Below are 57,671 nucleotides of genomic sequence, written 5' to 3'. Positions count from 1 at the left end.
CGTTTACATAACCTTTAAATAAGAAAAAGTCAGAAGGTTTTTGAGGAGTTCCCCAGCTTTCTGCCAAACGGTTTCCGGTTGTGAATAAGGTTAGGTGTTTTCTTTCGTCAGTTCCTGATGGTAATTTGTGGTATGATTTTCCAAATTCAAATAACTTCAAATCAGAATTTCTTCTGTTGATATTATATGAAACGGCTTCCAATCCAGAAAATAATAAAGATTGTCTCATTGCAGACAAATCATTACTCAACGGATTCATAATCATTACATTAAATTCTTCTTTCAAAGATTCTGAAAGTTGTATATAATCTGGAGTTGTCAATGAATTGGCCATCATTTCATTGAAACCTTGTGAATTCAATTGGTTTGCAATTACATTCTGAACTTTATAATCTTCAGTTCTTGGAGAATTAGCCACAGTCGCATTAAATTTCTTGCTGAAATTAATGTTGTTATAACCATAAACTCTCAAAATTTCTTCAATTACATCGATTTCTCTTTGAACGTCAACACGATACGAAGGAATAACCAAGCCTAAACCAGCGTCAGAAACGCTATTTACTTTGATGTCAAGTGAAACCAAAATCTTCTTGATGGTTTCTTTTGGTAATTCTTGACCAATGATTTTTGTTGCTTTTGCAAAGTTTAAGAATACTGGAAAATCTTCTAATTTCTTCGGATAAATATCCACAATATCAGATGTAATTTCTCCTCCAGCCACTTCTTGAATCAATAAAGCTGCACGTTTTAAAGCATATTCAGTAATCGTTGGATCGATTCCTCTTTCAAAACGGAAAGAAGCATCAGTATTCAAGCCGTGTCTTTTTGCAGATTTTCTAATACAAACCGGATTGAAATAAGCACTTTCTAAGAAAATAGAAGTCGTATTTTCAGAAACTCCTGAATTTTTTCCTCCAAAAACACCAGCAATACACATTGGTCCGTTTTCGTCGCAAATCATCAAATCTTCTTCGTGAAGCGTTCTTTCCACGTCGTCAAGAGTTGTAAATTTTGTGCCAGCAGGAACCGTTTTCACAATCACTTTATTTCCTTTCACTTTTGCAGCGTCAAAGGCGTGAAGCGGTTGTCCCAATTCGTGCATTACATAATTGGTAACGTCAACGATATTGTTTTTCGGCGTAATTCCGATTGATTTTAATCTATTTTGCAACCATTCAGGAGATTCTTTCACGGCAATTTCAGAAATGGTTACACCGCAATATCTTGGCGCCAATTTAGAATCTTCAACCTTAATGTCCATTTTTAAAGTTCTTTTGTCCACTCTAAAACTGCTCACAGATGGCGTCATCAATTCGGCATGTGCGTTTGTTTGTAACATTCCGGCTCTCAAATCACGGGCAACACCCCAGTGACTCATTGCGTCAGCGCGGTTTGGCGTTAATCCGATTTCAAAAACTTCGTCATTTTCAATATTGAAAACTTTTGAAGCAGGCGTTCCAGGTGCGTATTTGTCATCGAGAACCATGATTCCGTCGTGGCTTGTTCCAAGACCTAATTCGTCTTCGGCACAAATCATTCCGTGACTTTCTTGGTCTCTGATTTTTCCTTTTTTGATTTGAAAAGAATTTCCGTCTTTGTCATATAAAGTGGTACCGATTGTGGCAACAGGCACTTTTTGTCCGGCTGCAACATTTGAAGCGCCACAAACGATTTGCACAGGAGTTCCTGTTCCTAAATCAACTGTGGTTACTTTTAAACGGTCGGCATTTGGATGTTGTACGCAAGTCAAGACGTGGCCCACGACAATTCCTTCTAATCCTCCTTTAACAGATTGGTATTTTTCAACGCCTTCTACTTCAAGTCCTAAATCGGTTAATAATGAAGCGGTTTGCTCTGATGTCCAGTCGGTTTTGATGAATTGTTTAAGCCAGTTATATGAAATTCTCATTGCTGTTTTGGTGTTATTTTTTGTAAGGTCGCAAAGATAAGATTTTTTGATTTTTTTACAGCATTTTGAAACGGATTCTTTGATGTTTGTTAAAAGTTTTTTTGGCAATTTTGATTTTTTTCCAGACAAAGTTGATCGACAAAGATTGGCTCAGACGTTTAAAGAATGCCGATAGTTTTTAACTAACCCCGATGTCACAAAATATCCTTTTGTGCTGGTGTTCAGCACGAAAGATATTTGCGAACAGCGGGAAAATGGTTTAAAAAAGTGCACTGTTGTTTGGTTTCTTAAAATTAAGTTAATGAGATTTGAAATAATACTTGCCTGATTTTTATTTGGATAACTTATAATTCGTAATTTTGTTCTCTTTTAAAATAAACTTTCCGTGGGAAAACACATTCACAAACTATCCGCCGCAGGCCTTTTAGTTACTTTAGGAATTATTTTTGGAGATATTGGAACGTCACCATTGTACGTTTTGAAAGCCATCGTTGGTAGCGAAGCCATTGATTCTACTGATATTATTGGAGCAGTTTCAGCAATTTTTTGGACGCTGACGTTGCAAACCACAGTAAAATATGTGATTATCACGCTTCGTGCTGATAATAATGGTGAAGGTGGGATTTTTTCTCTTTATACATTGATAAGGAAGACCAAGGTGAAATGGTTGCTTTTCCCCGCGATTATTGGCGGGAGCACGCTTTTAGCGGATGGAATTATCACGCCTCCGGTGACGGTTTCTTCAGCAATTGAAGGACTTCGCGTAATGAATCCAAATATTCCAACGATTCCAATTGTTATTGCGATTATTACAGTTCTGTTTGGATTGCAACAGTTTGGAACTAAGCTTATTGGAAAGTTTTTTGGACCTGTAATGTTTTTGTGGTTTTCAATGTTGGGAATTTTAGGATTTATGCAATTGAAAACAAATTTGGGCGTATTTGCAGCTTTGAATCCTTATCACGCCTATGAACTTTTAATGAATCACAAGGAAGGATTTTTAATTCTTGGAGCCGTATTTTTATGTACGACAGGAGCGGAAGCCTTATATTCTGACCTTGGACACTGCGGAAAATCAAATATTAGAGTGAGCTGGATTTTTGTAAAATCAATGCTTTTGCTGAATTATTTTGGGCAAGGAGCGTGGTTGATTTCTCATGAAGGACAGACTTTAAAATCAATAAATGTTATCAATCCGTTTTATGCAATTATGCCAGATTGGTTTTTGCCTTTCGGAATTGGATTGGCGACTTTGGCAGCGGTTGTTGCCAGCCAGGCGATGATTTCAGGTTCGTTTACCTTAATAAATGAAGCGATTCGATTGAATTTTTGGCCAAAAGTAAAAATAAAATATCCAACCGAATTAAGAGGACAATTATACATTCCTTCTTTAAACTGGATGCTTTGGGGCGGTTGCGTTTTAGTTGTTTTGTATTTCAGAGAATCTTCAGAAATGGAGGCAGCCTATGGTTTGGCAATAGTTATGACGATGTTAATGACAACTTCGTTATTGAATTTCTACTTGATTTTAAAACGTTACAACAAGTTTTTCATTGTAATTTTCATTACAACTTTCACAATTATCGAAGTGGCATTTTTGATTGCCAACTTGCACAAATTTTGGGATGGAGGTTATATCACGTTGTTGATTGCAATGCTTTTAATGATGACGATGTTCACGTGGTACTTTGCCCGAAAAATCAGAAACCGTTATTTGGTTTTTGTAAAATTATCGGATTATTTGCCGGTTTTGGAAGATTTGAGCCACGATGAAAGTGTTCCGAAATATGCTACAAACTTGGTTTATTTGACAAGCGCTGACCACAGAACTGAAATTGAATCAAAAATCATGTATTCAATTTTGAATAAACAGCCAAAACGTGCCGATATTTACTGGTTTGTGCACGTTCACGTTGTCGATGAGCCGTACACGATGGAATATCGCGTGAACGAATTTATCCACGATGATGTAATTAGAATCGACTTTAGATTAGGTTTTAGGGTTGCCCCAAGAATCAGCTTGATGTTCAAAAAAGTGGTGGAAGATATGGTAAAAAACAAGGAAGTTGACATCACAAGCCGTTATGATTCTTTGAACAAAAACAATATAATTGGCGACTTTAGATTTATTCTAATTGAGAAATTTATATCTTACGATAACGATTTGCCTTTCTACGAAAAATGGATTTTAGACTCCTATAATATCTTGAAAAAGATGGGATTATCCGAAGAAAAGGCCTTTGGTCTGGATTCAAGTTCTGTTACGATAGAATCTTTTCCATTGCTGATTACAGCGCCAAAAGAAATTAATTTGACGAGAGTAGATTAATAAAATACAGAAAATAAAAAAGGTCGGAATCAATTCAGTTCCGACCTTTTTGTTTGTATCAATTTGTATTTAATAAATCAGTTCTTCTACGTTTTTCTTGATGTTTTCTGAGATTTTCTGCGTAGGCAAATCATTCGGGTCGTTGCCAAATGGGTCTTCGATTTCTTCAGCAATCAGCTCCAAACTCGCCAAAACATAAAAGATAAAAACTACAACCGGAACTACATAATACCCCAATTGGAACACATATCCAAAAGGCAAACTCAAGACATACGTAAAGATAAATTTCTTGATAAAAGCACTGTAAGAGTAGGGAATAGGCGTGTTTTTGATTCGTTCACAAGCACCGCAAATATCTGTAAATGACTGAATTTCTGCGTTCAAGACAATTAATTGGTCGCCCGAAATTTTCTTCTCTAAATACAATTCGTTGATTTTCTGCATCATCGTTTTGGCAATCTGATTCGGCTTGTGTTTGTAGTGGTCTTGCGATAAAACTTTGTCATCAAAAAGCTCGTGGCTTATGTCTTCCATTTTTAAATGTAAGTTCAAAACCGAAGCATACGCCGGAATCATTTTCTTAAAAAAGTCTTTATCTTCTTTTTCCCTCAGCATTACCGCCATTTTGATAGCAAGATTTCGGCTGTTATTTACCAAACCTCCCCACATTTTTCGGCCTTCCCACCAGCGGTCGTAAGCAGTATTTGTTCGGAAAACCAATAGCAAGGAAATCACGAAGCCTAGCATGCTGTGCATTATCGTGATATTTTTAACGTGGCTTCCATCGGAGAGTTTCCAATATTCGAGTTCAAGATAAGCGACTCCAGCAGAATAAAGCCCGATGCCAATCATCACAGGAAAAAGCTTTCGAAACGTGTCTCCCTTGTGGAAATTAAAAATAAAAGAAAACCATTCTTTCGGATTGTATGAAATCATTATTTTATGGGTTTTGGGTTATAGGTTTATCGTTTAAGGGCTCAAAATGTGTTCAAAGATTTCTTGAACGCAAATCCCTGAATCCTTCACCTAACTAATATAATTCCAAATATTTTGTTTTTTAGACATTTGAATAAAAATATTTCTTAAATTCAAGTGTTCTGGTTTAGTCATTGAAGCGTCATCTTTCAGCAATTTAACGGCGTGATGACGGGCCAATTGCAGAATATCTTTGTCTTTCACAATATCTGCGATTTGCAAATTCAATACACCGCTTTGTTGCGTTCCCATCAAATCGCCAGGACCGCGAAGTTTCAAATCGACTTCGGCTATTTCAAAACCGTCATTGGTTCTGGTCATCGTTTCCATTCGAATTTTGCTGTCGTTGCTGAGTTTATGGCTCGTCATTAAAATACAATAACTCTGTTCAGCGCCGCGACCCACACGACCTCTAAGCTGATGCAATTGCGATAATCCAAAACGTTCGGCGCTTTCAATAATCATCACGCTGGCATTTGGCACGTTCACTCCAACTTCAATAACGGTTGTCGCCACCATAATATTGGTTTTTCCCTGCGAAAATCGTTGCATTTCTGAATCTTTTTCGGCCGGTTTCATCTTTCCGTGAACGATGCTGACACTGTATTTTGGCAATGGAAAATCGCGAGAAATACTTTCATAACCATCCATCAAATCTTTATAATCCATCTTTTCAGATACGTCAATCAGAGGATAAACGATATAAATCTGCCGTCCTTTTTCGATTTCATCCCTGATAAATTTCCAGACTTTTAGACGATTTCCGTCATATCGATGCACGGTTTGAATCGGTTTTCTGCCAGGAGGCAATTCGTCAATTACAGAAATGTCTAAATCTCCATATAAACTCATCGCCAATGTTCTAGGAATAGGTGTTGCCGTCATTACCAAAACGTGTGGCGGAATTTCGTTTTTCTTCCAAAGTTTTGACCTTTGTTCCACGCCAAAACGATGCTGTTCGTCAATAATCGCCAATCCTAAATTATGAAATTTTACTTTGTCCTCCAACAAAGCATGAGTTCCAATAATAATGTGTAAACTTCCGTTTTCAAGCTCTTCGTGGATGATTCTTCTATCTGAAGTTTTAGTTGAACCTGTAAGTATCTTTATATTAATATTCAAAGGTTTAGCTAATTCTGTTAAACCAATAAAATGCTGGTTGGCAAGAATTTCAGTTGGTGCCATCAAGCACGCTTGAAATCCATTATCTAAAGCCAAAAGCATACTCATTAAAGCCACAATTGTTTTTCCAGAACCAACATCGCCTTGTAAAAGACGATTCATTTGTGCTGGATTTCCCATATCATTTCTAATTTCCTTCAACACTCTTTTTTGCGCATTGGTCAAATCAAACGGAAGATGATTATTGTAAAATTCATTAAAATATTCTCCGACTTTTTCAAAAGGATGTCCTTTGATTTTATGTTTTCGGATAAGATTTTTGGTGATTAATTGGAGCTGAATAAAAAACAATTCCTCAAATTTTAATCGGAATTGTGCTCTTGCCAATAAATCTGGACTTTTTGGGAAGTGAATATTAAATAAAGCCACATTCTTTGGAATCAATTTTAATTCGTCTAAAATATAAGTGGGCAAAGTTTCAGAAAACAGCGCGTGTGTTTCCAAAAAAAGCTGTTGCATCATTTTGTTCACAACTCGATTGGAAATGCCTCTTTGGCCTAATTTTTCGGTCGAAGGATAAACGGGTTGCATCGCCGAACGCAGATTTTGCTCGTGCTCCGCCAGCAATTCCATTTCGGGATGCGCCATGTTAAACTGATTATTGAATGCAGTACATTTTCCAAAAATCACATAAACGGTATTTAATTTCAGATTTTCACGAACCCATTTTTGACCTTGAAACCAAACCAATTCCATTTCGCCAGTTTCATCTGCAAAAGTCGCTACAAGCCGTTTCCCTTTCTTTTGCTCCACAGTTTTAATGTGAATTATTCTTCCAACTATTTGAACTTCGGCATTGGTATTTTGAAGTTCGTTGATTTTGTAGTAGCGTGTTCGGTCAATGTATCTATTTGGAAATAAATTAATTAAGTCGCCATATTTGTGAATACCTAATTCCTTTCGAAGCAATTCGCCACGAGCCGGACCAACGCCTTTTAAATATTCGATAGGAGTTTCAAGAAGGTTAGACATTGACGATTGACTGATTTGGCTTAATGTTTTTTAAATCTAAAATTGTCAAGCGAAGATAGATTTTTATTGGGAATCTAGAAAATACAAACCTTGTAAATCAAGGAGATTTAAAAGAAAAAACACAAATTATTTCTCAAAACAAAAGATCATATTTTACTTTTGACTACAAAAAAAGGCGTTTTGGCTTTATCATTTTTCAAATTAGTAATGAACTTTGTCATATAAAAAATTATAGAAAATGAAAATTGTATTAACAGGTTCTTTAGGAAATATCGGAAAGCCACTAACAATTGAATTAGTGCAAAATGGAAATTCAGTAACGGTGATTAGCAGTAATCCCGAGAGGGCATCTGAAATTGAAATGTTGGGAGCCATTCCTGCAATTGGAAAAATGCAAGATGTTGATTTTTTGACAACGACTTTTAAAGACGCCGACATCGTTTTTCTAATGGAAACTATGGAAGCTGTGGGAGATATATTTGATAAAAATGTAGATTTTATTGATGCTATCTCAAAAATCGGCGAAAATTATAAACAAGCTGTCGAAGATTCTGGAGTAATGCGTGTAATTCATTTGAGTAGTATTGGCGCGAATTTAGAAAATGGAAATGGAATATTACTTTTTCACCATAAAGTTGAAGAAATTTTAAAACAATTATCAGATGCTGTCTCCATCACTTTTATTCGTCCTGTGGGATTTTATACAAATCTTTTTTCTCTTATAAATACCATAAAAAATAAGGGGAAAATTATCTCAAATTATGGTGGCGATAAAAAAGAACCTTGGGTTTCTCCGTTAGATATTGCTTCTGTAATCGCTGCAGAAATGCAGAATTTTTCTGACGTAAGAAAGATTCGATATGTGGCGAGCGATGAGATTTCGCCCAATGAAATTGCATCAACTTTGGGAAAAGCTATTGGAAAACCAGATTTGAAATGGACAATAATTTCTGATGAAGAATTGCGAAATCAGTGGCTTTCAATTGGCATTAATCCACAAGTTGCCAATGGTTTTATAGAAATGCAGGCAAGTCAGGGAAATGGTTTGTTGTATGCTGATTATTATAAAAATAAGCCAGTTTTGGGCAAAATTAAACTTGCAGATTTTGCTGTTGATTTTGCAACCGCTTTTAACAAAGAATAAGTAACTTAGTTCTATGTCAACTACAAAAAATCATCGCATAAAAACGATAACCGAATTTCATCAACTCAGAGGTTTGCCGAGTCCGGAACATCCTCTGATTAGTGTCATCGATTATTCAAAAATTAAGCATTCTGCTGATACAAATTCGATAAATTGGATGCTTGATTTCTATTTAATATCGCTTAAAAGAAATTTGAGCGCTAAGTTTAATTACGGTCAACAGCAATATGATTTTGACGAAGGTGCGATGTTTTTTATTGCTCCAAATCAGGTTTTTAGAATTGAAGTAGATCACAATCCCACACCAAAAAGATCAGGATGGATGTTGTTAATTCATCCCGATTTTCTTTGGAAAACGCCTTTAGCAAAGACAATTAAGAACTACGAATATTTTGATTATTCGGTAAATGAAGCATTATTTCTTTCTGAAAAAGAAGAGACAATCGTGAACGGAATTGTTCAAAATATTCGACAAGAATACCACTCAAATATTGATAAATTCAGCCAAAACATAATTATTCCTCAAATTGAAACTTTGCTTAATTATGCCGAACGTTTTTACCAACGTCAATTTATCACCCGAAAAATTGCAAATCATCAAATTCTTGAAAAATTAGAAAAATTATTACATGATTATTTTGACTCTGAATCATTGACTGAAAAAGGTTTACCTACGGTTAAGTATATTTCTGACAACCTAAATATTACGCCAAGTTACCTTCGCGGATTATTAAAATCATTGACGGGGCAAAGTACGCAACAGCATATTCATGATAAAATGATTGATAAAGCAAAAGAGAAATTATCTACTACAAATCTGTCTGTGAGTCAAATTGCATTTGAATTGGGCTTTGAACATCCACAGTCATTCAGCAAACTTTTTAAGAACAAAACAAACGTTTCGCCTTTAGAATTTAGACAATCATTTAATTGAAAATTGCAAAGACATTTAAAAGCAATGAACACCAAAAGCAAATTGTGTTCTATAAGCCGAAGCTCAAACTTCGGCTTTTTTTCTTTAATTTAGCTTCTTTTAAAAAGCAGAATTCCTTAAATCGGTAATAATTAATAATTACTCAAAATTCAAAACAAATTAAATGACAACTCATCTCGCATTGCTTCGTGGCATCAATGTTTCCGGCCATAATATGATTAAAATGGAAGCTTTGAAAACAACTTTAGAAGCAATTGGCTTTCAAAATGTGCAAACTTACATTCAATCTGGGAACGTTTTTGTAGATTCTGACGACGAAAATGCTTCGGCGGTTGGTTTTAAAATCAAGCAAGAAATCTTCAAAATCTTTGGTCACGAAGTGCCGATTGTGGTTATAGACAAAGAAGATTTGGCCATTTGTTTCAAGAATAATCCATATTTGAAGGAAAAAGATATTGATACCAAAAAATTATACGTTGCGTTTGTTTCCACAACTTTAAAAACAGACAACATTAACGACTTGAAAATAAGCCAATTTAAGCCAGACGAAGCGAGCATTGACGGAAATAAAATTTATATCAAATATGCTGTTGGAGCAGGAAAAACGCGCTTTGACCAAAAATATATTGAGAAAAAATTAAACGTAACGGCAACCATCAGAAACTGGAATACGGTGACGCAATTATTGAAAATTTACGAAGAAAAATAACTATGAAATTGACCAAAATCCTATTTCTTCTTTGTCCCTTTTTTGCTTTTTCCCAACAATTTAAAAAAGTGGACTTTAAAACTTTGAACGCAAATCTTTCGTTACACGCGGGCGATAGAAAAATATCAGGAACCGTAAATTATACTTTTGATGTAATGTCAAGCATCGACACCATTCGGATTGATGCTAAAAACATGAATTTTTCTGATGTAAAAATCAACAACAAATCGGTTGAATTTAAAAAATCGGCTACAGAATTAAAATTGTTCAAAGGTTATAAAAAAGGAAAAAACACGCTCAGTTTTGAATATGAAGCGACTCCAAAACAGACTTTGTATTTCATCGGCGAAGGCCACGGTTTGGAAATTTGGACACAAGGTCAAGGAAAATATACCAGCCATTGGTTGCCAAGTTTTGATGATGTTAACGAAAAATTGGTTTTTGGATTGAGCATTTCGTATTTAAAAGATTTTACGGTTTTGTCTAACGGAATCTTGAAAAACAACGAAGATATAAATCAAGTAGAAAAGCGCTGGGATTACCAAATGGAGAAGCCGATGAGTTCCTATTTAGTGATGCTCGCCATCGGGAAATACGAGAAACAAACAAATGTTTCAAAATCTGGAAACAATTTAGAGATGTATTTGTCCAGAAGTGATGCTTCAAAATTTGAATACACTTACAAGAATACCAAGCAAATTTTTGACTTTTTAGAAACCGAAATAGGAGTGAAGTACCCGTGGGAAATTTACCGCCAAGTTGCCGTTAAAGATTTTTTATACGGCGGAATGGAAAATACAACTTCCACGATTTTTTCGCGAGATTATGTGGTGGACGAAATTGGTTTTAACGACCGAACGTACATCAATGTCAACTCGCACGAGCTTGCACATCAATGGTTTGGCGATTTAATTACAGCCGAATCTGGGAAACATCATTGGCTTCAGGAAGGTTTTGCGACTTACTACGCATTATTGGCCGAAAAAGAATTATTTGGCGAAGACCATTTCAATTGGGAAATGTATGAAATCGCGGAACGACTGCAACAGGCATCGAAAAAAGACACCATTCCGTTGCTGAACGAAAAGGCAAGTTCATTGACGTTTTATCAAAAAGGAGCTTGGGCTTTGCACGTTTTGAGAGAAAATGTTGGCGCTAAAAATTTCAATAAAGCAGTTAAGAATTATTTGGAAAAATACAGTTTTAAAAATGTAAATACCGATGATTTTCTAAAGGAAATCAATAAAGTTTCAAAATATGATACCGAGAAATATAAAGCTATTTGGCTAGAAAAATCGGGGTTTGAAGTAAAAGAAGCTTTGGGAATTTTGCAGAAAAATAAATTTATTACTCATTATTTAGAAACATTGGCTTTGGCCGAAATGCCGTTTGAAAACAAAAAGCAAAAATTCGAAGATATTCTGAATTCCAACGATTATTATCCGGTGAAAGAAGAAGTTTTGTTCCAAATTCAAGCTGTGGATTTTGCAGAGAAAAAAGCGCTAATTGAATTGGCGATGAAATCTTCGGATGTAAAAGTGAGGCAAGCAGTAGCAAAGACTTTGAACAAATTTCCAGAAGAATTTCTGCCTCAATTTGAGACTTTTTTAGATGATAAATCTTATGTCACCAATGAAATTGCACTAAATGTTTTATGGTCGCAATTCCCGAAAGACAGAATAAAATATCTTGACAAATCGAGAAATTGGGAAGGAATGAACGATAAAAATCTTCGCATTTTGTGGCTCACAATGGCTTTAGCAACAAAAGAATTTGAGCCTGAAAATAAAGTGAAATTCTATGACGAATTGCTAGATTACACGTCAATAAATTATGAAAGTGTGGTTCGTCAAAATGCAATTACGAATTTGCTTTACGTCAATCCGGGCGACACAAATGTGTTGAGAACGTTGGTAAATCCGTTGACGCATCACAAATGGCAGTTTTCAAAATTTGCACGTGACAAAATACGCGAATTGATTAAAAAGGATACTTTCCGTTTGTTCTTTTCAGAACTGCTTCCGGAATTGGCAGACAATGAAAAAGTGATTTTAAACCGACTTCTGTCTGAAAATTAAATAGTTATGCGAGCATTAGTCATTTCGGGAGGCGGAAGTAAAGGAGCATTTGCAGGCGGAGTTGCCCAATATTTAATCCAAGAAAAAAACATCAATTATGATTTATATCTGGGTTCTTCAACCGGAAGTTTATTGATTCCGCATTTGGCTTTGAACCAAGAAGACAAGATTTTTAAGTTGTACACAAATGTGGACATGGAGAAAATTTTCAGCGTCAACCCGTTTATTGTCAAGCACAAAAAAAATCAGGAAGTCATTACCATCAATCACTTTAACGTGGCGATGCAGTTTATGAAAGGCAAGCGGACGTTTGGCGAAAGCAAAAGCCTAAAATATTACATTCGCAATAATTTCTCTGAAGACGAATTTTTGACATTGAAAAAATCCTCGAAAGATATTATTGTTACCGTCACGAATATTACCAAAAATTGTGTCGAATACAAATCAATTTTAGAATGTACTTACGATGATTTTTGCGACTGGATTTGGATTTCCTGCAATTACATTCCGTTTATGAGTTTGGTCACTAAAAACAATTGCGAATACGCCGACGGAGGAATTTCAAACGTCGTTCCCATCCAAGAAGCCATTCATCGTGGCGCCACAGAAATTGACGTAATTGTCTTGGAAACCGAGCACAATACCGCCGAAAAAGTCATAGGAAAAAACCCGTTTTCCCTCACAATTGATTTATTTGGAACCATAATTGACCAAGTCGAGAAGAAAGATATCATCATTGGCAGATTGGCCGCCGCGAGTAATAATGTGAAACTGAATTTTTACTACACGCCCACAAAACTGACCGACAATCCGCTGGTTTTCAATAAAAAATTAATGCTCGATTGGTGGACGCAAGGCTTTGAATATGCAAAAAATAAAAGCGAAGGCATGAGCCAGATTTAATAATAAAAGCCCTGAATTTCAGGGCTTTTTAACTTTTACCAAAGTTCTCCAACTTCGTTTTTTACATACGCCAAAGCGTTATTGCTCGGCGATTGTTTTTCCAATAATTCGTTCAAAACAGCCTCGCGAAGTTTGTTTGCATTTTCAACTTCAGAACTTAACGCCGCTTTTCTAACCATCTGAATTGTAGCGTTTTTCGCCGTCGTGATAATTGTCCAGCACTCATCAGAAATATAAATTTGTTGCGTCATATTGTGCTCATATTCCTGCTCAATGTGCGCAATTACCAGATTTTGATAATCAATTTTATCACTCGAATTCGGAGAAATTCTAATCAAAAGATTGGCCGGATTTATTCTCTCTAAAAATAAAGCCATTCGCTCATACGCCTGCAAACGCAAAGGCAAAGCACTTTTTTGAGCCTCTTTTTGAATCAAATAACGGCGTCTTCCTTCCTCATTTTTCGTGTGCAAGCTAAAAAAATAATACGCCACACCGCCAGTAATAATTGCCGGCAACGTATAACTCAAAAGCTCAATTATTTTAGTCGTTTCCATAGTTTTTCAATTTTTTAAGAACACAAAAATAAGCAATACATTTAAATTTCAATTTTTTATTTGAAGCGATTCTTCAGGAATATTTTAAACCATTTTCCCGCCGGAGCGACTCACTTTTCACGGCTTTGTTCAGCCGTGAAAGAGTTCAAACAATCGCACCATCGGGGCTATGATAAAAACTTTAGGCCTTCTTTTTACTCCCGACCCATCGGGACCGGCCAATCGGTATCGATACAATTTGTCAAAAAATATTTAAAGGTAAAATACTGAAATTCAATGAACTATAATTCACTAAACAACTTGTTTTTTCAAGACTATAAAACTAATTTTGAGCCATATGAAAAACACGTTTTCCCTCTTTGACTTTACCCAAAAAATAAACTATAAAACAGAAATCCTTGCTGGTTTGACCGTTGCAATGACCATGATTCCAGAATCGCTTTCTTTTGCAATTCTAGCTGGATTTCCGCCATTGGTAGGATTATACGGTGCATTTATTATGGGCTTTATCACCGCCATTCTCGGCGGAAGACCAGGATTAATTTCTGGCGGAGCAGGAGCAACAGTCATCGTTTTAATAGCCTTGATGAAATCTCACGGACTCGAATATGTTTTTGGAGCCATTGCTTTAGCAGGAGTTTTGCAAATTCTGGTCGGTATTTTTAAACTCGGGAAATTTATCAGATTGGTGCCTCAACCAGTAATGTTTGGCTTTGTAAACGGGTTGGCGATCGTCATATTTATGTCGCAATTGGAACAATTTAAAACGGTTGTGAACGGCGAAGTTTCTTGGTTAACCGGAACTCCTTTATTAATAATGAGTGGCTTGGTTGCCTTGACCATTGCAATTGTGCTGGTGTTTCCAAAAATCACAAAAGCAATTCCGTCTTCTTTGGTAGCTATTTTAATTGTCTTTGGAATTGTGATTGGTTTTGGAATTGAAACCAAACAAGTTTCAGATATTGCCTCCATCAGTGGCGGTTTTCCTCCGTTTCATATTCCAAATATTAATTTTACGATAGAAACTTTACAAATTATATTTCCTTATGCGTTGATTATGGCGGGCGTTGGACTAACTGAAGGCTTGCTGACGCTAAATTTGGTCGATGAAATTACGGCCACAAAAGGAAATTCCAACCGCGAGTGTATCGCACAAGGAACGGCAAATATTGCCAACGGATTTTTCTTTGGGATGGGTGGATGTCCAATGATTGCACAGACTTTAGTCAATCTTTCTGCGGGTTCGCGCGCAAGACTTTCTGGAATAATCGCTTCGGTAACCATCTTGATTATTATTTTAGTTGGAGCGCCGGTAATTGAGCAATTGCCTCTCGCCGCGCTGACCGGAGTTATGATTGTGGTGGCCATCGGGACTTTTGAATGGGCAAGTTTAAAAACCTTCCGAAGAATGCCAAAATCAGATGTTTTTGTGATGGTTGTTGTAATGCTGATTACTGTTTTCCTTCATAATTTGGCTTTAGCTGTGCTGATTGGTGTGATTATTTCAGCGTTGGTTTTCGCTTGGGACAATGCCAAAAGAATTCGTGCAAAAAAATATATCGACGAAGAAGGAACGAAACACTATGAAATTTATGGCCCGTTATTTTTTGGTTCAATTACCTCTTTTATGGAGAAATTTGAAATTGCAAATGATCCAGAAAAAGTGATAATTGATTTTAAAGAAAGTCGGGTGGCGGATATGTCGGCGATTGAAGCTTTAAATAATTTGACTCAAAAATATTATAAATTAGGAAAGACAGTTCACTTAAAACATCTTAGTCCTGATTGTATTTTGTCGCTGAAAAATGCGTCTGCGATTATTGAAGTAAATATTCTGGAAGATCCAAATTATATCGTCGAATAAGTTTTTATTGATATCTGACAAGAAATATTCAAAATCTTGTAACAGATTTTGTTTAAGCATAATGTAATTTTAAGTAAACAAAAAAATAAACATTATGGACAGTATCAATCAAAATCAACCGGAAGATAATTTCAAAAATTTAATCGGAAAAGAAGCAATCGACAAAATAAAAGAATTGGCTGAAAAAGCGGGTTCTTGCTTTTTTTGTACCGATATTAAAACAGGAAAACCGTTTGACACAAGACCAATGGCTCCAGAAAAAATTGACGACCAAGGAAATTTTTGGTTCTTGAGTTCGTCAGATAGCCATAAAAATGAAGAATTGGAACAAGATTCTTCCGTTCAATTATTATTTCAAGGTTCTTCATACAGCGATTATTTGTCGATTTATGGCAAAGCCGTAATTTCAAAAGATAAAGCAAAAATCAAGGAACTTTGGGATCCAATGATGAAAACTTGGTTCACGGAAGGCGAAGATGATCCAAGGATCACAGTAATTCAAGTAATTCCATCAGAAGGATATTATTGGGATACAAAACACGGAATGGCAGTTGCTACCGTAAAAAGAATTTTCGGAGCCATAAAAGGTGAAACTTATGATGATTCAATTGAAGGAAATATCAAGCCATAAATTTTGATTAAAATTAAAAAGCGTTTTGTTTTGAATTAAATCCTGATTTCTGGCAAAACGTTTTTTTATTAAATAAACGCTAATCTTTTTTCTATTAATTTACATACTACAAAAAAATAACCGCTTTTTTTTACACTTTTGATTTATATATAATTGCTAATTTAGTATATTTATGCAAAATTTATATATATGGAGATTTTAGCGTGTCCAAAATGCCAAGGAAACGGAATTGTAAAAAGTGGTGTCATCAAAGACAGGCAAAGGTATTTGTGCAAAAAATGCAACTATTATTTTACTGTAAACAAAATAGGCAAAAAGATCGATAATTATTATGTAACCAAAGCTTTGCAACTGTACTTGGAAGGCTTGAGTTTTCGTGAAATTGAAAGAATTATCGGGGTTTCGCACGTGACTGTCAGCAATTGGATCAAGGAGTTTAAAATAAAAAAACCTTCGCATGCTGATTATCATCCAACTTATAAGATTTACAACCATTTAGAGCTTATTGAATATCTTAAAAACAAGGAACAATTGTCTGGCGCAGGTATGATTATTACCGAGCTTGGCGATAAGTTTATGCTTATAAAATGGGAGCGTTTTAAAGATTAACTATATCACTTTACAATTATATATATCAATATTTTTTTCATCGTTTGATTTTTTCAATTTGGTACTGCAAATAACAAGTACTAACCGAATTAACAAACTAAATTATGAAAAGAATTTCTTTGATTGCAGCTGTTTTGTTTTCCTCTTTTTCGGGATATTCTCAAGGTTCTCCAGATTATGGAAGTGGCTTGAAATTCAATTTGAAAGAAGATGGCTCAAAATACCTTAGGGTTTTGGCTTGGAACCAAATCTGGTTTCGCTCTTCAGACATGAACCCGGGAACGGTAATCAATGGCGAAGAAGCTTCTTCAAGCACCGACATCGGTAACAGAAGACTCAGAATCCTTTTACATGCACAACTTTCCCCTCGTTATATGATTGTGACTCACTTTGGGATTAACAATCAGACTTTTACAAACGGTGGCGCGGCAGGAACTACAGGAACTGGAGGTTATGGCCAAGGTAAAAAACCAGGATTATTTTTTCACGATGCCTGGAATGAATATGCAGTCGTAGTACCCCAAGCTGACAAAAAATTCAGTCTTTCTTTAGGTGGCGGTTTGCACTATTATATGGGACTTTCTCGTATGACAATGTCTTCTACATTAAATTATTTGGCGATTGACGCTCCGATTTTTAACTGGCCGTTGATTGAAAATTCAGATCAATTTGCACGTCAAGGAGGCTTATTTGCCAAAGGAAAATATGGAAAATTTGAATACCGTTTAAGTTACAATAAACCTTTTGCAACAAATTTAGCGCCTGTTGATGCTCCAACATCAGATTTGGCTGTGGCCGTTGACAATAGCGGTAATACAAAATGGTCAAAAGCGGGGTATTTTGAATACCAATTCTTAGACATTGAGTCAAATTTACTTCCTTACAAAGTGGGTTCTTACCTTGGAACCAAAAAAGTTTTTAATCTCGGTGTAGGTTTTTACAACGCTCCAGATGCGACGCGAACTTCGGTTGCAGGAAATATTGACAAGCACGATATCACATTGCTTTCTGCGGATACTTTCTTAGATATGCCAATCGGGAAACCAGAAAAAAAGATGGCAATTACTGCTTATTCTGTTTTTTACAACTATGATTTTGGTCCAAATTATTTGAGAAATCTTGGAATTATGAATGTTGGAACTGCGGCTCCGGCCGAGGATTTCACCGGGCAAAGAGCTTTGGCAGGAGCTGGAAATTTACAACCAATGATGGGAACCGGAAATATCTGGTATACGCAAGCTGGAGTTTTATTGCCAACTTCTCAAGAAAAACCAAAAGTGAGAATCCAACCTTATGGAGCTTACACCTATAAAAACTTTGAAGCTTTAGAAAAATCTAGCAGTCAATTTGACATCGGAGCCAACTTTTTCCTTGACGGTCATCATGCAAAAATCACCACGCAATATTCCACAAGACCTGTTTATTTGACGCCAGACAAAGTGGAATCATTGAAAGGAGAATTTACCGTTCAATTGCAAATTTATTTATAAAACCCACCCTAAAAACTATATTATATGAGTACAACAGCAAGTGTAAAAAGCACAAAAGGCATCTGGAAAGTCATCACGGCTTCCTCACTCGGAACCTTAATCGAGTGGTATGACTTCTATATTTTTGGAAGTTTGGCAGTCGTTATTTCTACTAAATTTTTTCCTTCGGATAATCCAACAGCAGCGTTCTTATCAACATTGGCAACATTCGCAGCAGGTTTCGTAGTTCGTCCGTTTGGAGCATTATTTTTCGGAAGATTAGGAGATTTAATCGGAAGAAAATACACCTTTATGGTTACGCTTTTGTTGATGGGAGGCGCCACTTTCTTGATCGGCTGCGTTCCTGCGTATGAAACCATCGGATTTATGGCACCGCTTTTAGTATTGATTTTGAGATTATTACAAGGTTTGGCCTTAGGTGGAGAATATGGCGGCGCTGCAACTTATGTGGCAGAACACGCGCCAATGGGCGAACGCGGTTATTGGACGTCTTGGATTCAGACTACAGCAACATTTGGTTTGTTCATTTCATTGATGGTAATTTTGGCAACAAGAGCCGCTTTAACGCCTGAACAATTTGACGAATGGGGTTGGAGAGTACCATTTTGGGTTTCCATCTTGATGGTTTTTGTATCGTATATCATCCGTAAAAAAATGGACGAATCTCCAGTATTTGCAAAAGCGAAAGCCGAAGGAAAAACAAGTACAAATCCTTTAAAAGAAAGTTTTGGAAACAGATATAACTTAAAATTTGTTTTGTTAGCTTTATTTGGAGCTGCAATGGGACAAGGTGTTGTTTGGTACACAGGACAATTTTATGCGATGAGTTTCTTGAAAACGGTGATGTATGTAGATTCTTCTCAAGCCGACGGATTATTAGGTTTGGCCTTATTATTCGGAACTCCGTTTTTCTTATTCTTCGGATGGTTGAGCGACAAAATCGGAAGAAAAGCAATTATGATGGCGGGTATGCTTTTAGCAATTTTATTGTACCGACCAATTTATAAAGCGATGTATGAAACTACAGATGTAAGTTTAAAAACAGAAATTGTTGACAAAGCAAAAGTGGTTGCCATTACTAAAGAAAACAGCCACCAACAATTAGATTCAATCTACACTTCAACAAAAGAATTCGCTGACGGAACAAAATGGCAACAAGTGAAAACATTGCATCTTGCTGACGGAAAACCAATTTTAGACGAAAAAGGTGTAGCGAAATCAGATACAAAAACCACAGTTACAATCACCGATTCTGATAGATGGAGCTTGATTTTCTGGGTTTTCATCCAAGTGATTTTTGTAACGATGGTTTATGGTCCGATTGCGGCGTTCTTGGTAGAAATGTTCCCGGTAAAAATTAGATATACGTCAATGTCCTTGCCATATCACATCGGAAATGGTATCTTCGGAGGACTGCTTCCAGCGATTTCTACTTTCTTTGTAACCAATGCAAAAGAAACCGGCGATCCGCAATTTTACCTCGAAGGTTTATGGTATCCGATCGTGATTGCAGCAATTAGTTTCTGCATTGGAATGGTATATTTAAAACGTAAAAATAATATTGAAAACGAATAAAAAATAAAGTTATGAACGCAATAAAAAGATTTCTCGGAATAGTTTGGCTGGCCTTGGCCGCAGCCGCAGCTTATTTTTGTATTTTTGAATTTGGCTACCCAAGGCTCGTTTCAGGTAAACAAGAAGATTTGGTTTTTGGAATCATTATCCTTTTCGTCTTGACACCGCTAATCGTTTTAGGATTAGGAGCTTTTGGATATTTTGCCTTGCTCGGAGAATATGACGAAAAAAAATAAATTATAGTTTTTGGATTGAGTTGTAGCTCCTGTTATTCAGGAGCTATGACTTTTTTAGTAGAATTTCAATTTTTCTAATTTTAAGAATTTTAAAAATCTGTGTAGCTATTTCTAAAAACTTTAGGGCAATTTTTTTTGAACACAGATTTTAGAAATTAGAGAAATTTTCAAAAATATTTACACATAACCTTGAACCTAATAATGAAAAAACGACACGAGCAAAAATTAATCATCGTTTCCTTATTCTTGCTTCTGGCTTTCAATATGCCGTTGATGCTATTATTTGACAGTGCTTCATCAGTTGCCGGAATCCCGATTATTTATGTCTATTTTTTCTCGCTTTGGTTATTTTCAATTTTAATTTCACTGTTGGTTATCAAAAGATATTATGAGTAGCGTTGTTTTATTAATAATTCTGTCATTTTATTTGGCAATGCTGTTCGGAATTGCGCATTGGGCCGAAAAACGCGGTAACTCAAAATGGACAAACAATCCTTATGCTTACACGCTTTCTTTGGCGGTTTATTGCAGTGCTTGGACGTATTATGGAAGCATTGGTGTCGCCGCAGATTCAGGATTAAATTACCTTCCAATTTACATCGGGCCAATTATAATTATTCCGGCTTGGATGATAATTCTGCGTAAAATCATTAGAATTTCCAAAGTCAACAAGATTTCAAGCATCGCCGATTTCATCTCGCTTCGATACGGAAACAGCCGTTTTCTTGGCGCTTTAGTTTCCTTAATCTGCATTTTTGGAATTCTGCCTTACATCGCATTGCAATTAAAAGCCATTGCAGAAACGTTTCATGTTGTTACAAAAACCACTGGAAACTCTAATATTTTCAGTGATACAACGACTTACGTAGCAATTGCGCTAGCACTTTTTGCTTCGTATTATGGAACTCGCTATGTCGATGCTTCCGAAAAAAGAAAAGGAATCGTGACCGCCGTTGCAATGGAATCTATTCTAAAATTATTTTTCTTTTTGCTATTGGGAATTTACGTAACCTTCTTTGTTTTCGATGGTTTCGACGATATTTATGCCAAAGCAAGTGTGCTCGAAAACTTCAAAGAAAAGAATATAATCGGAGGAATTCCACAAGCAATCAACTGGTTTTTTCTATGCGTTTTGTCGCTTTTTGCCATATTTTTACTTCCAAGACAATTCCAAATGTCAGTTGTGGAAAACAATCGCGAAAACCATATAAAAACCGCAGTTTGGTTGTTTCCATTGTATCTTTTGCTCTTTAATATTTTCGTATATCCTGTAGCTTGGGGTGGCAATATTCTTTTTGACGGTCAAGCCGTAAATTCAGATACATATTCGCTGTTGATTCCGCAGTTTTTCGACAATAAAATCATGACGGTTTTGGTTTTCCTTGGAGGATTTTCTGCCGCAATTTCAATGATCGTAGTTTCTTCGATCGGATTATCTACAATGCTGAGTAACAACGTTTTGATTCCGTATGGTTTTCTCGGAAGATTGCAAAGCGAAGTACAAGAAACCAACAACAAAAAAATTGTAAACATCAGAAAAGTCGGGATATTTTCGCTGATTATTTTGGCGTATTTCATCTACCGAGTTTTCGTTCTGGAATACAATTTATTTTCCATCGGAATGGTTTCCTTCGTAATAATTGCACAATTGGCTCCTTCTTTTTTCGGAGCAATTTTATGGAGAAGAGCTTCCAGAAATGGCGCCGTTGCTGGAATTATCGTTGGATTTTTAATTTGTACTTACACTTTATTGATTCCGTATGCGATCGGATTTACAAGCCTAGAAAAAACATTCATCAACCACGGATTATTCGGAATTGAACTTTTAAAACCATTTGAATTATTCGGATTGGATTATTTGAATCCGGTTCCACACGCTTTATTTTGGAGTATATTATTTAATTTATTCGCTTATATGGCAGTTTCCGTAAGTTTTAAAGGAAATTATCGCGAAAGAAATTACGCCGAAATGTTTATCGATATTGACAAATATATCACGATGCACGAAAACGCATTTATCTGGAAAGGAACGGCTTACACCAGTGATATTCAAAAAGTATTGAATCGTTTTTTAGGCGAAGAACGCACAAAGAGAGCGCTTAATATTTTCAGTCTAAAATATAACGTAGATAAAAATCAGGAATTGGCGGATGCGCGTTTGATCAAATTCGCCGAAAATCTTTTGACAGGACATATCGGAACTGCTTCTGCCAAGATTTTGATTTCCAGCGTTGTAAAAGAAGAAAAAATTACACTTCCAGAAGTTTTAAAAATCTTGGAAGAATCCCAGGAAAATATAATCATAAATAAAAAGCTGACTGAAACTTCAACAGAATTAAAAGCGATTACGGCGCAATTAAAGAAAGCCAATGAAGATTTAATTTCAAAAGACAAGCAAAAAGATGAATTTTTGGACACCATTTCACACGAATTAAGAACGCCGATTACGGCAATTCGTGCAGCGACAGAAATTCTCCACGATGACGATGACATTCCGCAGGAAATGAAAAAGCAATTTTTATCGAATATTATTTCTGAGTCAGATCGTTTGAACCGTTTGATTACTAAAATATTAGATTTGGAAAAATTTGATTCTGGAAAACAGAAGATTTATGTAACCAAAAATAATATTTACCACACAATTTCTGAAACGATAAAACAGTTACAACAGTTGATCGAAAATAAGAATATCAACGTAGATTTGATTTCCGAGAAAAATATTGTGAAGGCGTATTATGACGAAGATAGAATCACGCAAGTTCTAAATAATCTGCTTTCAAATGCCATAAAATTTTGCCCAAATCAAGATGGAAATATTGCAATTTCTATTAAAGAATCAGAAATAACAATCGAGGTTTCAGTCGAAGATAACGGAAAAGGAATAGATGAAAATGACTTTGAAGCAATTTTTGATAAGTTCTATCAATCCTCAAACCAAAACATCAAGAAACCTGTAGGAAGTGGTTTAGGATTAGCAATTTGCAAAAAAATAATTGAGCATCACAGAGGGGAAATTTGGGCAGAAAACGCCAAGAATTCTGGCGGAAGAATCACATTTACAATTCCAAAATACAAGAGAGAAACAACGACATAAGCCAAATAATTTAGGTTATAGGATCTAAAAATCTTAAAATCTGCGGTAAAAAAATAAAAAATGAAAAAGATATTAATTGTCGATGACGAGCCGAATATTGTAATGTCATTGGAATACACTTTCAAGAAAAATAACTTCGAAGTTTTCATCGCCAGAGATGGTCAGGAAGCATTGGATATATTGAAAAGTTCACTTCCGAATATCATTATTTTAGACGTAATGATGCCAAATGTTGACGGTTACAATACATTGGAACAAATAAAGAAAGACGAACGATTAAAAGATACAAAAGTCATTTTCCTATCAGCAAAAAACAAGGAAAAAGACATCGAAAAAGGCCTTTCCCTTGGGGCAGATTTGTATATGACTAAACCTTTTTCTGTTAAGAAATTGGTGGAACAAGTGAATGAACTGACAAAATAATTGACCGCAGATTCGCAGATTTTTATTAAAAAAAATTTGGCTACAGATTAAAATGATTTTTACAGATTTTTTACCAACATTGATAAAACATCCTTTTTAATTCTTTAAATCTGTGGCAAAAAAATCTGCGAATCTGCGGTAAAAAAAACTGAATTTATGAGCAAATACAATGAATTCTACGAAAAAAGCATAATCAATCCAGAAACATTTTGGCAAGAACAATCCAATGAAATTGAGTGGTTTACAAAACCTTCAATCATTCTTTCAAAAGATAAAAATGGTTATCCGCTTTGGTTTAAAGATGGTCAAATAAATATGTGTTATGTGACTTTAGACAAACACATTCAAGACGGTTTTGGAGATCAAATCGCCTTTATTTATGATTCTCCGGTTACGCAAACCATCAAAAAATATACATACGACGAGGTCAAAACTGAAGTCGCAAAATTGGCTGGCGGTTTGCTCGCTTTAGGTTTTAAAAAAGGCGATACGGCAATAATTTATATGCCAATGATTCCGCAAACGGCTTTTGCAATGTTGGCTTGCGCTAGAATCGGCGTCATTCATTCTGTGGTTTTCGGAGGTTTTGCACCGCACGAATTGGCCATCAGAATTGATGATTGCAAGCCAAGAGGAATTCTCACGGCTTCATCAGGAATTGAAATCGACCGATTAATTGCCTACAAACCTTTGGTTGATGAAGCGATTGAAATAGCCAATCACAAACCCAAAAAAGTCATCGTTTTCAACCGAAAATTAGGCGCAAAAGTTCCGTTTAAAAAATATGATGTTGATTATGAAGCGTTAGTTTACGGCTCTGAAGAAACACCTTGTGTTCCATTGGAATCCAATCATCCGTTGTATATTTTGTACACTTCTGGAACTACGGGAAAACCAAAAGGAATTGTTCGCGACACGGGCGGTTACGCGACAGCGCTGAAATTTTCGATGAAATATATTTACGACGTGAATCCTGAAGAAGTGTTTTGGGCGGCGTCAGATATGGGTTGGGCTGTTGGTCATAGTTACATTTTATACGGACCGATGATCAACCGAAATACAACCGTTATTTTTGAAGGAAAACCGATTAAAACTCCAGATTCTAGTACGTTTTGGAGAATAATTTCAGAACATAAAATTGGAACAATGTTTACGGCTCCAACCGCAATTCGGGCGATTAAAAAGGAAGATCCCGACGGTTTGTTCATTAAAAATTACGATTTATCACATTTGAAAAATCAGTTCGTAGCTGGAGAACGATGCGATGCGGCAACGATTGAATGGTACCAAAAACACATTCCGATTTCAGTAATTGATCATTGGTGGCAGACAGAGTCGGGTTGGCCGATGGTGGCAAATTCTTTAGGTTTGGGAGAATTTGAAATGAAATTAGGCTCTGCCACAAAACCAGTCTGCGGTTATGATTTGAGGATTTTTGGTGAAAATGGAAAAGAATTAGGAACAAATGAAGAAGGTTTGGTTGTCATAAAATTACCTTTGCCACCCGGAAATATGCTTGGTCTTTGGGAAAATGAAAAACGTTTTAAAGATAGTTATTTTAGCAGATTTGATGGCTATTATCTTTCGGGAGATGGCGGATTTATTGACGAAGATGGATATGTTTTCATCACCGGAAGAGTCGATGATTTGATTAATGTTGCCGGCCATCGCTTGTCAACCGCTGAAATGGAAGAAGTTGTGGCTTCACATCATTCGGTTGCAGAATGTGCGGTTATTGGAATCAGCGATGATTTGAAAGGACAGATTCCGGTGGCTTTGGTTGTTGTAAAAGCTGGAGAATCGATTGAAAATTTTCAATTGGAATATGAAGTCGTACAATTAATAAGGAAGAAAATAGGAGCGGTGGCTTCCTTGCGAAATGTGATTGTGGTTCAAAGGCTTCCGAAAACGCGCTCTGGAAAAATCCTTAGGAAATTATTGCGAAGCATTGCCGATGGCGAGAACTTTCAAATTCCGTCCACAATTGATGACGAAGCAATTATCGAGGAAATCAAAAATGACTTCAAAAAATCAAAAATTGGAAAAGCTATCTGATTAAAAATGAATACGATAATTTTATGTATATTTATTTTGCATAAATACATTTAAATCTAAAATAAACTTCTTTATATTTACAATTCCCTTGGAAAATAAAAAACTAAAAGATTATGAGCTACTATCAAGTCAAAAATCTGGAGCAATACTTCAAACACTACAATAAATCGATAAGAGAACCTAGAAAATTCTGGGACAAAATAGCAGAAGAAAATTTCACTTGGTACCAAAAATGGGACAAAGTTGTTGAATTTGATATGCAAGAAGCCGATGTAAAATGGTTTTTAAATGCCAAAGTAAACATCACTAAGAACTGCATTGACAGACACTTAGCGAAAAGAGGCAATAAAACGGCCATCATTTTTGAACCGAATGATCCAAAAGAAGAAGCGCAACATATTACTTATAATGAGTTGTACGACCGCGTTGCAAAAATGGCAAACGTACTTCGTGATCAAGGCATAAAAAAAGGAGATAGAGTTTGTATTTACCTTCCGATGATTCCAGAATTGGCGGTTTCGGTGTTGGCTTGCGCTAGAATTGGAGCGATACATTCTGTGGTTTTTGCTGGTTTTTCTGCTTCGGCAGTGACAGCGAGAATCAATGATTCTGAGTGTAAAATGGTGATTACTGCTGACGGAGGTTTCCGCGGAAGCAAATCTATTGACTTAAAAGGAATTGTTGACGAAGCTTTAGAAAAAACGCCTTCTGTAGAAAAAGTTTTGGTCGTAAAAAGAACAAATGCCGAAATTAAAATGAAAGAAGGTCGCGACATTTGGTTGCAACCGCTTTTAGATGAAGCTGTTCCAAATAACGTGGCCGAAATCATGGACGCTGAAGATCCTTTGTTTATTCTATATACTTCAGGTTCAACAGGAAAGCCAAAAGGAATGTTGCATACGACGGCTGGTTATATGGTATTTGCAGCTTATACTTTCAAGAATATTTTTAATTACGAAGAAGACGATGTATATTGGTGTACAGCTGATATCGGCTGGATTACTGGTCATTCTTACATTTTATACGGACCATTATTGAACGGAGCGACAACTGTAATTTTCGAAGGAATTCCGTCTTATCCAGATTTTGGACGTTTCTGGGAAGTAATTGATAAACATAAAGTTACGCAATTCTATACGGCGCCAACAGCCATCCGTTCTTTAGCTAAAGAAAATACAGAATGGGTGGAAAAACACGATTTATCTACGTTGAAAGTAATCGGTTCGGTGGGTGAACCAATTAATGAGGAAGCTTGGCACTGGTACAATAATCACGTCGGTAAGAAAAGATGCCCAGTTGTGGATACTTGGTGGCAGACAGAAACGGGCGGAATCATGATTTCTCCACTGCCTTTTGTGACGCCAACAAAACCAACGTACGCGACTTTTCCATTGCCAGGAGTTCAAGCCGTTTTGATGGACGAACGACGTAATGAAATTGAAGAAAATCAAGTAGTTGGAAGTCTTTGTATCAAATTTCCTTGGCCTGGAATGGCAAGAACAATTTGGGGTGACCACCAAAGATTTAAAGAAACGTATTTCACGGCTTTCCCAGGAAAATATTTTACCGGCGATGGTGCTTTAAGAGACGAAGTTGGCTATTACAGAATTACCGGACGTGTTGATGACGTGGTGATTGTTTCCGGCCATAACCTTGGAACTGCGCCAATTGAGGATGCAATTAACGAACATCCTGCGGTTGCAGAATCAGCGATTGTAGGTTTTCCACACGATATTAAAGGTAACGCTTTGTATGGATTTATCATCTTGAAAGAATCTGGTGAAAGCCGTGACAGAGCGAATTTGGCCAATGAAATCAACCAACACGTTTCAAGTCACATCGGGCCGATTGCGAAGTTGGATAAAATCCAATTTGTTTCTGGGTTACCAAAAACACGTTCTGGAAAAATTATGCGTAGAATTTTAAGAAAAATTGCTGAAGGTGATTTCTCTAACTTCGGCGATACTTCAACGCTTTTAAATCCTGAAATCGTGGAAGAAATTAAAGAAGGAAAATTATAGTTTTTAATTTCTATAAATGCAAAACAGCTTTGTCTTAATTGGCAAAGCTGTTTTTTTATGTTTTATTTCAAATTTAAAACTCTTAAATCTCCATTTGGCGTGATGAAATGATAAACTTTTTCTTCTTCTTTCTTCGGAGTTTCCTTTGGAATTTTGGTTTTATAAGAAATCGAGAGTTCCATAATGAATTGCATATTTACCTCGGGACTGTCGGGATTTAGGACTTTGTCAAAAAAATCGGGAGTCATTCCATCGTAATAGTAAGTTGTATTTTTTCGCTCCTCTTGTCTGACCAAATGTTTTCTTCCGTTATATTGATTGGATTCATATTCAATATTCGCTGACTCAAAAGCGGTGTAATTTTTATATTGTTTTCCGGGTTGAATGCTGTAAAAATTTACAGCAACTTGTGGAACTTCTTCATATTCTTTCTTTCCAAATTTTTGATGCAATTTTATTTTCGATTCCAAAATAACATTGGCTTCGGCAAACATTTCTTCGTAAATTTTCTCGGTATTTGCCTTGATATAATCAACTTTCACAATATTATGAATCTCAAATTCCGACGCTTCTTCAATAATTTTATCGTATAATTTTGTGTTTTTCAGTTTAACAATAATATTCTTTTTGATTTCAAAACCTTTGTCGATTTGGGTCAAATTAACTTGATTTGTGGTGGAACTCGACTTATAATCGTATATTTTTGTCTGTGAAATAAAATCTACAAACATTTCTTCTTCTTTGATTCCGAGTTTTTTCAAGGAGTTTTTAAAACCCTCCAAACGACTGTTAATTTTAGAATTACATTCTTTCACAGAAAGCGATTCCTGATTTAAGCCTAAAGTAATTATGTAAGAATCAGGTCGGACATTATTCAAAACATTGATTTTATAACTCGCTCCGTCTGGTCCAAAATTGATTTTATTTTGATTTTGGTAATTTGAATTCTCTCGATAATTATTTGAATTTTGAGTTTGGTAAACTTGATTCGCGCCGTGTTGTGCCGAAATTGTTCCGAAGAAAAGTAAGCAGGCGATTGCAATTTTTAGTTTCATAATATACTATTTTAAAGTTTGTTTGGCAAGATTACGGCAAAGCCAAAAAATTGCTTTGGTAAAACCGCTTTCCTTTGGCTGTAACGTTTTTACAAAGTTTTACAGTGGTTTTACAGTAGATTTTTATATCTTTCAAACTACTTTTGCTTCAACAAAACCGAATGACTGAACTGGAAATTTTCGAACAATTAAAACAAAATGTGCTTTTGAAATACCAAGAGCATTATCCTTATTTTCAAGGAAATTGGAAGAATTTTAGTTCGCAAGATATCCAGAATCTGATTGTTTTAGTTGAAGAAAAAACGAAGCAGAACGTCAGCGAAAAGTGGATTTACACACATTTAAAACCTGAAATAAATTCAAAATTGCCAAGAAAAGACATGCTTGATATTTTGAGCCAATTTTCTGGATTTTCGGGCTGGGATGAATTTCAGTTTAAAAATAGGGAAGTGGTTTCTGAAGAAAAAGTACTTCTTCCGAAGAAAAAAAATAAGTCACTTTTTATAGTAATCGGAATTTTAATTGCTTCGATAATTGCAATATTTCTAATTTATTCCAATAAAAAACCCACGCAAAAATTTCAGTTAAAAAATGAATTTACACAAGAAACCATTCAGGCGAAAGACGTAAAAGCGTATAAAATTGAAAACAATGAGATGATTCAAATTCCGATAAAAAATGCGGAAGTGGAAGTAGAGTCGAGAGATGAAAATACTAAAATAGTTGTGGAAAGTCCGTATTATAAAAAGCGAGAAATAAAAGTCAATGCTAATTCTGATAACTCTGAAATCTTATTAAAACCAGATGATTTTGCAATGATGTTGAAAGCGTTTATGAAATCAGACATCAAAGATTGGGAAACGAGAAAAGTGCAGTTGGACAAAATTTTATCGGAAGATTTGGAAGTAATCGTAATGTTAAAAGACAATCTTGGAGCCGAATATTTCGACAAAAAAGATTTTTCTCAGAAGCTGATTGTTCCCACAGAATCGGTAAAAAAGATGCAGATTTTAGAAATAAAAAATGATAAAAAAGGTAAAATCGAATTTATAAGAATCAAGCAATGATGAAGTATTTTGTAATTATATTATTCTTTTTTTGCAATTGTGCTTTGGCGCAGAGTTCTGATGATTTGGTAAGTAGAAATAGCATCAAAGCTAATTTCTCTGCTAAAGCAATCGAAGCTTACGAAGAAAACTCGTTTGCGAAAGTGAATGATTTTTATCAATTTTTAGAAATTTATTCGGACAAAAAATCTTCCGAAGCTTTAAAAAATCAGGTGAGAGAGAATTTGAAATCTTTGATGGTAGAAAATGTTTTGGTTGCTGATTTATTTACTTCGGAGAAAATTACGTTAGAAAAACTTTTGGAGCAAATAAATGCAAAAGGATTCAAATTCGACGTAAAAAATATTCAAAAACGAGCAACTTCAACTAATTTCTGGACAAATTCATATGTTTTAGAAATTAAAAACGGAACTGAAATCCATCACAGAAATCTCGTGCAAAGAGTTTACTTTTATCCCGAAGAAAAATCCTTTGGAACAAAAAAGAAAGAAGTTTGGAGTATTTTCTTGGGAGAAATAGAATAAAAAAAATAAAAACACCGACTTGCGCCGGTGTTTTAAAAAAGCAGTTGTCTCAAACGAATTTACTTAATAATCATGTATACTCTCAACTACTTTAACAATTAAAAACTATTATTAATCAATGCAAATACATTCTTTTTAAAGTTTCTGTATTCAGAAAAATGCGCTTCAATCTTCTCTTGAAATTCATTGTGCGAATTCAAGAAAAAGGTTTCACACTGAAGATCTTCGCATTCTTTTAAAACTTCTAATTTTCGATCATACGAAATTAATTCCTCGGCAAATCTTGAATTTTCTGTCTTAAATTCTTCAACTTTTTCGACAATATTTGAATACATTTTGCTGTTTTTTGAAGTCAATAAATTGATGAACAAAATTAGCTCTTCCTTTATACTGGCGACTTCATCGTTCCATCGATCCACATCTCGATTGATGAAAAACTTCTGTAAATCATCTTGATCTTGATGTATTTTTATCACTTCTTTCTTCATAAATTATTCTTTTGCAAAGCACTCGGTTGTTCCACATCCAAAATTTTTATAGCGTGAATTCCCGTTGGAAACTGCCACATAATTTCGTCAGAAAGGGCATAACCGAACAAGGCAAGTCCCATTGGCGCAAGGATTGACAATTTATTTTGAGCAATATCACTTTTCTCTGGAGTTACAATTTGGTATCGTTTCGATTCTCCAAAAGGCGTTTGAATCGTCACAATTGAATTAAACCGAACAATTTCTGCGGGCATCGATTGATCATTTACTATTGTAGCCGACTTTAATTCGGTTGTTAATTTTTCGATCGAACCTTTGTACGTCTTGTCTTTGTTATGTTCAGCGTTCGAGATAATTTGCTTTAGCAACTCATATTCCCGCTTTTCAATTATTATTTCTTCGTATTTCATAATTCATTTCTTCAAGATTTAAGGGAAAATTCCGCGTTGAACGTAAGCAGTTTCAATTCGAGAGATGGCCAAAATGTAAGCGGCAGTTCTCCAATCGACTTGCTTTTCGTTGATAACATTTTGCATCTTCTTATAATTCTCAGTCATCTTTTTCTCGATTTTTTCCATCACTTCGTCTAACGGCCATAATTCGCCATTTCGGTTTTGCAACCATTCGAAATAACTTCCAATAACGCCTCCCGAATTACACAAAATATCAGGAATAATGGTCACTCCGCGTTCTAATAAAATTCTTTCACCTTCATTATCTGTTGGCCCGTTTGCACCTTCACCAATTACTTTTGCTTTAATTTCGTAAGCATTTGCAGCAGTTATTTGGTTGCCCAAAGCCGCAGGAATTATAAAATCACAATCCAGTCCGAAGAAGTCCTTTGGCTCCATTTCTGTCGCTCCAGTAAAACCTTGGATTGACCCTTTTCTTGGCTTCGAATGCTCGTATAAATCATTTACAGAAATACCTTTTTCATTGATAATCGTGGCGTGCGCGTCTTGAACTGCAATTAAAAGCGCTCCGTCATTTGACAAGAAATGAGAAACCCAGTAACCTACATTTCCAAAACCTTGAACGATAAATTTCTTTCCAGACAATGTTTCATTTTTACTTTCAAACAACAATCTCAAAGTAAGATAAACTCCAAAACCAGTAGCACGATCACGACCTTCCAATCCGCCTGAACCTACAGGTTTTCCAGTGACTACGTGTTTGTTATTAGATCGAGTTGCAGGGGATTTTGTTGACATAAATGTGTCTGCAATCCAAGCCATTGTTTGCTCATTTGTGTTCACATCTGGCGCAGGAATATCTAATTCTGGTCCGATATTATCGCCTAAAGCGTAAGTAAATCTTCTAGTAATTCGCTCTAATTCTGAAATAGAATAATTTCTTGGATCAATTTGAATTCCACCTTTTGCGCCACCATAAGGCAATCCAGCAAGCGAAGTTTTCCAAGTCATCCACATCGCCAACGCCTTTGCATCGTCAATATCCATCGTGGCGTGAAAACGTAATCCGCCTTTGTATGGCCCAAGTGCATTGTTGTGTTGCACACGGTATCCGGTGAAAACTTCCACATTTCCATTGTCCATTTTTACAGGAAAATGCACCAAAAGTTCATTATTTGTTATTGATAAAATCTTCCTAATATTAGGATTCAGATTCATAATGTCAGCCGTTTTATTGAACTGTTCCATTACATTTTCATACATGCTTTTTTTCGCAGGCTCTTTTGTAGCTATCATAATTTTATTGATAATGTTCACAGGAAACTTTTTTATCTTCTTGCCAAATACAATAATTGTTTCGATCACAATTGATGCACAAACCAATCACAACTTGCGTTCGCAACGTTTCTAAAGTGCACGATTTGATGCCATTAAAAACATTTTTGGAACAAGTGATAATTGGAAGTACGATATTTGGAGAATTTCCAAAAGAAGATTCCTGTTGATTTTTTGACATGATAATTTTGATTCAATTTTAATGTTGAACTGCAATTGGCAAAGTGCATGCCATTAAAATATTAAATCAAATTAGTCTTTGATAATCAATGTGTTGTATTTTTAAATAGAAAACTATAATAAAATAAGGAAGGGAAAAAAGTATCAATCGGGTAAAAATTACCCGATTTTAAAGTAGTCTTTGGCGCAATGTTTTTCTGTCAATTTGAAGAATTTCGGCAGCTCTAGTTTTATTGTCACCAACGGCGTGTAACACCTTTAAAATATGATCTTTTTCAATATCTTTAAGTGATTTTAAGTCCTGGTTTTCGGTCGGATGTTGATATTTCAAATAATCTGGAATATTAGAAACATCAATTTCTGAATCACTCATAATTATCAATCTCTGAATAATATTTTCTAATTCACGAACATTTCCGGGCCACGAATGTCTGGTTAGAATTTCAATCGCTTTTTCTGAAATTTTGATGTTTGGTTTTCCATATTCTAAACCATATTTTTTCAAAAACGTTACTATCAAAGGAGCGATATCATTTTTTCGCTCGCGCAAAGGTTTTGTTTCAATGCCAACGACGTTCAATCGATAATACAAATCTTCTCTGAACATACCTTTTTTAGTCATTTCATACAAATCAGCATTCGTGGCAGAAATAATTCTGACGTCAATTTTCTGTGCTTTTTGAGAACCGATTTTAGTCACTTCTTTTTCCTGCAAAACTCTCAAAAGTCGTGTTTGCACGGATAATGGAGCGGTTCCAATTTCGTCCAAGAAAATGGTGCCACCGTCTGACGCTTGGAACAAACCGATTTTGCTTTCGTTGGCTCCTGTAAAAGCGCCTTTTTCATAACCAAAAAGTTCTGATTCCATTAAATTTTCTGGAATTCCGCCACAATTTACAGTCACAAAAGGATTAGATGCAAACGAACCTTTGAAGTGAATCGCTCTGGCAATCAGTTCTTTTCCTGTTCCGCTTTCGCCTTGAATCAAAACCGTTGCCTTATTATTTTTGACTCTTTCAATAACGTCAATCAGATTTTCAAAATGCTCTGAATCGCCCACAATCCCTGCATAATTATTTATTTTTTTATCAGAATTGGAAACAGATGAATTAGATTTTTTCTTGGAATTCACTTTTCCATTAAACGAATTTTGAATTGCTTTTTTCAATTCTTCGCTCGTAAACGGTTTTACCAAATAATCCAAAGCGCCAGATTTTACAGCATTTACCGCAGTATCGACCGAAGGAAAACCGGTAATTACCAATTTTGGAATTTCCGGAAAATGTTCTTCAGCAAACTTGATGAGCTCAATTCCGTTTAAACCAGGCATTTGCAAGTCGGTTATCAACAAATCAATAGACGCAACTTTCAGAATATCAATAGCTTCCAAAACGGAAGAAGCTTTGTACGTATGAAAATTTTGTGCTTTCAAATTGCGTTGTAACAATTCGAGCATATCATAATTATCATCCACAATCAATATGTTTTCTTTCTTCAGCATTTTCTATGAATTTAAAGGTAGTCGAACTTGAAAAATAGTTCCTTTGGGTTGGTTGTCAATGGCAATAATATCGCCTTTGTGACTTTTTATAATTCCGTGGACGACACTCAAACCAAGGCCTGAACCTTCACCAATCGGTTTTGTAGTAAAAAATGGCTCAAATATTTTCGACTTAATTTCTTCGGGGATTCCGGTTCCTTCGTCAGCAATTTCGATGTAAAAATCATTGTTTTCAGAATAAACTTCGACAGAAATTACGCCATTTTCTGGTGCCACATAAATCGAATTTATCAAAATATTGAACAAGATTTGTGTCAATTGAATAGTATCAATCTGCGCTTTTAATTCTGGATTATCGAAAGTGAGATTGTACGAAACTTGAGCTTTTTTGAAATTTGGCCCCAATAATGATAAGGCTTCCACGACAATTGGCTTAATCAAAACCACTTCCATGTTCTGAGGCATCTCACAAGAAAAAAACATCAGCTTCTTGACAATTTCTCTGGAATAAATGGACGCGTTTATGATTTTAGAAATATCTTGGGCAACTTGTTTATCAATATTTTGTTCTTTGATTAATTCGGCAAAGCCAAGAATATTCCCGAGTGGCGTGTTCAATTCGTGAGCGATTCCGGCGGTAATTTCGCCCAAAATCGAAAGTCTATCCACACGAGCCACGCTTCTTTGAAATTGTTTTTCCTTTTCCTTGTTAATGTTTTTTTCAACGTACGCGCTGATTTCCAAAGCAATTTTATCCAAAAGTTTTTGTTCTTCGTCTAAAAAATAAAAACGTTCATCTGTGGGATAAAGCACTTTTATAAAACCCGATTCTTTTTCAAACAAATCAATTTGACTAATCTGAAACATTGCTTCTTGAGGCAATTCCGAGGTTGTAAAATAGAAATTATTAAGTTTTAATTCCACAATACTTTCTGAGGGAAAACGCCAAGCAATTTTTGAAATTTCACAGATTTCCATCAAAATCGCATCAGAACACGGCTCATTTCTGCTAATTATTTTCGAAATATCATAAAGACAAGTGAGTTCTTTGATGCGTTCCTGGAGCTTTTCTTCGGTAGAAATTTCAAGCATAATTCTGGTTTTTATGGAAAATTTATCCTTGTGGAAAAGCCAAAGTTACTTATTAAACTATGAAAGAAGAAAATATTTAGTATTTTAAAAATAGGGAAGAAGCGGAAAATTACAAATCCAATTCCATAATTATAAAGTCGTAACCGTCTTTAAAAAACGTTTTTTCAGTTTCTTTAAAACCAAGCCGAAAATAGAATTCCTTAACGTTTGCGCGCGCATTGCACCACAATTTTGAAGCTTTCTGAATTTGGCAATATTCAATGACGTGTTCCATCAATTTTTTGCCCAAACCCAAACCTTGCGCTTCCTGCAAAACCGCTAATTTCCGGAATTGGTAAACAGCTCCCTCATTAAAAATCGAAACAATTCCTATTAATTTATGGTTGAAATACAAGGCAAAATGAATTCCTTCGGCGTCATTTTTTAATTTTACAAAATCTAAATTGTGCTCAGGATACATCACTTCGTGGCGAATGGGCCAAGTAAAACGAAAGTCGATTTGCTCAATTTGAATCATAACTTCAGGCGTTGTTTCAATTTCAAGAAAATCAAAGCCGTAATATAAGCGTCGCCGGAAGCGGTGTGTCGGTCGCTTTTTGAAATCTTAAAAGTTGTCGCTAATTCGTCAATGCTAAACTGTTTGTCTTCCGCTAACTGTTGCCATTTCTGGTACATAATTTCAACATCCAACGCTTCGTTTTTTAACCTTCCGGCTTGTAATTTATCGAGCGCCTGATTAATCATGGCGATGTCAAAGTTAACGCGATGGCCGATTAACGTGGCATTTCCAAGGTAATTTACAAATTGAGAAATAGCTTCTTCCTGCGAAATTTTTTCTTTAGAATTATTAAGGATTCCGTTTTTTAAGGCGACCTCTGGATTGAATTTTTCTTGCAAAATAGTGATATCAAAACTATCTTTTACGATAATTTTTCCATCTTCAATTCCAATGGCTCCGATGGAAAGCACAACATCTTTTTCTGTATCCAAACCAGTCGTTTCGGTACTAAACACAACAAATCGCTTCGATTTACTCTCGAATTTGTGTAGATAGTTTTTCCAGAATTCTGGGTAATCCTTATTTATTTTTAGCCAATCTAACATTATGAAAAATAAGTTAATTTGAATCTATTCTTAATCAATTCTTGCACTTCTTTTATAGGAATAAAGCAATTTTTCAATTTCACTTTGTCGGTTTTGGAAAGCTCTTCGAGGTTGATGAATTGTCCGTTAGAATCGTTTTTTAAACCTTCGACTGTTCTAAATTCAGACAAGGTCAAAAACGCTTCGGCACAATTTAAAAACAACTCCGAATTTCTTGAATCGGCCACAGCCAACTGCTTGAAACGCATATACGTACTATTCACACCCTTGATATCTTGGCTCAAAACCAATAATCTTCCGGCATCAATCAGCGGAGTCAGAGCACGACTTTTGATGTCAAACGTATCTTTATTTTCACCGCCTTCTTCTACCAAAAACTGACGGAAAAAGCCCAACGGTGGCGGTTTTTTCAATGCATCATTTCCTAAATAATCAAAGAACAATTTATTACTTTTTGCATTTTTATAAATGATTTCAGTAATCGTTTCTTCAATCGCCGATTCGCCAAAAGCAATTTCATAATCAAAGAAAATTGTGCTAATTACGTCGGTGTTTTCACCTGGAGTATTAATCCAACTGTTGTATTGTTTTATCCAGTCAGTCAATGATTTACACCAAATAATATTACTTGCCACGGCACCATCTGGAGACGGCATATAACCCACTTTTTCGAGAGTGGAAGTGGCGCGTCTGGCCAATTTCAAAAAGTAATCTTTAACGTCACGGTATTTATCTTGGGCAACGTCCTCAAAGATTAACATATTGTCTTGGTCCGTCAAAAGCAATTGTTCTTTTCGACCTTGACTTCCGATGCTTAACCACGCAAATCGGGCAGGAGGTGAGCCCATTTCAAGAATTGCTAAATCAATCGCACGCCTTGAAATTGCAGTGTTTATCTCGCCCGAAATATTCATAATGTGTGAAAGCGGAATGTCTTTTTGAATAGAAGTTTCAATCAATTCTGTCAGCTTTTCACGAATTCTTTTTAAGTCTTTCGCCGTTTGAGCGCGTTTGATTTCCTTAATAATCACACCTGGATTATTGGCTTGAGCAACGACCAAATCATTCTCCGAAATAATTCCTCGAATCGCCGATTTATCAGAACCATCTTCTGTAACACAAAGATAGTCAACGTTATACTTTAACATATACAATTGCGCTTCGGCCAAAGACAAATCTTCAGGAACCGTAATCACGGGCGAAGTCATAATTTTTGAAGCCAAAGTCGTAATCGGGAATTGTCCGGTTGCAATTTTTGAACGCAAATCTTTGTCCGTCACAATGCCAATTGGCAGATTTCCGTTTTTAATGATGACGCTTCCAATGATATTATCGGTCATCATTTGCGCAATATCTTTTACGATGGAATCTTGCGAAGCCGTAATCGGTTCTTTACTATAATGAATTGACTGAAAATACTGAATATCAGCTTGTTGTTCTTTGTAAATAATATTTTCAGAAATCAATTTTCCGCGGTGTTCTTGGTCGTAAGGATTTCTGGTATTTGATGCAAAACTTTCCAATAAAAAGCTCAAAACATCGGGATTTGCAGTCACAAAAGGTTGGAAAACCTTCAGCGGAATCGCATAAACAATACTTTCCTCGCGCGCTTTTGCGGTCATCAAATAATTATTTTTCGCAAAAAAAGGACGCAGACCTAAAATATCGCCTTCATCGCATTTGTCGATCAAAGTTTCCTCGGCATCAGAAGTCACAGAAAGCCCGATAGCGCCTGACGCGACAATATAAAAACTGTCGTGACAAACGTCTCCAATCTGGAAAAGTATCTTGTTTTTTTCGAGATAAAGCACCTTTATTTCATTCGCAATATGAAATAATTCGGCATAAGTCAAACTGTTAAAAGGCGGGAAATTCTTGAGAAAATCGGCAATCCTTTCTGCAATCGGGTTTTTCATAATTTTATAACTGTAACTTAGTAAAAATAAGTTTTATTCTATTCAGTTGCAAAAAATTACAATTTTAAATCGAGTATTTTATTAACAAAAAGTAATGGTTATTTCTGCAATTGCGAAAGCGTGATTAAGGTAACGGCAATCAAGGCTAATGCAATTCCGATGTAGTTTTTTAACGTCACTTTTTCCTTAAAAAGTAAAATTCCGGCGAGACTTCCCAAAATGATTACGCCCATATTCATCGAAGCAAAAACCGTGGAAGGATTATCTGCAAAAGCTTTGTGCGCTTTTAAATAAAACAAGATATTTCCGAAGTTTAAAATTCCAAGAATGCTTCCGAAAATTAAGTTGATGGATTGCAATTTTTTCTTTTGGATAAAAACGGAAAAGCCCGTAAATAAAAGCGCCACGACGAATGCAATGCAAAAAACAACAAATAGGGAAGTGGTGTAAGGGAAACTTTTTTGCAACGCAATTTGCTTAAAAAAGACGTCAATTATTCCAAAACCAAGCAAAACCAGCGCCGGATAAATCCATTTATTTTGGTTGGAATCTGTATTTTTATTTCGGGATAAAATCAAAATCATTGCAGGAAAAGCGACAGCTAATCCGATGAATTTCAACTGGCTGAATTGTTCTTGGAATATAAAATAGGAAGCTAAAATTGGAATAAATAACGATAATCTTTGCGCGATATCGGTTTTTACAATTCCCATATTTTTAATAGAAGAAGCTAGAATCAAGAATACGCTTGGAAGCAAAATCGCTAGCGGAATGTAAATTTCCCAAGGAGAATTTTTGTCAATTACCGAAATATCTGGAGAAAAACTAAAGTAGCAGAGCGCAATCGCAAAAGCATAATTTATGGTGATAACTTGAACAATATCAACTGAATACCTTTTTGCGATTTTCAATAAAATTCCGACAGAAACACTGCAAATAATACTTAATAAGAGGAAAAGCATACGTTTAAATTTGGATACAAAAATAGTTCATCAAATCGGAATTTAGCTGTAAAATCATATATAATTTGAATGTTAAATTTCTTAAAAGAATTATAATGCGCGACTTTTAAAACGGTTGTGTAACGTATATTTACGAAGCAAATTTTTAATCAATAACCAACAACATTTACGATGAAATTACACAAAAAAATTGGCGTATTTTTAATGGCAATCTGTATGTCAGCAGTTGCAAACGCTCAAGAAAAAAAAGTTAGCAGTCCAGCAGAAACGGCGTCAGGAAAAATCAACGATGCGACAATCACCATCAATTACGGAAGTCCTTCTGTAAAAGGAAGAGCAATTTGGGGCGATTTGGTTCCTTATGGAAAAGTTTGGCGCGCTGGTGCAAATGACGCAACGACCTTTGAAACGGATAAAGAAATTACTGTGGAAGGAAAAAAATTGCCTGCCGGAAAATATGCGTTTTTCGTAATTCCTGAAAAGGAATCGGCTACGATTGTGTTCAATAAAGAGTGGAAACAATGGGGCGCTTACAAAGTAAATGATAGAGAGGAAGCATTGCGAGTGAAAGTTACGCCTAAAAAATCGGCTTCTTTGACTGAAAAGTTAGTTTATAAAGTGAACAAAGACAATGTGACTTTAAGCTGGGAAAACTGGGATATTCCGGTGAAAATCAAATAATTTATTTCTGAAATATTTAGGAATTACAAAAGACACTGTTCATTTGAGCGGTGTTTTTTTTGTTTCAAATCCGTTGTGAATTAGACAGGAAATGTTTAAATTTATAAGACATATACCTGAAGCTATGGCATTTATAGATTATTACAAATTACTTGAAATCGACAAATCGGCAACGACGGACCAAATCAAAAAAGCGTATCGGAAGCTTGCCCGAAAATACCATCCCGACGTAAATCCGAATGATGAAGAGGCGCACAAAAAGTTCCAGCAAATAAATGAAGCGAACGAAGTTTTAAGCGACCCAGAAAAGCGAAAAAAATATGATTCGTATGGTGAAAATTGGCAACATGCAGATCAATTTGAAAACCAGAGACAATCGCAAAATCAAGGTGGTGGCGGTTCTTCATTTTCTGATTTTGGAGGCGATTTTGGAAGTGGCGATTTCTCTGATTTCTTTAGCTCAATGTTTGGAAATCAAGGTAGAAGTCGGCAACAAGCACAGTTTAAAGGGCAAAATTATAATGCGGAATTGCAGTTGAATTTGAGAGATATTTCGAAAACACACAAGCAAACTATTACGGTAAACGGTAAAAATCTTAGAATTACGGTTCCGGCAGGAATTGCTGACGGTCAAGTAATTAAACTGAAAGGACACGGTGGTTCCGGCGCAAATAACGGCCCGGCTGGAGATTTATTTATTACTTTTAAAATTGCGGAAGGTGCTGAATTTAAGCGACTTAATAATGATTTGTATAAAACTGTTGACTTAGATTTGTTCACGGCAATTTTGGGCGGAGAAATTACAATAGAAACGTTGGACGGAAAAGTAAAATTGAAAGTTCCCGAAGAAACACAAAACGGAAGCAAAGTAAAGCTGAAAAACAAAGGTTTGCCGGTTTATAAAAAAGAAGGCAGTTTTGGCGATTTAATTATAAATTACAACGTAAAAATTCCAACAGGATTGACTTTGGAACAAAAAGAAGCTTTTGAAAAAATCTCTAAAATGTAAAAGTTATGAAAATCGAAAGAATCACAATATCAGAATATTGCAGTCATTATAATATTGAATCGTCGTTTATCGAAATTTTAGAAGAAATGGGAATCGTGGAATTTGAACGTGAAAACGATAAAATTTTTCTTGATTCAGAATATCTTCAAGATTTGGAACGTTGCCGACAATTACATTATGAGTTGCACATTAATTTGGAAGGAATCGACGTGATTTTAAATTTACTTGAAAAACAGAATAAATTGCAAGACGAAATTCAATCGCTGAAAAATCAGTTAAAACTACACGAATAACTTTTATTTTTTTCTACGGAAATATTTTGGAGCGAAGAACAATAAAAAGACAACTAAAATTATAAATAAGTATTCCATTTGAAAATTTGAGGTTAGTGGTAAGCAAATATAGGATTTCAATTTCACAAAATTATTATGAAACTTAGCATTTTGTCAAAAATTCTATTTTACATAATATAAATTATAGTGCAAATATAATGTTAGAATTATGTCAGGAGAACCAGGTATTTATTAATATGATAAAGCTTAAGGTAAACACTGATAATCCAAATACAATCAGCGACTTATCTTCAGATAGATAAATGAAGTTCTTTCTATGATTATTTATCAATAAGCTAATTAAAATTGCAACAATCCAAATTATTATAGAAACCAAAATGAAAATTCCAGCGTATAATTCGGTTAAATCATATGAGCCACCGCCAATTGAATTTGACTGGCTTTCTAAAATTGGCCATAAAAAAAGTCCGATTGTTGGCAGTATTAGTAGCCCCAATTTTATATAAAATATTCTTGTAAATTTCATAGCTTTAAAGTAAAATCTCCAGAAATAATCTGGAGATTTTTGACGTAATTTTATCCGTTTGTCAAGCGATCCAACAGTAATTTTAAGTTTACCGTTGCAAATCCAGAGCTGTGATCTGACAAGCCATACGGAATTATTAGTTCATCATTATGTATAATAGAACCGCAAGAATAAACCACATTTGGCACGTAACCTTCACGTTCTTCGGTATTTGGCATAATTAATGGATCTTGTAATCGACCAATTTCTTTTGAAGGATCATTTAAATCTAACAGCGACGCGCTGATCGAATAATGGCGCATTGGCCCCACGGCGTGTGTCATAATCAGCCAGCCTTTTTCGGTTTCAATCGGCGAACCGCAATTACCAATTTGCACAAATTCCCAAGGATATTCTGGTGCTTGAATTTTTATTGGATCTTCCCAAATATTGATATTATCAGAATACATCAAGTAATTATTCCAACCGTCAATTCTAGACAACATCGCAAATTTTCCGTTAATTTTCCTTGGAAACAACGCAAGATTCTTGTTTTTAGCACCAGCTCCGTTTAACGGTCCGGTTTTAAAGTCCACAAAGTCATAGGTGTGAATTAATTTTGGCATAATATGTTGGCCGTCATACGCTGTATAAGTTCCGTAATAAACCGATTTTCCGTTTTCTTTCTGGAATTTCACAAAACGTGCGTCTTCAATTCCTTTGCTTTCAAAATCAGAAATCGGGAAAATAACACGGTCAGAAATATCAGTATCTTTTGAAAAACTAATTTTTCGGTAACTGTCAGAAAGCGCCAAAATCTGATTGTATTCCTTGATGGTTTCTTCGTCTTTGGTTTTTGCTTTGGCTTCAACAATTATTTTTTTCAAACTGTCATAATCAAAACGATCCGCCAACTGTTCATCCACATCTTTTAAAAAATCAGCGTTGATATCAGCTTCTTCACCTTTTTTGATAAACAATTTTTTGTTGTAAATCATATTATGAATTTTTTCGGCTTCATCAATGTAGTTTCCAGCAGGTAAAACGTTGATATTGTTATGTCTGTCAATTAAAGCGCGTCTAAAAACGATCGAAGAAATATGCCCCTCTCCCACTGCTCTAAAACTTATCAAGACACGTAGTTGACCTTCTTCTAAATTGCTTTGATCGACATCTGGTATGATCGAAGGATTGAAAAATGCAGCCGATTCAATTGAATATTCGTGCGTAAAATAAGAACCAATCAGCAATCGAGTATATTCGTCTAATTTTTCATAGTTATATCCTGCTTTTTCTACGTAAGATTTCACTTTATCAGCGTGTTTTAAAAGCTTTTTGGTAATATTTCGATGTCTTTTTGAATAATCCTGAAGCAATGGCGAAATAATATTAAAAATATTTTCTGAATCAAGATTTAGAATTTTTTTCAATAATTCAACCGCGCGCTCTTCACCATTAAAAAAATAACGGGCGATTACACGACCTGAATCTGGATAAACTTTGTTTGGTTTTCTTTCAACGGACAATCTCATAAGCAGTATTTTAGTTGTTTTTTGAGGAATTGGAATGTATTTTTATAAATTTGAAAAGCAGAAAAATATTTACATCTCTAAAATACAATTTAAAATCTAAACGCCGAGTTTCTTAAATGCTAAATTTAAGCAAAAGTCATCTTTGGTGTAATTTTTGTAAACTAAAAAAGCTATAATTGTAGTAAATTTTATCTTTCGGCAAAAAACAATGAAATCATTATATATAATCATTTTTCTAATTTCTTTTAAAGCGTTTTCGCAGATTGATTATAACAAGTCAATTTCGATTCCGTCCTTAAATTCACCAGTAAATACGCCAGTTCCCACAACGGAAACTGATCTTGATAATATCTATGTTCCTGCTTTTGGTGAAACAAAATCGAAGTCAGATAAATGGCGAATTGATCAACCAGAAGGCGTTACTTTTGGGAAACAAGGAGAAAAGTTTGCCGATCCCGGCGAAAAATATGATAAAAAATTAAACGAAAAACCAGGTAACGAAAATAATGTGGCCGCAAAAGGAAATCAATTTTTTGGCGATTTTAAGAACAACGGAAAGTTTGTAAATATTAAGTTCCGAGATTTTGGTTTGGCCGATGGCGATAAAATTAAAATTTCTGTAAACGATAAAGTTGTTTACGCTTCGATTACGTTAACCAACTCCTTTAATGTATTGGATCTCCAACTTTCACCTGGATTCAATAAAATTGATTTCGAAGCACTGAATCAAGGTTTTTCTGGACCAAATACTGCTGAATTTCACGTTTTTGACGACAAAGGAAAATTGATTGCAGCAAATCAATGGAATCTTGCCACCGGTTTTAAAGCCACAGTAATCATTGTAAAAGAAGTTGACCCAACGGAAGCGAAGGATAAAAAATAAGAATTATTATTTTTTTAAACTTAAAAAAGCTTTACCCAAATTTTCAGAAATATCTGAAGCAATAAAAGATTCAAATCCTGTGGAAGCTACTGCAATATCGGCCGTAAGTCCATGAATATAAACTCCCAAAATTGATGCTTCCAAAGGTTTATAACCTTGAACCAGAAAACTTGTAATGATTCCAGAAAGCGAATCTCCACTTCCTGCGGTTGCCAAAGCGCCATTTCCAGTTGTATTTTCAAAAAGATTTTTTCCGTCTAGAATTTGAGTCGGAGCTCCTTTTAAAACAAAAATAAGCGAGAATTTTGTAGCAATTTCTGCAGTCAGTTTTATTTTTTCATCTTCGTTTTCCCAAGAACCAATCAATCGCTCGAGCTCTTTTTTGTGAGGCGTTAGAATAGTATTTTTTGGAAGTAATTCAAGCCAATCTTTATTTTTAGACAAAATATTCAACGCGTCAGCATCGACTAAAAGATTTTTAGTGTTGTTTTTTAGAAAAGTATGAAGCGCTTTTTGTGTCAACATTTCTTGTCCAATTCCCATCCCAATTGCAATCGCTTTCGGTTCAATTTCAAAATCGATTTTAGAAATACATTTTTCGTTGTCATCGGTTAAAACCATCGCTTCTGGCAAGGAAGTTTGCAAAATATCATAGCCACATTTTGGAACCAAAGCGGTCACCAATCCGCATCCTGATTTTAAACAAGCCTTTGACGACAGTACAATTGATCCAATTTTCCCGTAAGATCCACCGATTATCAGCGCATGACCTTGTGATCCTTTGTGGGCTTTTTTATCCACAGGTTTGTAGATCACAAGGATTTTTTTCAAATCAATTGCAGTCGTTTTCATAGCCGTATTTTTAGATTTCTCTATCTAATTTACGAAGAATTTTGGTTTATCAGGTAAATTGTAAGGGAAACTAATCGGATAAATCTCAAATGTATTATTCTTAAAATTTCAAACGTTTTCTCCTTTGATACTGCAAAAAAATCAATAAATTAGCGACTTTAATTTTTATAATCAACACAAATGAAAAATACTGCGTTAACGCACATTCACGAAAGTCTTGGAGCTAAAATGGTTCCGTTTGCGGGATACAATATGCCGGTTCAATATGAAGGAGTCAATGCTGAACACGAAGTGGTTCGAAATGGCGTGGGCGTTTTTGACGTTTCTCACATGGGAGAATTTTTGATTTCTGGACCAAATGCCTTGGATTTGATTCAAAAAGTGACTACAAATGATGCATCAACTTTGGTGATCGGGAAAGCGCAATATTCTTGTTTGCCAAACGAAAACGGCGGTATTGTTGACGATTTGATTGTTTATAAAGTTAAGGATGAGCAATATCTTTTGGTCGTAAATGCTTCTAATATCGAGAAAGATTGGAATTGGATTTCTTCTAAAAACGATGTTGGCGCTGAAATGAAAAATATTTCTGATGATTATTCTTTGCTTGCGATTCAAGGTCCAATGGCAATGGAAGCTATGCAATCATTGACTTCAGTTGATTTAGCAGCAATAAAATATTACCATTTTGAAGTAGCAGATTTTGCCGGAGTTGAGCATGTAATTATTTCTGCAACAGGTTACACTGGTTCTGGAGGTTTTGAAATTTATGCAAAAAATACCGAAATAGAACAAATCTGGAAAAAGGTTTTTGAGGCTGGAGAAGCTTATGGAATCAAGCCAATTGGTCTGGCTGCGCGTGATACTTTACGTCTTGAAATGGGCTTCTGTTTATACGGAAACGATATTAACGACACGACTTCGCCTCTTGAAGCAGGTTTGGGTTGGATCACAAAATTCAATAAAGATTTTACAAATTCTGAGAATTTAAAAGCTCAAAAAGAAGCTGGAGTTTTAAGAAAATTAGTTGGTTTTGAATTGACTGAAAGAGGAATTCCGCGTCACGATTATGAAATTGTTGATAAAGACGGAAACATCATCGGGATCGTGACTTCTGGAACAATGGCGCCTTCTTTAAATAAAGGAATTGGTTTGGGTTATGTAACAACAGAATTTTCTGGTGTTGACAGTGAAATTTTCATCAGAATCAGAAAAAATGATATTCCGGCAAAAGTTGTTAAATTGCCTTTTTATAAAAAATAAATTGGTTAATTAGCAAGGCATTGTAATATATTTTTACTAATTTGACTTTCATAAATTAATTGAAATAATACAAGCTAAAAAGCTAATTGCCAATATAATGAAGAAAATTTTACTTTTTTTACTGCTTTACAATCTGAATGTTTTTTCTCAAGACAGCGGTAAATCTTGTGATGTTCTTTTAAAAATAAGCGCTTTGATTCAGCGTGAACATTTTCAGCCAAAACCGGTAGACGACAGTTTATCGGTTTTTGTGTTTGAATCGTTGATGGCCGATTTAGATACCGATAAAAATATCTTTTTAAAATCGGAATATGAGTATCTGTCAAAGCACAAATATAAATTAGACGATTATCTTTTTGACAAAGATTGTTCGTTTTTTCAAGATTTTGCCAAAACCTATAAAGTTGCGTTAGAACGCACCAAATCTACGATTGAGAAAATTCAAAAAACGAGATTAGATTACAAAGCGATTGATACCATTCGTTTTACAAAAAAAGAATTTCCTTTTTATGTGAAGGCTGAAGATGTCGAAAAAGTGTACACAAAACGTCTTAAGTTTGATATTTTAGAAGATATTTCAAAATCGAGCAAGAATTTAGATTCTATTAAATTGAATTTTGATGCCATCGAAAAAGCTTCGAAACAGAAAATTTTTGAAACTGCTTTATGCAAGATTACCAACCGATTAGATTCAAAAGAAGGTCTTGAAAAAAGCATTCGCGATAGTTTTTACAATCTTTTTTGCGTTTATTTTGATCCGCATTCTTCTTACTTTTCTTATGATACAAAATCATCGTTTCTCTCAGGATTATCGACTTCAAGTTTGTCTCTCGGAATGTACGTTTCTTTAAATGAAAAGGAAGAATTGGTTGTGCAGGAAATCGTTCCGGGCGGTCCTGCGGCGCATTCTGAAGTGATTGAAAAAGGTGATTTGGTAATTAAAGTTTCTCCAAAAAAAGGTGAAGATTTGATGGTTTCTTGCAATTCATTGGATAAAATTGGCGAGATCATATTTTCTGATACGTATAAAAAAATCACACTTTCTCTCCGTAAAAAAAATGGAAACCAATATGATGTGACGTTAGAAAAAAAGATTATGAAAGCCGATGATTACTCGGTTTACAGTTTTGTGACTTCTAAAAATGACACGAAAGTTGGTTATATAAATATTCCTAGTTTTTATACCGATTTCGAAAATCATTCGAATAAAGGTGTCGCAGATGACGTGGTTAAAGAAATCTTGAAATTAAAAAAAGACAATGTTCAAGGATTGATTTTAGACCTTCAAAATAACGGAGGCGGTTCAATGGAAGAAGCCATAAAATTATCTGGGATGTTTATCGATGTGGGACCAATTTCAGTTTTGGTAGACAATAAAAAGAACCAAAAAATCATCAAAGATTTTAATCGAGGTTCTGTTTATAACGGACCGATAATTATTTTGGTCAACGGAAATTCTGCTTCGGCAAGCGAATTTTTTGCTTCGGTGATGCAAGATTACAACCGCGCGGTTTTAATTGGATCAACAACTTTAGGCAAAGCAACGATGCAACAAATTTTACCAATTGAAAACGGCAACGAGCAAAATTTTGTAAAACTAACGCTCGAGAAATTTTATAGAATTACGGGAAACAGTCATCAGCAAACCGGCGTGATTCCTGATATTCAAATTCCAACTTTATACGACAGCATTATTTCTAGAGAGAAAAGTTATAAAACGGCGCTAAAAAATGATGCTATTTCAGTTAAAGTCAAATTTGTTCCTTACCAAAGAAGTGCGTTTTCAAGCTTGATTCCGATCAGCGAAAGCCGAATTGCAAAAAATAGTTATTTCAACAAAGTTGTTTCTTTAAACCAAAAAATCAATTCACTTTATGGAACCCAAAAAGCGTCGTTTCCTTTGAATTTAGAAAACGTTTTTCAGGACGTTCACAGCGTTGACACGATTTTTGACGCGGTAAAAGAATTGGTAGAAACCGAGATTGATTTTGATATAAAAAGTACTTCTTATGACGACGAAACTTTAAAATTTGATGCCTTCAAGAAAACGCTGACTGATTTTAGGGTTAAAGAATTGAAAACAAATTCGTTTGTTTCTGAAGGAATTAATATAATTTCAGATTATCATGAAAACCGAAAAATTTAGATCATGAAGAAAATTATATTTTCCTGTTTTTCTTTATTGGCATTTTCGTTCGGTTTTGGTCAAAATATCAAAACTCCTGTTGATTACTTAAATTATATTGGCAAGGAAACCGAATTGATTTCAAACAGCACTTGGACGTACACAAAAACCGTTGCACACAGCAAAAATGCGGATGAGATTGAACAAAGCAGAAGAAATTTGGTTCAATATATCCAAAATGCTTCCGAAAAAATCGAGGCATTGAAAACTGGTTTTAAAGGTGACCTTGATTATAGAAATCAGCTTCTCTCCTATTTTTTAATTTCGGAAAGATATATTAATGATGATTATGGCGAAATTATAAATCTACAGGAAATTGCCGACCAGTCGTATGATTTCATGGAAACGTATATCACAACGCGCGATTTGATTAACCAAAAGTTGAACGATGAAATTGAGAAATTGACTTTAAATCAGAAGAATTTTGGAAAAAAATACAATATCCAAATGGCTGAAGACAAGTCAGATCTTGGGAAAAAAATGCGAATTTCAAACGAAGTTTTTGCGTATCACACTCAAATGTATTTGATATTTTTCAAAGTAAATATTACAGATTCTAACTTGTCAAAAGCAATTCAGCGCAATGATTTGGCCAATATCCAGCAATTGGCGTCTTCATTGGAACTTTATGCTGATGAAGGTTTGGGAAAAATAAAAGACTTAAAACCTTATAATAAAGATGCGAGCTTGCTTATTGCAACAAAAAAAGCTTTGGAATTTTACAAAAAAGAAGCCGTCGTTTTGACTCCGAAGATTATAAATTATTTGCTTCTGAACCAAAAAATAGAAGATATAAAAGGAAGTTTGGATAACAAAGCGCAAAAAGACCGTTCGTTTCAGGAAATTAATGATTTTAATAATCTTGTCAATCGAACAAATAAGGAAATTGACGAGTTTAATAAGTTGAATTCAAAGTTTTATCAAGAGAAAACGGCCGTAAATTCAACTTGGGAACAAACCGGAAGCGATTTTATTTCAAAACACGTTCCGAAAGATTAAAAATAGATTTGAAATAAAAAAACATAAGCTTATTTTTGCAACGTTTTAAAAAATTTTAGAAATGGGAAGAGCGTTTGAGTTCAGAAAAAATAGAAAAATGAAGCGCTGGTCAGCAATGGCTAAAGCATTTACAAGAATTGGAAAAGATATCGTGATGGCGGTTAAGGAAGGCGGTCCAAATCCGGAGTCAAACTCTAGATTGAGAGCGGTTATCCAAAACGCGAAAGCGGTAAATATGCCGAAAGACAATGTTGAAAGAGCTATTAAAAAAGCGACTGACAAGGACACGGCAAACTATAAAGAGGTTTTATTTGAAGGTTACGCACCGCACGGAATCGCGATTTTGATAGAAACTGCAACTGACAACAACAACAGAACTGTTGCGAATATCAGAAGCTATTTTAACAAATGCAACGGAACGATGGGAACGCAAGGTTCGGTGGAATTTATGTTTGACCACACCTGCAACTTCAGAATTCCGTCAGAAGGAATTGACATCGAAGAAATGGAATTAGAATTCATCGATTTTGGTGCAGAAGAAATCTTTGCTGACGAAGACGGAATCTTGATTTATGCTCCGTTTGAAAGCTTCGGAGCCATCCAAAAAGAATTAGAAAATAGAGGAATTGAAATCCTTTCTTCTGGTTTTGAAAGAATTCCGCAAGTTACAAAACAACTTACAGAAGCTCAAGTTGCTGATGTTGAGAAATTATTAGAGAAAATTGAAGAAGATGATGACGTTCAAAACGTGTATCACACAATGGAAGAAGCTTAATTGCTTTAAAATTTAGATTTATGAACTCCGGAGAATTTCTTCGGAGTTTTTTTTTTGCATAATATTGTCATTCCGAGGAACGAGGAATCTTCACAAAGTTTCACAGAGATTCTTCCTTCGTCAGAATGACAAGATTGAACTAAAAAAGCCCTAGATTTCTCCAGAGCTTTCTCAATTCTAATATCTAAATTCTCAAATCTATTTAATAAATTCGATTTTCTGAGCTTCTTCTAAATTTACGCTGTCAAAGAAACCTTGCTCGTTCATCCAGTCGTCGCTGAATACTTTGCTCATGTATCTCGAACCGTGGTCAGGGAAAATGGCAATAACGTTGCTGTTTGCGTCAAATTCGCCTTCTTCTGCGTATTGTCTGATGGCCTGCAAAACGGCTCCTGAAGTATAACCTACAAATAAACCTTCTGTTTTTGCAATTTCTCTTGTTGCGTGCGCAGATTCTTCGTCAGTAACTTTGATGAATTTGTCAATCGATTCAAAGTCTGTAGCCGTTGGAATTAAGTTTTTTCCTAAACCTTCAATACGGTAAGGATAAATTTCGTTGACATCAAATTCTTTTGTTTCGTGGTATTTTTTCAAAACCGAACCAAAAGCATCAACTCCCAAAATTCTGATATTTGGATTTTTCTCTTTCAAGAACTTCGCCGCGCCAGAAATAGTTCCTCCTGTTCCGCTACAAGCGATAAGGTGTGTGATTTTTCCGTTAGTTTGCTCCCAAATTTCTGGACCAGTTGACTTATAATGTGCGTCAACATTTAATTGGTTGAAATATTGATTGATATAAACTGAACCTTTTGTTTCTTCGTGCAATCTTTTGGCAACCATATAATAAGACCTTTCATCGTCTGCAGAAACGTGGGCCGGGCAAACATATACCTTTGCTCCCATGCTTCTTAGCATATCGATTTTGTCTCTAGATGATTTTGAACTCACCGCCAAAATACAGTTGTAACCTTTAATAATGCTCACCATCGCAATACTGAAACCAGTATTACCCGAAGTCGTTTCGATAATCGTGTCACCCGGAGACAAGATTCCCTGCCTTTCCGCTTCTTCGATAATATACAATGCAATTCTATCTTTGGTGGAGTGTCCTGGATTAAAGGCTTCCACTTTTGCGTAGAAATTACCCTCTAAATTTTCAGTGACTTTATTGAGCTTAATAAGTGGTGTGTTCCCTATTAATTCCAATACATTATTATAAGCTTTTATTTCTTCTTTCATAAAAAAATAGTTATCAAGGCAAGTCTTTAAATTTTGATTGACCTCAAATCCTTGCAAATTTAACAAAAAAAATCGAATTACTTTTCAATTCCTTCTAAATCTAATAAAAAACTAAACTCTTTGGCAAGCTCTTTTAATGCTTCAAAACGCCCTGAAGCCCCGCCGTGCCCCGCATCCATGTTTGTATCAAGGAATAAAACATTATCATCAGTTTTAACAGTTCTTAACTTTGCAACCCATTTTGCTGGTTCCCAGTATTGAACTTGAGAATCGTGCAAACCCGTTGATACATACATATTTGGGTATTTTTGAGCCACAACATTGTCATAAGGCGAATATGACTTCATATAGTCATAATATTCTTTTTCATTCGGATTTCCCCACTCATCATATTCTCCGGTCGTCAACGGAATCGTGTCGTCCAGCATCGTAGTAATCACATCCACAAACGGAACTTGTGCAATTACACCTTTATATAATTCTGGCGCCATATTCACAACGGCTCCCATTAAAAGACCTCCGGCAGAACCCCCTTCAGCGTATAAATGTTCTGGGCTCGTATATTTTTCAGCAATTACAAATTTGGAACAATCTACAAAATCGGTAAATGTATTTTTCTTGTGAAGCAATTTTCCGTTTTCATACCAAGGCCTTCCCATGTCCTCGCCTCCGCGGATGTGAGCGATGGCGTAAACAAAACCTCTGTCTAACAACGAAAGTCTTGTAGAAGAAAAATACGGGTCCATCGTGGCGCCATACGAACCATAAGCGTAAAGCAATAACGGATTTTTTCCGTCTTTCTTCAAATCTTTTTTATAAACCATCGAAATCGGAATTTTGGTTCCGTCTTGAGCTGTGGCCCAAACTCTTTCTTCGATATAATTTTTCTTGTCAAATTTTCCGCCTAAAACCTGTTGTTCCTTTTTAACTTCCTTCTCTTTTGTCTTCATATTAAAGTCAATCACAGACGAAGGCGTTCCCATCGACTGATAGCTGTAACGAAGCACTTGCGTATCAAAATCAGGATTGGTTGAAATATTTGCCGTATAGGTTTCGCTTTCAAACGGAAGGTAATATTCTCCTTTTCCGTTCCAAGGCATAATTCTGATTTTATTCAAGCCGTTTGAACGTTCTCCAACAACCAAATAATCTTTGAAAATCTCAATTTCTTCCAATAAAACATCTTCGCGATGCGGAATCAAATCTTTCCAATTTTCTTTCTCCGTAGCATTTTCAGGCGTTTTCATCAGCTTGAAATTGGTCGCCTTGTCTTTATTGGTCAAGATATAAAAACTGTCTTTATAAAAAGAAATATCATATTCCAGTCCGCGAACTCTCTTCTGGAAAACTTTAAATTCTCCTTCCGGATTATCGGCTAAAAGTGTTCTGTACTCTGTTGTCAAAGTACTTCCAGACGTAATTATGATGTATTTTCTAGATTTTTCTTTGCTTACGGCTACATTAAAAGTATCGTCTTTTTCGTGAAAAACTAAAGCATCTTTTGAAGAATCCGCTCCTAATTTATGCTTAAAAACTTTATCAGAACGCAACGTCTGTTCGTCTTGTTTGGTATAAAAAAGCGTCTTATTGTCATTTGCCCAAGTCGAGCTTCCGGTGGTATTTTCGATTTTATCTTCAAAAACTTTCCCTGTTTTCAAGTCTTTGACCTGAAGTGTGTAAATTCTTCTTCCAACGACATCTATTCCAAAGGAAGCAAATTTATTGTCAGGACTGATGCTCATTCCGCCCAATTGAAAGTAAGAATGGCCTTCTGCCATTTCGTTGCAATCAAAAAGGATTTCCTCTTCTGCGCTTAGGCTTCCTTTTTTTCTGGCATAAATCGGGTAGTTTTTCCCCGTTTCATAACGTGTGATATACCAATATCCTTTGAAAAAATAAGGAACTGAAGAATCGTCTTCCTTGATTCTTCCTTTCATTTCTTCAAATAATTCTTTTTGGAACTCTTTGGTATGAGCCGTCATTTGCTCATAATATTCGTTTTCTTTATTTAGGTAATCAATAACTTCAGCATTTTCTCTATCATTTAACCAAAAGTAATCGTCGTTTCTTTTGTCGCCGTGTTTTTTAAGCGTTTTTGATATTTTTTTTGCTACAGGAGGAATTGTATTTTTCGACATTTTGTGTTTTGCGGTTTGCGAATATGAAGTTGCAAAAATAAGACAAAGGCAACTTAAAATTAATCTATTTTTCATCAATTTTATGATTGATTATCACTATGCAATTTAGTAAATTCGCAATTACAAATCTTAAAATTTATCAACATGTTTGGAGACATAATGGGAATGATGGGCAAACTGAAAGAAACCCAGCAAAAAATTGAAGAAACTAAAAAAAGGCTAGACAGCGTTTTAATTGACGAACAAAGCAGTGACGGACTTTTAAAGGTGACGTTGACCGCAAATCGCACCATAAAATCTATTGAAATAGACGATAGTTTATTGGAAGACAAAGAGCAATTGGAAGATTATTTGGTCTTAGTTATGAACAAAGCCATCGAAAAAGCTACCAAAGTAAATGATGCTGAACTGGGTGCTGTCGCTCAAGACGGAATGCCAAATATTCCAGGATTGGATATGTTTAAGTAAAATTTAGGCAATACGCTTTAAGCTGTAAGCATTTGCCTAAAGCTTAAAGCTTATTGCCTATTGCTACAAAGAAAGTTTCTGCAACGCCTCTAAAACATACGTATGCATCACATCTCGGTAATCCAGATGCGTCACGATTCTCAATTTTCCTTTTCCTAAAGAACTGATGAAAATATTCTTTTGTTTCAATTTTTCAATGACCAAATTTTCATCGTATTGCTGTTTTACAGCAAAAATTAAAATATTGGTTTCCACCGGCTCAACACTTTCTACCCAAGGTAATTGTTTAAGTAAAAAAGCCAATTCCTTCGCTTTATTATGGTCTTCTTGCAAACGGCTTACGTTGTGTTGCAACGCATAAATTCCGGCTCCAGCCAAATATCCAGCTTGACGCATTCCTCCTCCAAAAATCTTTCTGACTCTCAAAGCCCGGTTCATCGTTTCCTTATCTCCAACCAAAACCGAACCCACCGGAGCGCCCAATCCTTTTGACAAACAAACCGAAATTGTATCGAAAATTTCTCCAAAATGTCTCGGATTTTGCCTTTTTGCAACCAAAGCATTCCAAATTCTGGCGCCGTCCAAATGATATTTCAAGTTGTTTTGCGTGCAAACTTCCTTAATTTTTCGAAGGTCTTCCATTTCATAACATGCTCCTCCACCCTTATTTGTCGTATTTTCAATGCTCACCAAACTCGTCAGTGGACTATGATAAAAATCTGGCGGATTAATCGCATCTTTCACTTGTTCTGCAGTAATCATTCCTCGGTTTCCATCCACCAAATTGCACGAAACTCCGCTGTTAAACGACGCTCCGCCTCCTTCATAATGAAAAATATGAGCCCATTTATCACAAATAATCTGCTCACCAGGATTTGTGTGTAACTTAATCGCCGTTTGATTTGCCATTGTTCCCGAAGGAAAAAATAACGCGGCTTCCATGCCAAATATATTTGCAACCATCTCCTCTAACTCGTTGACAGTCGGGTCTTGCTTATAAACGTCGTCTCCTACTTTTGAGCGAAACATCTGCTGTAACATTTCATTGCTCGGCTTGGTAACCGTATCACTAACTAAATTTATTTCCATAATATCAAAAGTATGCCTTATTTTTGTTTCATTAAAACGGCTATTTTCTTCATTTGAAGCTAATCCTGCTTTTTGTTGCAATCTTTTTTGTCAACTCCTTTTTTTGTAAAAAGAAAAAAGAGCTTCCGCTGGTCGCTTTTTTTCTTTAACAAAAAATAGTCATTGCCTAAAAAAGGATTTCCACGACAATCAGGGCTAAAAATAAGTGCTAGCCAGAAAATTTTACACAAAAATATATATAATTTATGACAACTACCGAACAAATTAAAGGTATTGTGGAGCGCCTTGGTGCGTTGAGGAGGTATCTTTGACGTCGATAAGAAACTAATCGAAATCACAAACGAAGAAGAAAAAACCTTGGCTCCAGATTTTTGGAACAACCCAAAAGAAGCCGAAACTTTCGTTAAAGTATTGCGTTCCAAGAAGAAATGGGTCGAAGATTACAACAAAGCGGTTTCAATGACCGACGAGTTGCAAATTGCCTATGAATTTTACAAAGAAGGCGAACTCACCGCAGAAGAATTGGATGAACAATTTAATGCGACCAATTTGCACATCGAAAACATCGAATTTAAGAACATGCTTTCTGACGAAGGCGATTCTTTAAGCGCTGTTTTGCAAATCACAGCCGGCGCTGGCGGAACCGAAAGTTGCGACTGGGCGTCAATGCTGATGCGTATGTATATGATGTGGGGCGAGAAAAATGGCTACAAAATCAAAGAATTGAACTTTCAAGAAGGCGAAGTCGCAGGAATTAAAACTGTTACGCTGGAATTTGAAGGCGATTATTCTTTTGGTTATTTGAAAGGCGACAACGGCGTGCATCGTTTGGTCAGAATTTCTCCTTTTGATAGTAATGGAAAACGCCATACTTCCTTCGCTTCTGTTTACATTTATCCTTTGGTCGATGATTCTATTGAAATTGACATCAATCCTGCTGATATTGAGATAATTACTTCTCGTTCAAGCGGTGCTGGAGGACAAAATGTGAACAAGGTAGAAACTAAAGTACAACTTTTCCATAAACCAACCGGAATTCAGATTCAGTGTTCTGAAACGCGTTCACAGCAAGACAACAGACAGCGCGCGATGCAAATGTTAAAATCGCAATTGTATGAAATTGAGCTAAAAAAACAAATGGCGCAACGTGCTGATATTGAAGCCGGAAAGATGAAAATCGAATGGGGTTCGCAAATCAGAAATTACGTAATGCATCCTTATAAATTGGTCAAAGACGTCAGAACAAGCTATGAAACCAGCGATGTGGAAGGCGTTATGAACGGTGACATCGATGAATTCTTGAAAGCGTATTTGATGATGATGGGCCAAAAAGAAGAGGACTAAAATTTAGGATATAAACTCCAAACTTGTCATTCCGACGAAGGAGGAATCCCTTATAGTAGCTAACTATCGTAAAGATTCTTCACTCATAGGAATGAAAAATTATCTTTAAAAAGGTGGTATTTTTAGAGCTAAAACAAAGCTTTTAAAGTATCGCCTTTTCCCTCCCTTAGAAATTTTAATATTTTTTTAAGAAATATGGTTTAAGTGTAACAATTTATAAAAATTGTAGTATTACCTTTATCAAAGATTTTACAAAACTGAATATTGGTTTTAAAATTCAATGATACAGAAAGTTATGATTTACGAGAAACCTATTTCAATACTACCAATTAACGAATCACTGCGAATTCAGAAGCTTCGCGACTATCAAATTCTCGATACGCATTCTGAAGACACGTTTGATAAAATAGCTTTATTGGCTTCGCAAATTTTCAATACGCCGAGCGCGTATGTGACTTTTGTGGATACAAATCGAGTTTATTTCAAGGCGAGCATTGGTTCTTTTCAAGAAACTGAAGTTGCCAGAGAAGATAGTTTATGTTCTTTGGCGATTCTAGATGATAAAAATACCGTATTTAACGACACGCATACGTCGCCAGATTTGATGGGAAGTCCCTATGTTTCGAATATTGGCGGGATTAGATTTTATGCCGGAGCACCTTTAAAATCGCCGGAAGGTTATTCGATGGGGACCGTTTGCGTTGTAGACAGCGTTCCGAGAGAAGTTACAGACGAACAATTGGAAATGCTTCGAACTTTGTCTGATATTGTGATGAACAAGCTGGAAAGCAGATTGCGTTACAACAACATAATCAAATCACAAAGCGACTTGATGGGAATTGCTTTGCACGAAATTAAAAATCCGGTGGCTTCAATTAGTTTGGCCAATGATATTTTGAGAATCGACGGAACAAAAATTCCGAAAATGACCGATATGATTAAACGTTGTGTCGTAACTATTCAAGCAAAGTTAGCCGATTTATTAAAACTTTCTGAAGACGAAGAAACCGACCAAAAGTTATCTATTGAAGAAGCTGATTTGAATGAAATGTTACATCGTTTGGTAAACAATTTCGAATTATTGGCAAA

Annotated in this window: 50 protein-coding genes (2 of these 50 cut by a window edge); 30 read left to right on the top strand and 20 right to left on the bottom strand. The window is 35.5% G+C overall.

Features of this window, described 5'->3' with window-relative positions:
* On the bottom strand, window positions 1-2,017 hold the 5' portion of the coding sequence (pheT, locus tag ACFPVY_RS05455; protein WP_379790927.1) for a phenylalanine--tRNA ligase subunit beta. The gene continues 515 nt to the left of window position 1, outside the view; only the first 2,017 of its 2,532 coding nucleotides appear in the window; the start codon lies at window positions 2,015-2,017; its stop codon lies off the left edge, out of view.
* A 277-nt stretch (window positions 2,018-2,294) separates the two neighbouring features.
* Between pheT and ACFPVY_RS05450 the strand changes: the two genes are divergently transcribed.
* Window positions 2,295-4,238, top strand: coding sequence for a KUP/HAK/KT family potassium transporter (locus tag ACFPVY_RS05450; protein ID WP_379790925.1), 1,944 nt, complete (start codon window positions 2,295-2,297; stop codon window positions 4,236-4,238).
* A gap of 69 nt (window positions 4,239-4,307) precedes the next feature.
* Here the strand turns inward: ACFPVY_RS05450 and ACFPVY_RS05445 are convergent, their stop codons facing one another.
* Window positions 4,308-5,174, bottom strand: coding sequence for a bestrophin family protein (locus ACFPVY_RS05445; protein ID WP_379790923.1), 867 nt, complete (start codon window positions 5,172-5,174; stop codon window positions 4,308-4,310).
* A 90-nt stretch (window positions 5,175-5,264) separates the two neighbouring features.
* Window positions 5,265-7,367, bottom strand: coding sequence for an ATP-dependent DNA helicase RecG (gene recG, locus ACFPVY_RS05440; protein WP_379790921.1), 2,103 nt, complete (start codon window positions 7,365-7,367; stop codon window positions 5,265-5,267).
* Window positions 7,368-7,605: 238 nt separating this feature from the next.
* Between recG and ACFPVY_RS05435 the strand changes: the two genes are divergently transcribed.
* From ACFPVY_RS05435 to ACFPVY_RS05415, 5 genes are all read left to right on the top strand, one after another.
* Window positions 7,606-8,511, top strand: coding sequence for an NmrA family NAD(P)-binding protein (locus ACFPVY_RS05435; protein WP_379790919.1), 906 nt, complete (start codon window positions 7,606-7,608; stop codon window positions 8,509-8,511).
* Window positions 8,512-8,524: 13 nt separating this feature from the next.
* Window positions 8,525-9,445 carry a helix-turn-helix domain-containing protein gene (locus ACFPVY_RS05430; protein WP_379790917.1) on the top strand — a complete coding sequence of 307 codons (921 nt, stop codon included), beginning with the start codon at window positions 8,525-8,527 and terminating at the stop codon, window positions 9,443-9,445.
* Between the two features lie 163 nt (window positions 9,446-9,608).
* Window positions 9,609-10,154, top strand: coding sequence for a DUF1697 domain-containing protein (locus tag ACFPVY_RS05425; RefSeq protein WP_379790915.1), 546 nt, complete (start codon window positions 9,609-9,611; stop codon window positions 10,152-10,154).
* Between the two features lie 68 nt (window positions 10,155-10,222).
* A complete protein-coding gene (locus ACFPVY_RS05420; protein WP_379790913.1) occupies window positions 10,223-12,232 on the top strand; it encodes a M1 family metallopeptidase in 2,010 nt (669 codons plus the stop codon).
* 6 nt (window positions 12,233-12,238) lie between these two features.
* Window positions 12,239-13,135, top strand: a complete 897-nt coding sequence (locus ACFPVY_RS05415; protein WP_379790911.1) for a patatin-like phospholipase family protein — start codon at window positions 12,239-12,241, stop codon at window positions 13,133-13,135.
* A 35-nt stretch (window positions 13,136-13,170) separates the two neighbouring features.
* Here ACFPVY_RS05415 and ACFPVY_RS05410 read toward each other — a convergent pair whose 3' ends face one another.
* Window positions 13,171-13,692 (bottom strand): DUF7935 family protein, encoded by a 522-nt coding sequence (locus ACFPVY_RS05410; protein WP_379790909.1) that lies wholly within the window; start codon window positions 13,690-13,692, stop codon window positions 13,171-13,173.
* A 337-nt stretch (window positions 13,693-14,029) separates the two neighbouring features.
* On the opposite strand from ACFPVY_RS05410, the gene ACFPVY_RS05405 reads away from it, so the two are divergent.
* The 11 genes from ACFPVY_RS05405 to acs all read left to right on the top strand — a co-directional run bounded on the left by ACFPVY_RS05405 (window position 14,030) and on the right by acs (window position 27,690).
* Window positions 14,030-15,556 (top strand): SulP family inorganic anion transporter, encoded by a 1,527-nt coding sequence (locus tag ACFPVY_RS05405; RefSeq protein WP_379790907.1) that lies wholly within the window; start codon window positions 14,030-14,032, stop codon window positions 15,554-15,556.
* 94 nt (window positions 15,557-15,650) lie between these two features.
* Window positions 15,651-16,187, top strand: coding sequence for a pyridoxamine 5'-phosphate oxidase family protein (locus ACFPVY_RS05400; protein ID WP_379790905.1), 537 nt, complete (start codon window positions 15,651-15,653; stop codon window positions 16,185-16,187).
* A 189-nt stretch (window positions 16,188-16,376) separates the two neighbouring features.
* The gene (locus ACFPVY_RS05395) at window positions 16,377-16,796 is read left to right on the top strand and encodes an IS1/IS1595 family N-terminal zinc-binding domain-containing protein (protein ID WP_379790903.1); all 420 of its coding nucleotides are present in this window, start codon (window positions 16,377-16,379) and stop codon (window positions 16,794-16,796) included.
* 104 nt (window positions 16,797-16,900) lie between these two features.
* Window positions 16,901-18,286 (top strand): porin, encoded by a 1,386-nt coding sequence (locus tag ACFPVY_RS05390; RefSeq protein WP_379790901.1) that lies wholly within the window; start codon window positions 16,901-16,903, stop codon window positions 18,284-18,286.
* A 24-nt stretch (window positions 18,287-18,310) separates the two neighbouring features.
* The gene (locus ACFPVY_RS05385; RefSeq protein ID WP_379790899.1) at window positions 18,311-19,861 is read left to right on the top strand and encodes an MFS transporter; all 1,551 of its coding nucleotides are present in this window, start codon (window positions 18,311-18,313) and stop codon (window positions 19,859-19,861) included.
* An 11-nt stretch (window positions 19,862-19,872) separates the two neighbouring features.
* Window positions 19,873-20,097: a DUF6814 family protein gene (locus ACFPVY_RS05380; RefSeq protein WP_379790897.1), complete on the top strand. Its 225-nt coding sequence runs from the start codon at window positions 19,873-19,875 to the stop codon at window positions 20,095-20,097.
* A 201-nt stretch (window positions 20,098-20,298) separates the two neighbouring features.
* A complete protein-coding gene (locus ACFPVY_RS05375) occupies window positions 20,299-20,493 on the top strand; it encodes a hypothetical protein (protein ID WP_379790895.1) in 195 nt (64 codons plus the stop codon).
* On the top strand, window positions 20,486-23,191 hold the full coding sequence (locus ACFPVY_RS05370) for an ATP-binding protein (RefSeq protein ID WP_379790893.1): 2,706 nt from the start codon (window positions 20,486-20,488) through the stop codon (window positions 23,189-23,191). Before ACFPVY_RS05375 ends, ACFPVY_RS05370 begins: the two co-directional genes overlap by 8 nt.
* A 60-nt stretch (window positions 23,192-23,251) precedes the next feature.
* Window positions 23,252-23,614 (top strand): response regulator transcription factor, encoded by a 363-nt coding sequence (locus ACFPVY_RS05365; protein WP_379790891.1) that lies wholly within the window; start codon window positions 23,252-23,254, stop codon window positions 23,612-23,614.
* A 156-nt stretch (window positions 23,615-23,770) separates the two neighbouring features.
* On the top strand, window positions 23,771-25,669 hold the full coding sequence (locus tag ACFPVY_RS05360) for an AMP-binding protein (protein ID WP_379790889.1): 1,899 nt from the start codon (window positions 23,771-23,773) through the stop codon (window positions 25,667-25,669).
* Window positions 25,670-25,782: 113 nt separating this feature from the next.
* Window positions 25,783-27,690: an acetate--CoA ligase gene (acs, locus tag ACFPVY_RS05355; RefSeq protein ID WP_379790887.1), complete on the top strand. Its 1,908-nt coding sequence runs from the start codon at window positions 25,783-25,785 to the stop codon at window positions 27,688-27,690.
* 62 nt (window positions 27,691-27,752) lie between these two features.
* Here the strand turns inward: acs and ACFPVY_RS05350 are convergent, their stop codons facing one another.
* A complete protein-coding gene (locus tag ACFPVY_RS05350; RefSeq protein WP_379790885.1) occupies window positions 27,753-28,745 on the bottom strand; it encodes an SIMPL domain-containing protein in 993 nt (330 codons plus the stop codon).
* Between the two features lie 161 nt (window positions 28,746-28,906).
* On the opposite strand from ACFPVY_RS05350, the gene ACFPVY_RS05345 reads away from it, so the two are divergent.
* Both ACFPVY_RS05345 and ACFPVY_RS05340 read left to right on the top strand, forming a co-directional pair.
* Window positions 28,907-29,812 carry a preprotein translocase subunit SecD family protein gene (locus ACFPVY_RS05345; protein ID WP_379790883.1) on the top strand — a complete coding sequence of 302 codons (906 nt, stop codon included), beginning with the start codon at window positions 28,907-28,909 and terminating at the stop codon, window positions 29,810-29,812.
* On the top strand, window positions 29,809-30,336 hold the full coding sequence (locus ACFPVY_RS05340) for a hypothetical protein (RefSeq protein ID WP_379790881.1): 528 nt from the start codon (window positions 29,809-29,811) through the stop codon (window positions 30,334-30,336). Before ACFPVY_RS05345 ends, ACFPVY_RS05340 begins: the two co-directional genes overlap by 4 nt.
* A gap of 98 nt (window positions 30,337-30,434) precedes the next feature.
* Here ACFPVY_RS05340 and ACFPVY_RS05335 read toward each other — a convergent pair whose 3' ends face one another.
* The 10 genes from ACFPVY_RS05335 to ACFPVY_RS05290 all read right to left on the bottom strand — a co-directional run bounded on the left by ACFPVY_RS05335 (window position 30,435) and on the right by ACFPVY_RS05290 (window position 39,327).
* On the bottom strand, window positions 30,435-30,824 hold the full coding sequence (locus ACFPVY_RS05335; RefSeq protein ID WP_379790879.1) for a hypothetical protein: 390 nt from the start codon (window positions 30,822-30,824) through the stop codon (window positions 30,435-30,437).
* Window positions 30,821-31,234, bottom strand: coding sequence for a GreA/GreB family elongation factor (locus ACFPVY_RS05330; RefSeq protein WP_379790877.1), 414 nt, complete (start codon window positions 31,232-31,234; stop codon window positions 30,821-30,823). The genes ACFPVY_RS05335 and ACFPVY_RS05330 overlap by 4 nt, the downstream gene beginning before the upstream one ends.
* A gap of 18 nt (window positions 31,235-31,252) precedes the next feature.
* A complete protein-coding gene (locus tag ACFPVY_RS05325; protein WP_379790875.1) occupies window positions 31,253-32,533 on the bottom strand; it encodes a Glu/Leu/Phe/Val family dehydrogenase in 1,281 nt (426 codons plus the stop codon).
* Window positions 32,534-32,537: 4 nt separating this feature from the next.
* The gene (locus tag ACFPVY_RS05320; RefSeq protein WP_379790873.1) at window positions 32,538-32,753 is read right to left on the bottom strand and encodes a hypothetical protein; all 216 of its coding nucleotides are present in this window, start codon (window positions 32,751-32,753) and stop codon (window positions 32,538-32,540) included.
* 168 nt (window positions 32,754-32,921) lie between these two features.
* Window positions 32,922-34,253, bottom strand: a complete 1,332-nt coding sequence (locus tag ACFPVY_RS05315; RefSeq protein ID WP_379790871.1) for a sigma-54-dependent transcriptional regulator — start codon at window positions 34,251-34,253, stop codon at window positions 32,922-32,924.
* A gap of 3 nt (window positions 34,254-34,256) precedes the next feature.
* Window positions 34,257-35,345 (bottom strand): sensor histidine kinase, encoded by a 1,089-nt coding sequence (locus ACFPVY_RS05310; RefSeq protein WP_379790869.1) that lies wholly within the window; start codon window positions 35,343-35,345, stop codon window positions 34,257-34,259.
* 109 nt (window positions 35,346-35,454) lie between these two features.
* A complete protein-coding gene (locus tag ACFPVY_RS05305) occupies window positions 35,455-35,862 on the bottom strand; it encodes a GNAT family N-acetyltransferase (protein ID WP_379790867.1) in 408 nt (135 codons plus the stop codon).
* Window positions 35,859-36,359 (bottom strand): 3'-5' exonuclease, encoded by a 501-nt coding sequence (locus tag ACFPVY_RS05300; RefSeq protein ID WP_379790865.1) that lies wholly within the window; start codon window positions 36,357-36,359, stop codon window positions 35,859-35,861. The genes ACFPVY_RS05305 and ACFPVY_RS05300 overlap by 4 nt, the downstream gene beginning before the upstream one ends.
* An 89-nt stretch (window positions 36,360-36,448) precedes the next feature.
* A complete protein-coding gene (locus ACFPVY_RS05295) occupies window positions 36,449-38,365 on the bottom strand; it encodes a DUF294 nucleotidyltransferase-like domain-containing protein (protein WP_379790863.1) in 1,917 nt (638 codons plus the stop codon).
* Window positions 38,366-38,463: 98 nt separating this feature from the next.
* Window positions 38,464-39,327, bottom strand: a complete 864-nt coding sequence (locus ACFPVY_RS05290; protein WP_379790861.1) for an EamA family transporter — start codon at window positions 39,325-39,327, stop codon at window positions 38,464-38,466.
* Between the two features lie 171 nt (window positions 39,328-39,498).
* Here ACFPVY_RS05290 and ACFPVY_RS05285 point away from each other — a divergent pair, with 171 nt between their 5' ends.
* The 3 genes from ACFPVY_RS05285 (at window position 39,499) to ACFPVY_RS05275 (ending at window position 41,310) form a co-directional block, all read left to right on the top strand.
* Window positions 39,499-40,008 (top strand): DUF2911 domain-containing protein, encoded by a 510-nt coding sequence (locus ACFPVY_RS05285; protein WP_379790859.1) that lies wholly within the window; start codon window positions 39,499-39,501, stop codon window positions 40,006-40,008.
* Between the two features lie 124 nt (window positions 40,009-40,132).
* Entirely contained in the window at window positions 40,133-41,017 is an 885-nt protein-coding gene (locus tag ACFPVY_RS05280; protein ID WP_379790857.1) for a DnaJ C-terminal domain-containing protein, read from the top strand.
* A gap of 5 nt (window positions 41,018-41,022) precedes the next feature.
* Complete coding sequence (locus tag ACFPVY_RS05275; RefSeq protein WP_379790855.1) at window positions 41,023-41,310, top strand: chaperone modulator CbpM; 288 nt, start codon at window positions 41,023-41,025, stop codon at window positions 41,308-41,310.
* Window positions 41,311-41,886: 576 nt separating this feature from the next.
* On the opposite strand, the gene ACFPVY_RS05270 is transcribed toward ACFPVY_RS05275, so the two are convergent.
* The gene (locus ACFPVY_RS05270; protein WP_379790853.1) at window positions 41,887-43,347 is read right to left on the bottom strand and encodes a glycoside hydrolase family 130 protein; all 1,461 of its coding nucleotides are present in this window, start codon (window positions 43,345-43,347) and stop codon (window positions 41,887-41,889) included.
* Between the two features lie 208 nt (window positions 43,348-43,555).
* Between ACFPVY_RS05270 and ACFPVY_RS05265 the strand changes: the two genes are divergently transcribed.
* Window positions 43,556-44,230 carry a hypothetical protein gene (locus ACFPVY_RS05265; protein WP_379790851.1) on the top strand — a complete coding sequence of 225 codons (675 nt, stop codon included), beginning with the start codon at window positions 43,556-43,558 and terminating at the stop codon, window positions 44,228-44,230.
* A 6-nt stretch (window positions 44,231-44,236) separates the two neighbouring features.
* Here the strand turns inward: ACFPVY_RS05265 and ACFPVY_RS05260 are convergent, their stop codons facing one another.
* Window positions 44,237-45,082, bottom strand: coding sequence for an NAD(P)H-hydrate dehydratase (locus tag ACFPVY_RS05260; RefSeq protein ID WP_379790849.1), 846 nt, complete (start codon window positions 45,080-45,082; stop codon window positions 44,237-44,239).
* A 180-nt stretch (window positions 45,083-45,262) separates the two neighbouring features.
* Here ACFPVY_RS05260 and gcvT point away from each other — a divergent pair, with 180 nt between their 5' ends.
* The 4 genes from gcvT to ACFPVY_RS05240 all read left to right on the top strand — a co-directional run bounded on the left by gcvT (window position 45,263) and on the right by ACFPVY_RS05240 (window position 50,304).
* Window positions 45,263-46,345 carry a glycine cleavage system aminomethyltransferase GcvT gene (gcvT, locus tag ACFPVY_RS05255; protein ID WP_379790847.1) on the top strand — a complete coding sequence of 361 codons (1,083 nt, stop codon included), beginning with the start codon at window positions 45,263-45,265 and terminating at the stop codon, window positions 46,343-46,345.
* 97 nt (window positions 46,346-46,442) lie between these two features.
* Window positions 46,443-48,491 (top strand): S41 family peptidase, encoded by a 2,049-nt coding sequence (locus tag ACFPVY_RS05250; RefSeq protein WP_379790845.1) that lies wholly within the window; start codon window positions 46,443-46,445, stop codon window positions 48,489-48,491.
* Window positions 48,492-48,494: 3 nt separating this feature from the next.
* Window positions 48,495-49,529, top strand: coding sequence for an LIC11966 family surface protein (locus ACFPVY_RS05245; RefSeq protein ID WP_379790842.1), 1,035 nt, complete (start codon window positions 48,495-48,497; stop codon window positions 49,527-49,529).
* A 61-nt stretch (window positions 49,530-49,590) separates the two neighbouring features.
* The gene (locus tag ACFPVY_RS05240) at window positions 49,591-50,304 is read left to right on the top strand and encodes a YebC/PmpR family DNA-binding transcriptional regulator (RefSeq protein WP_379790840.1); all 714 of its coding nucleotides are present in this window, start codon (window positions 49,591-49,593) and stop codon (window positions 50,302-50,304) included.
* Between the two features lie 198 nt (window positions 50,305-50,502).
* Here ACFPVY_RS05240 and ACFPVY_RS05235 read toward each other — a convergent pair whose 3' ends face one another.
* Both ACFPVY_RS05235 and ACFPVY_RS05230 read right to left on the bottom strand, forming a co-directional pair.
* Complete coding sequence (locus ACFPVY_RS05235) at window positions 50,503-51,543, bottom strand: PLP-dependent cysteine synthase family protein (protein ID WP_379790838.1); 1,041 nt, start codon at window positions 51,541-51,543, stop codon at window positions 50,503-50,505.
* Window positions 51,544-51,620: 77 nt separating this feature from the next.
* Window positions 51,621-53,681 (bottom strand): S9 family peptidase, encoded by a 2,061-nt coding sequence (locus ACFPVY_RS05230; RefSeq protein ID WP_379790836.1) that lies wholly within the window; start codon window positions 53,679-53,681, stop codon window positions 51,621-51,623.
* Window positions 53,682-53,825: 144 nt separating this feature from the next.
* Between ACFPVY_RS05230 and ACFPVY_RS05225 the strand changes: the two genes are divergently transcribed.
* Entirely contained in the window at window positions 53,826-54,149 is a 324-nt protein-coding gene (locus tag ACFPVY_RS05225; protein WP_379790834.1) for a YbaB/EbfC family nucleoid-associated protein, read from the top strand.
* Between the two features lie 63 nt (window positions 54,150-54,212).
* Here the strand turns inward: ACFPVY_RS05225 and ACFPVY_RS05220 are convergent, their stop codons facing one another.
* A complete protein-coding gene (locus ACFPVY_RS05220) occupies window positions 54,213-55,238 on the bottom strand; it encodes a threonine aldolase family protein (RefSeq protein ID WP_379790979.1) in 1,026 nt (341 codons plus the stop codon).
* 245 nt (window positions 55,239-55,483) lie between these two features.
* Between ACFPVY_RS05220 and prfB the strand changes: the two genes are divergently transcribed.
* Both prfB and ACFPVY_RS05210 read left to right on the top strand, forming a co-directional pair.
* A protein-coding gene (prfB, locus tag ACFPVY_RS05215; protein WP_379790832.1) for a peptide chain release factor 2 occupies window positions 55,484-56,582 on the top strand; the annotation gives its coding sequence in 2 pieces (ribosomal slippage) (window positions 55,484-55,546 and window positions 55,548-56,582; 1,098 coding nt in all).
* Between the two features lie 280 nt (window positions 56,583-56,862).
* Window positions 56,863-57,671 carry the 5' portion of a GAF domain-containing sensor histidine kinase gene (locus ACFPVY_RS05210; RefSeq protein ID WP_379790830.1) on the top strand. Its footprint extends 433 nt past the window's final position, so only the first 809 of its 1,242 coding nucleotides appear in the window; the start codon lies at window positions 56,863-56,865; its stop codon lies off the right edge, out of view.

This window comes from Flavobacterium qiangtangense (assembly GCF_042658345.1).
Taxonomy (GTDB): domain Bacteria; phylum Bacteroidota; class Bacteroidia; order Flavobacteriales; family Flavobacteriaceae; genus Flavobacterium; species Flavobacterium qiangtangense.
The sequence above is the reverse complement of the archived record's forward strand: the minus strand, read 5'-3'. Positions and strand labels throughout refer to the sequence as shown.

Excerpts from the sequence above, each read along its gene's own strand:
- ACFPVY_RS05445 (WP_379790923.1), bottom strand. The coding sequence starts at position 5,174 with ATGATTTCATACAATCCGAAAGAATGGTTTTCTTTTATTTTTAATTTC.
- recG (WP_379790921.1), bottom strand. The coding sequence starts at position 7,367 with ATGTCTAACCTTCTTGAAACTCCTATCGAATATTTAAAAGGCGTTGGT.
- ACFPVY_RS05435 (WP_379790919.1), top strand. The coding sequence starts at position 7,606 with ATGAAAATTGTATTAACAGGTTCTTTAGGAAATATCGGAAAGCCACTA.
- ACFPVY_RS05430 (WP_379790917.1), top strand. The coding sequence starts at position 8,525 with ATGTCAACTACAAAAAATCATCGCATAAAAACGATAACCGAATTTCAT.
- ACFPVY_RS05425 (WP_379790915.1), top strand. The coding sequence starts at position 9,609 with ATGACAACTCATCTCGCATTGCTTCGTGGCATCAATGTTTCCGGCCAT.
- ACFPVY_RS05415 (WP_379790911.1), top strand. The coding sequence starts at position 12,239 with ATGCGAGCATTAGTCATTTCGGGAGGCGGAAGTAAAGGAGCATTTGCA.
- ACFPVY_RS05410 (WP_379790909.1), bottom strand. The coding sequence starts at position 13,692 with ATGGAAACGACTAAAATAATTGAGCTTTTGAGTTATACGTTGCCGGCA.
- ACFPVY_RS05405 (WP_379790907.1), top strand. The coding sequence starts at position 14,030 with ATGAAAAACACGTTTTCCCTCTTTGACTTTACCCAAAAAATAAACTAT.
- ACFPVY_RS05400 (WP_379790905.1), top strand. The coding sequence starts at position 15,651 with ATGGACAGTATCAATCAAAATCAACCGGAAGATAATTTCAAAAATTTA.
- ACFPVY_RS05395 (WP_379790903.1), top strand. The coding sequence starts at position 16,377 with ATGGAGATTTTAGCGTGTCCAAAATGCCAAGGAAACGGAATTGTAAAA.
- ACFPVY_RS05390 (WP_379790901.1), top strand. The coding sequence starts at position 16,901 with ATGAAAAGAATTTCTTTGATTGCAGCTGTTTTGTTTTCCTCTTTTTCG.
- ACFPVY_RS05385 (WP_379790899.1), top strand. The coding sequence starts at position 18,311 with ATGAGTACAACAGCAAGTGTAAAAAGCACAAAAGGCATCTGGAAAGTC.
- ACFPVY_RS05380 (WP_379790897.1), top strand. The coding sequence starts at position 19,873 with ATGAACGCAATAAAAAGATTTCTCGGAATAGTTTGGCTGGCCTTGGCC.
- ACFPVY_RS05375 (WP_379790895.1), top strand. The coding sequence starts at position 20,299 with ATGAAAAAACGACACGAGCAAAAATTAATCATCGTTTCCTTATTCTTG.
- ACFPVY_RS05370 (WP_379790893.1), top strand. The coding sequence starts at position 20,486 with ATGAGTAGCGTTGTTTTATTAATAATTCTGTCATTTTATTTGGCAATG.
- ACFPVY_RS05365 (WP_379790891.1), top strand. The coding sequence starts at position 23,252 with ATGAAAAAGATATTAATTGTCGATGACGAGCCGAATATTGTAATGTCA.
- ACFPVY_RS05360 (WP_379790889.1), top strand. The coding sequence starts at position 23,771 with ATGAGCAAATACAATGAATTCTACGAAAAAAGCATAATCAATCCAGAA.
- acs (WP_379790887.1), top strand. The coding sequence starts at position 25,783 with ATGAGCTACTATCAAGTCAAAAATCTGGAGCAATACTTCAAACACTAC.
- ACFPVY_RS05350 (WP_379790885.1), bottom strand. The coding sequence starts at position 28,745 with ATGAAACTAAAAATTGCAATCGCCTGCTTACTTTTCTTCGGAACAATT.
- ACFPVY_RS05345 (WP_379790883.1), top strand. The coding sequence starts at position 28,907 with ATGACTGAACTGGAAATTTTCGAACAATTAAAACAAAATGTGCTTTTG.
- ACFPVY_RS05340 (WP_379790881.1), top strand. The coding sequence starts at position 29,809 with ATGATGAAGTATTTTGTAATTATATTATTCTTTTTTTGCAATTGTGCT.
- ACFPVY_RS05335 (WP_379790879.1), bottom strand. The coding sequence starts at position 30,824 with ATGAAGAAAGAAGTGATAAAAATACATCAAGATCAAGATGATTTACAG.
- ACFPVY_RS05330 (WP_379790877.1), bottom strand. The coding sequence starts at position 31,234 with ATGAAATACGAAGAAATAATAATTGAAAAGCGGGAATATGAGTTGCTA.
- ACFPVY_RS05325 (WP_379790875.1), bottom strand. The coding sequence starts at position 32,533 with ATGATAGCTACAAAAGAGCCTGCGAAAAAAAGCATGTATGAAAATGTA.
- ACFPVY_RS05320 (WP_379790873.1), bottom strand. The coding sequence starts at position 32,753 with ATGTCAAAAAATCAACAGGAATCTTCTTTTGGAAATTCTCCAAATATC.
- ACFPVY_RS05315 (WP_379790871.1), bottom strand. The coding sequence starts at position 34,253 with ATGCTGAAGAAAGAAAACATATTGATTGTGGATGATAATTATGATATG.
- ACFPVY_RS05310 (WP_379790869.1), bottom strand. The coding sequence starts at position 35,345 with ATGCTTGAAATTTCTACCGAAGAAAAGCTCCAGGAACGCATCAAAGAA.
- ACFPVY_RS05305 (WP_379790867.1), bottom strand. The coding sequence starts at position 35,862 with ATGATTCAAATTGAGCAAATCGACTTTCGTTTTACTTGGCCCATTCGC.
- ACFPVY_RS05295 (WP_379790863.1), bottom strand. The coding sequence starts at position 38,365 with ATGAAAAACCCGATTGCAGAAAGGATTGCCGATTTTCTCAAGAATTTC.
- ACFPVY_RS05290 (WP_379790861.1), bottom strand. The coding sequence starts at position 39,327 with ATGCTTTTCCTCTTATTAAGTATTATTTGCAGTGTTTCTGTCGGAATT.
- ACFPVY_RS05285 (WP_379790859.1), top strand. The coding sequence starts at position 39,499 with ATGAAATTACACAAAAAAATTGGCGTATTTTTAATGGCAATCTGTATG.
- ACFPVY_RS05280 (WP_379790857.1), top strand. The coding sequence starts at position 40,133 with ATGGCATTTATAGATTATTACAAATTACTTGAAATCGACAAATCGGCA.
- ACFPVY_RS05275 (WP_379790855.1), top strand. The coding sequence starts at position 41,023 with ATGAAAATCGAAAGAATCACAATATCAGAATATTGCAGTCATTATAAT.
- ACFPVY_RS05270 (WP_379790853.1), bottom strand. The coding sequence starts at position 43,347 with ATGAGATTGTCCGTTGAAAGAAAACCAAACAAAGTTTATCCAGATTCA.
- ACFPVY_RS05265 (WP_379790851.1), top strand. The coding sequence starts at position 43,556 with ATGAAATCATTATATATAATCATTTTTCTAATTTCTTTTAAAGCGTTT.
- ACFPVY_RS05260 (WP_379790849.1), bottom strand. The coding sequence starts at position 45,082 with ATGAAAACGACTGCAATTGATTTGAAAAAAATCCTTGTGATCTACAAA.
- gcvT (WP_379790847.1), top strand. The coding sequence starts at position 45,263 with ATGAAAAATACTGCGTTAACGCACATTCACGAAAGTCTTGGAGCTAAA.
- ACFPVY_RS05250 (WP_379790845.1), top strand. The coding sequence starts at position 46,443 with ATGAAGAAAATTTTACTTTTTTTACTGCTTTACAATCTGAATGTTTTT.
- ACFPVY_RS05245 (WP_379790842.1), top strand. The coding sequence starts at position 48,495 with ATGAAGAAAATTATATTTTCCTGTTTTTCTTTATTGGCATTTTCGTTC.
- ACFPVY_RS05240 (WP_379790840.1), top strand. The coding sequence starts at position 49,591 with ATGGGAAGAGCGTTTGAGTTCAGAAAAAATAGAAAAATGAAGCGCTGG.
- ACFPVY_RS05235 (WP_379790838.1), bottom strand. The coding sequence starts at position 51,543 with ATGAAAGAAGAAATAAAAGCTTATAATAATGTATTGGAATTAATAGGG.
- ACFPVY_RS05230 (WP_379790836.1), bottom strand. The coding sequence starts at position 53,681 with ATGTCGAAAAATACAATTCCTCCTGTAGCAAAAAAAATATCAAAAACG.
- ACFPVY_RS05225 (WP_379790834.1), top strand. The coding sequence starts at position 53,826 with ATGTTTGGAGACATAATGGGAATGATGGGCAAACTGAAAGAAACCCAG.
- ACFPVY_RS05220 (WP_379790979.1), bottom strand. The coding sequence starts at position 55,238 with ATGGAAATAAATTTAGTTAGTGATACGGTTACCAAGCCGAGCAATGAA.